The 57,671-nt window shown below is 35.2% G+C and carries 58 protein-coding genes (1 of these 58 only partly in view); 33 read left to right on the forward strand and 25 right to left on the reverse strand.

Annotation, left to right across the window (positions count from 1 at the left end):
- Together BC6307_RS02460 and BC6307_RS02465 are read left to right on the forward strand one after the other, a co-directional pair.
- Positions 1-311, forward strand: partial view of a LytTR family DNA-binding domain-containing protein gene (locus tag BC6307_RS02460; protein ID WP_066418174.1) — the end only. The gene continues 334 nt to the left of window position 1, outside the view; the window shows 311 of its 645 coding nt (coding positions 335-645); the start codon falls outside the window, past its left edge; its stop codon occupies positions 309-311.
- Between the two features lie 132 nt (positions 312-443).
- A complete protein-coding gene (locus BC6307_RS02465) occupies positions 444-1,958 on the forward strand; it encodes a succinyl-CoA:acetate CoA-transferase ScpC (protein ID WP_066418176.1) in 1,515 nt (504 codons plus the stop codon).
- Between the two features lie 16 nt (positions 1,959-1,974).
- Here BC6307_RS02465 and BC6307_RS02470 read toward each other — a convergent pair whose 3' ends face one another.
- Together BC6307_RS02470 and BC6307_RS02475 are read right to left on the reverse strand one after the other, a co-directional pair.
- Positions 1,975-2,907: a S66 peptidase family protein gene (locus tag BC6307_RS02470; RefSeq protein ID WP_066418177.1), complete on the reverse strand. Its 933-nt coding sequence runs from the start codon at positions 2,905-2,907 to the stop codon at positions 1,975-1,977.
- A 142-nt stretch (positions 2,908-3,049) separates the two neighbouring features.
- Positions 3,050-3,913: a dimethylarginine dimethylaminohydrolase family protein gene (locus tag BC6307_RS02475; protein WP_066418178.1), complete on the reverse strand. Its 864-nt coding sequence runs from the start codon at positions 3,911-3,913 to the stop codon at positions 3,050-3,052.
- Between the two features lie 135 nt (positions 3,914-4,048).
- Here BC6307_RS02475 and BC6307_RS02480 point away from each other — a divergent pair, with 135 nt between their 5' ends.
- Entirely contained in the window at positions 4,049-5,329 is a 1,281-nt protein-coding gene (locus BC6307_RS02480; RefSeq protein WP_066418180.1) for an ATP-binding protein, read from the forward strand.
- Between the two features lie 253 nt (positions 5,330-5,582).
- Here the strand turns inward: BC6307_RS02480 and BC6307_RS02485 are convergent, their stop codons facing one another.
- From BC6307_RS02485 to BC6307_RS02500, 4 genes are all read right to left on the reverse strand, one after another.
- Positions 5,583-7,076 (reverse strand): MFS transporter, encoded by a 1,494-nt coding sequence (locus tag BC6307_RS02485; protein ID WP_094366039.1) that lies wholly within the window; start codon positions 7,074-7,076, stop codon positions 5,583-5,585.
- A 420-nt stretch (positions 7,077-7,496) separates the two neighbouring features.
- Complete coding sequence (locus tag BC6307_RS02490) at positions 7,497-7,814, reverse strand: antibiotic biosynthesis monooxygenase (protein ID WP_066418185.1); 318 nt, start codon at positions 7,812-7,814, stop codon at positions 7,497-7,499.
- Between the two features lie 113 nt (positions 7,815-7,927).
- Positions 7,928-9,478: an alkaline phosphatase family protein gene (locus BC6307_RS02495; protein ID WP_066418186.1), complete on the reverse strand. Its 1,551-nt coding sequence runs from the start codon at positions 9,476-9,478 to the stop codon at positions 7,928-7,930.
- A gap of 160 nt (positions 9,479-9,638) precedes the next feature.
- A complete protein-coding gene (locus BC6307_RS02500) occupies positions 9,639-10,250 on the reverse strand; it encodes a LysE family translocator (protein WP_066418188.1) in 612 nt (203 codons plus the stop codon).
- Positions 10,251-10,418: 168 nt separating this feature from the next.
- Here BC6307_RS02500 and BC6307_RS02505 point away from each other — a divergent pair, with 168 nt between their 5' ends.
- The gene (locus tag BC6307_RS02505; RefSeq protein ID WP_235858190.1) at positions 10,419-12,116 is read left to right on the forward strand and encodes a methyl-accepting chemotaxis protein; all 1,698 of its coding nucleotides are present in this window, start codon (positions 10,419-10,421) and stop codon (positions 12,114-12,116) included.
- 410 nt (positions 12,117-12,526) lie between these two features.
- Here BC6307_RS02505 and BC6307_RS02515 read toward each other — a convergent pair whose 3' ends face one another.
- Positions 12,527-13,435 carry an aminoglycoside phosphotransferase family protein gene (locus BC6307_RS02515; RefSeq protein WP_066421879.1) on the reverse strand — a complete coding sequence of 303 codons (909 nt, stop codon included), beginning with the start codon at positions 13,433-13,435 and terminating at the stop codon, positions 12,527-12,529.
- A gap of 138 nt (positions 13,436-13,573) precedes the next feature.
- Here BC6307_RS02515 and BC6307_RS02520 point away from each other — a divergent pair, with 138 nt between their 5' ends.
- The 6 genes from BC6307_RS02520 to BC6307_RS02545 all read left to right on the forward strand — a co-directional run bounded on the left by BC6307_RS02520 (position 13,574) and on the right by BC6307_RS02545 (position 21,489).
- Positions 13,574-14,317 (forward strand): DUF3784 domain-containing protein, encoded by a 744-nt coding sequence (locus tag BC6307_RS02520; RefSeq protein WP_066421882.1) that lies wholly within the window; start codon positions 13,574-13,576, stop codon positions 14,315-14,317.
- A gap of 139 nt (positions 14,318-14,456) precedes the next feature.
- Positions 14,457-16,151, forward strand: a complete 1,695-nt coding sequence (locus tag BC6307_RS02525; protein WP_066421884.1) for a putative bifunctional diguanylate cyclase/phosphodiesterase — start codon at positions 14,457-14,459, stop codon at positions 16,149-16,151.
- 192 nt (positions 16,152-16,343) lie between these two features.
- Positions 16,344-17,510 (forward strand): TraB/GumN family protein, encoded by a 1,167-nt coding sequence (locus BC6307_RS02530; RefSeq protein ID WP_066421887.1) that lies wholly within the window; start codon positions 16,344-16,346, stop codon positions 17,508-17,510.
- Between the two features lie 343 nt (positions 17,511-17,853).
- Complete coding sequence (gene hemG, locus BC6307_RS02535; RefSeq protein ID WP_066422037.1) at positions 17,854-19,242, forward strand: protoporphyrinogen oxidase; 1,389 nt, start codon at positions 17,854-17,856, stop codon at positions 19,240-19,242.
- Between the two features lie 403 nt (positions 19,243-19,645).
- A complete protein-coding gene (locus tag BC6307_RS02540) occupies positions 19,646-20,092 on the forward strand; it encodes a MarR family winged helix-turn-helix transcriptional regulator (protein ID WP_066421758.1) in 447 nt (148 codons plus the stop codon).
- Complete coding sequence (locus tag BC6307_RS02545; RefSeq protein ID WP_066421760.1) at positions 20,092-21,489, forward strand: MATE family efflux transporter; 1,398 nt, start codon at positions 20,092-20,094, stop codon at positions 21,487-21,489. Before BC6307_RS02540 ends, BC6307_RS02545 begins: the two co-directional genes overlap by 1 nt.
- 48 nt (positions 21,490-21,537) lie before the next feature.
- On the opposite strand, the gene BC6307_RS02550 is transcribed toward BC6307_RS02545, so the two are convergent.
- Positions 21,538-22,401 carry a TetR/AcrR family transcriptional regulator gene (locus BC6307_RS02550; RefSeq protein WP_066421763.1) on the reverse strand — a complete coding sequence of 288 codons (864 nt, stop codon included), beginning with the start codon at positions 22,399-22,401 and terminating at the stop codon, positions 21,538-21,540.
- A gap of 183 nt (positions 22,402-22,584) precedes the next feature.
- Between BC6307_RS02550 and BC6307_RS02555 the strand changes: the two genes are divergently transcribed.
- Positions 22,585-24,129, forward strand: a complete 1,545-nt coding sequence (locus tag BC6307_RS02555) for a DHA2 family efflux MFS transporter permease subunit (protein ID WP_066421770.1) — start codon at positions 22,585-22,587, stop codon at positions 24,127-24,129.
- A 121-nt stretch (positions 24,130-24,250) separates the two neighbouring features.
- Positions 24,251-24,775: a CBO0543 family protein gene (locus BC6307_RS02560; protein WP_066421773.1), complete on the forward strand. Its 525-nt coding sequence runs from the start codon at positions 24,251-24,253 to the stop codon at positions 24,773-24,775.
- A gap of 78 nt (positions 24,776-24,853) precedes the next feature.
- Here the strand turns inward: BC6307_RS02560 and BC6307_RS02565 are convergent, their stop codons facing one another.
- Positions 24,854-25,003, reverse strand: coding sequence for a BH0509 family protein (locus tag BC6307_RS02565; protein ID WP_066421776.1), 150 nt, complete (start codon positions 25,001-25,003; stop codon positions 24,854-24,856).
- Between the two features lie 164 nt (positions 25,004-25,167).
- On the opposite strand from BC6307_RS02565, the gene BC6307_RS02570 reads away from it, so the two are divergent.
- Together BC6307_RS02570 and BC6307_RS02580 are read left to right on the forward strand one after the other, a co-directional pair.
- Positions 25,168-25,773 (forward strand): class I SAM-dependent methyltransferase, encoded by a 606-nt coding sequence (locus BC6307_RS02570; RefSeq protein ID WP_066421779.1) that lies wholly within the window; start codon positions 25,168-25,170, stop codon positions 25,771-25,773.
- A gap of 531 nt (positions 25,774-26,304) precedes the next feature.
- Complete coding sequence (locus BC6307_RS02580) at positions 26,305-27,528, forward strand: IS110 family RNA-guided transposase (protein ID WP_066422047.1); 1,224 nt, start codon at positions 26,305-26,307, stop codon at positions 27,526-27,528.
- A 220-nt stretch (positions 27,529-27,748) separates the two neighbouring features.
- Here BC6307_RS02580 and BC6307_RS02585 read toward each other — a convergent pair whose 3' ends face one another.
- Positions 27,749-28,729 (reverse strand): sensor histidine kinase, encoded by a 981-nt coding sequence (locus BC6307_RS02585; protein ID WP_235858269.1) that lies wholly within the window; start codon positions 28,727-28,729, stop codon positions 27,749-27,751.
- Between the two features lie 14 nt (positions 28,730-28,743).
- Positions 28,744-29,442 carry a LytR/AlgR family response regulator transcription factor gene (locus tag BC6307_RS02590; protein WP_066420312.1) on the reverse strand — a complete coding sequence of 233 codons (699 nt, stop codon included), beginning with the start codon at positions 29,440-29,442 and terminating at the stop codon, positions 28,744-28,746.
- A gap of 176 nt (positions 29,443-29,618) precedes the next feature.
- Between BC6307_RS02590 and BC6307_RS02595 the strand changes: the two genes are divergently transcribed.
- From BC6307_RS02595 to BC6307_RS02605, 3 genes are all read left to right on the forward strand, one after another.
- Entirely contained in the window at positions 29,619-30,371 is a 753-nt protein-coding gene (locus BC6307_RS02595; protein ID WP_066420313.1) for an ATP-binding cassette domain-containing protein, read from the forward strand.
- Positions 30,361-31,518 carry an ABC transporter permease gene (locus BC6307_RS02600; RefSeq protein WP_066420314.1) on the forward strand — a complete coding sequence of 386 codons (1,158 nt, stop codon included), beginning with the start codon at positions 30,361-30,363 and terminating at the stop codon, positions 31,516-31,518. Before BC6307_RS02595 ends, BC6307_RS02600 begins: the two co-directional genes overlap by 11 nt.
- A 555-nt stretch (positions 31,519-32,073) precedes the next feature.
- Positions 32,074-33,219: an MFS transporter gene (locus BC6307_RS02605; protein ID WP_066420315.1), complete on the forward strand. Its 1,146-nt coding sequence runs from the start codon at positions 32,074-32,076 to the stop codon at positions 33,217-33,219.
- 47 nt (positions 33,220-33,266) lie between these two features.
- Here the strand turns inward: BC6307_RS02605 and BC6307_RS02610 are convergent, their stop codons facing one another.
- From BC6307_RS02610 to BC6307_RS02620, 3 genes are all read right to left on the reverse strand, one after another.
- Complete coding sequence (locus BC6307_RS02610; protein WP_066420317.1) at positions 33,267-34,217, reverse strand: L-threonine 3-dehydrogenase; 951 nt, start codon at positions 34,215-34,217, stop codon at positions 33,267-33,269.
- 25 nt (positions 34,218-34,242) lie between these two features.
- Positions 34,243-35,433, reverse strand: coding sequence for a glycine C-acetyltransferase (locus tag BC6307_RS02615; protein WP_066420318.1), 1,191 nt, complete (start codon positions 35,431-35,433; stop codon positions 34,243-34,245).
- A gap of 279 nt (positions 35,434-35,712) precedes the next feature.
- Positions 35,713-36,870, reverse strand: coding sequence for an acyl-CoA dehydrogenase family protein (locus BC6307_RS02620; RefSeq protein ID WP_066420319.1), 1,158 nt, complete (start codon positions 36,868-36,870; stop codon positions 35,713-35,715).
- 230 nt (positions 36,871-37,100) lie between these two features.
- Here BC6307_RS02620 and BC6307_RS02625 point away from each other — a divergent pair, with 230 nt between their 5' ends.
- The 6 genes from BC6307_RS02625 to BC6307_RS25450 all read left to right on the forward strand — a co-directional run bounded on the left by BC6307_RS02625 (position 37,101) and on the right by BC6307_RS25450 (position 42,344).
- Positions 37,101-37,352, forward strand: a complete 252-nt coding sequence (locus tag BC6307_RS02625) for a hypothetical protein (RefSeq protein ID WP_066420320.1) — start codon at positions 37,101-37,103, stop codon at positions 37,350-37,352.
- A 38-nt stretch (positions 37,353-37,390) separates the two neighbouring features.
- On the forward strand, positions 37,391-38,500 hold the full coding sequence (locus BC6307_RS02630) for an NAD(P)/FAD-dependent oxidoreductase (protein ID WP_412766338.1): 1,110 nt from the start codon (positions 37,391-37,393) through the stop codon (positions 38,498-38,500).
- Between the two features lie 138 nt (positions 38,501-38,638).
- A complete protein-coding gene (locus tag BC6307_RS02635) occupies positions 38,639-39,058 on the forward strand; it encodes a MarR family winged helix-turn-helix transcriptional regulator (RefSeq protein ID WP_066420322.1) in 420 nt (139 codons plus the stop codon).
- A 13-nt stretch (positions 39,059-39,071) separates the two neighbouring features.
- Positions 39,072-40,280, forward strand: a complete 1,209-nt coding sequence (locus tag BC6307_RS02640; RefSeq protein WP_066420323.1) for an MFS transporter — start codon at positions 39,072-39,074, stop codon at positions 40,278-40,280.
- 304 nt (positions 40,281-40,584) lie between these two features.
- Positions 40,585-42,126 (forward strand): glycine betaine uptake BCCT transporter, encoded by a 1,542-nt coding sequence (locus BC6307_RS02645; protein ID WP_235858271.1) that lies wholly within the window; start codon positions 40,585-40,587, stop codon positions 42,124-42,126.
- Positions 42,127-42,215: 89 nt separating this feature from the next.
- Complete coding sequence (locus BC6307_RS25450; RefSeq protein ID WP_268874290.1) at positions 42,216-42,344, forward strand: hypothetical protein; 129 nt, start codon at positions 42,216-42,218, stop codon at positions 42,342-42,344.
- Between the two features lie 7 nt (positions 42,345-42,351).
- On the opposite strand, the gene BC6307_RS02650 is transcribed toward BC6307_RS25450, so the two are convergent.
- Positions 42,352-42,933, reverse strand: coding sequence for a CBO0543 family protein (locus tag BC6307_RS02650; RefSeq protein WP_066420328.1), 582 nt, complete (start codon positions 42,931-42,933; stop codon positions 42,352-42,354).
- A 129-nt stretch (positions 42,934-43,062) separates the two neighbouring features.
- Between BC6307_RS02650 and BC6307_RS02655 the strand changes: the two genes are divergently transcribed.
- From BC6307_RS02655 to BC6307_RS02665, 3 genes are all read left to right on the forward strand, one after another.
- A complete protein-coding gene (locus BC6307_RS02655; RefSeq protein ID WP_235858272.1) occupies positions 43,063-43,407 on the forward strand; it encodes a nuclear transport factor 2 family protein in 345 nt (114 codons plus the stop codon).
- 403 nt (positions 43,408-43,810) lie between these two features.
- Entirely contained in the window at positions 43,811-45,175 is a 1,365-nt protein-coding gene (gene nhaC / locus BC6307_RS02660; protein ID WP_066420336.1) for a Na+/H+ antiporter NhaC, read from the forward strand.
- 470 nt (positions 45,176-45,645) lie between these two features.
- Positions 45,646-46,158 carry a DoxX family protein gene (locus BC6307_RS02665; RefSeq protein WP_066420337.1) on the forward strand — a complete coding sequence of 171 codons (513 nt, stop codon included), beginning with the start codon at positions 45,646-45,648 and terminating at the stop codon, positions 46,156-46,158.
- Between the two features lie 412 nt (positions 46,159-46,570).
- On the opposite strand, the gene BC6307_RS02670 is transcribed toward BC6307_RS02665, so the two are convergent.
- The 5 genes from BC6307_RS02670 to BC6307_RS02690 form a co-directional block, all read right to left on the reverse strand.
- Positions 46,571-46,744, reverse strand: coding sequence for a YfhD family protein (locus tag BC6307_RS02670; RefSeq protein ID WP_084380753.1), 174 nt, complete (start codon positions 46,742-46,744; stop codon positions 46,571-46,573).
- A gap of 193 nt (positions 46,745-46,937) precedes the next feature.
- Positions 46,938-47,066, reverse strand: a complete 129-nt coding sequence (locus BC6307_RS02675) for a YfhE family protein (protein ID WP_084380751.1) — start codon at positions 47,064-47,066, stop codon at positions 46,938-46,940.
- A 159-nt stretch (positions 47,067-47,225) separates the two neighbouring features.
- Positions 47,226-47,783: a GNAT family N-acetyltransferase gene (locus BC6307_RS02680; RefSeq protein ID WP_066421444.1), complete on the reverse strand. Its 558-nt coding sequence runs from the start codon at positions 47,781-47,783 to the stop codon at positions 47,226-47,228.
- A gap of 235 nt (positions 47,784-48,018) precedes the next feature.
- Positions 48,019-49,146: an amidohydrolase gene (locus BC6307_RS02685; protein WP_066421443.1), complete on the reverse strand. Its 1,128-nt coding sequence runs from the start codon at positions 49,144-49,146 to the stop codon at positions 48,019-48,021.
- 9 nt (positions 49,147-49,155) lie between these two features.
- Positions 49,156-50,064, reverse strand: a complete 909-nt coding sequence (locus BC6307_RS02690; protein ID WP_066421441.1) for a TIGR01777 family oxidoreductase — start codon at positions 50,062-50,064, stop codon at positions 49,156-49,158.
- A gap of 133 nt (positions 50,065-50,197) precedes the next feature.
- Between BC6307_RS02690 and recX the strand changes: the two genes are divergently transcribed.
- Positions 50,198-51,007, forward strand: coding sequence for a recombination regulator RecX (gene recX / locus BC6307_RS02695; RefSeq protein WP_066421438.1), 810 nt, complete (start codon positions 50,198-50,200; stop codon positions 51,005-51,007).
- Positions 51,008-51,037: 30 nt separating this feature from the next.
- Here the strand turns inward: recX and BC6307_RS02700 are convergent, their stop codons facing one another.
- Positions 51,038-51,703 (reverse strand): SDR family NAD(P)-dependent oxidoreductase, encoded by a 666-nt coding sequence (locus BC6307_RS02700; protein ID WP_066421436.1) that lies wholly within the window; start codon positions 51,701-51,703, stop codon positions 51,038-51,040.
- 98 nt (positions 51,704-51,801) lie between these two features.
- Between BC6307_RS02700 and BC6307_RS02705 the strand changes: the two genes are divergently transcribed.
- Positions 51,802-52,131: a YfhH family protein gene (locus BC6307_RS02705; protein ID WP_066421434.1), complete on the forward strand. Its 330-nt coding sequence runs from the start codon at positions 51,802-51,804 to the stop codon at positions 52,129-52,131.
- Positions 52,132-52,191: 60 nt separating this feature from the next.
- On the opposite strand, the gene BC6307_RS02710 is transcribed toward BC6307_RS02705, so the two are convergent.
- On the reverse strand, positions 52,192-52,359 hold the full coding sequence (locus BC6307_RS02710) for a YpzG family protein (RefSeq protein ID WP_084380749.1): 168 nt from the start codon (positions 52,357-52,359) through the stop codon (positions 52,192-52,194).
- A gap of 42 nt (positions 52,360-52,401) precedes the next feature.
- Entirely contained in the window at positions 52,402-52,566 is a 165-nt protein-coding gene (locus BC6307_RS02715) for a small, acid-soluble spore protein K (RefSeq protein WP_066421431.1), read from the reverse strand.
- 124 nt (positions 52,567-52,690) lie between these two features.
- On the opposite strand from BC6307_RS02715, the gene BC6307_RS02720 reads away from it, so the two are divergent.
- Positions 52,691-52,957 carry a YfhJ family protein gene (locus BC6307_RS02720; RefSeq protein WP_174522398.1) on the forward strand — a complete coding sequence of 89 codons (267 nt, stop codon included), beginning with the start codon at positions 52,691-52,693 and terminating at the stop codon, positions 52,955-52,957.
- A gap of 29 nt (positions 52,958-52,986) precedes the next feature.
- On the opposite strand, the gene BC6307_RS02725 is transcribed toward BC6307_RS02720, so the two are convergent.
- Complete coding sequence (locus tag BC6307_RS02725; protein ID WP_066421426.1) at positions 52,987-53,973, reverse strand: metal-dependent hydrolase; 987 nt, start codon at positions 53,971-53,973, stop codon at positions 52,987-52,989.
- Between the two features lie 163 nt (positions 53,974-54,136).
- Between BC6307_RS02725 and mutY the strand changes: the two genes are divergently transcribed.
- Entirely contained in the window at positions 54,137-55,225 is a 1,089-nt protein-coding gene (mutY, locus tag BC6307_RS02730; protein WP_066421424.1) for an A/G-specific adenine glycosylase, read from the forward strand.
- Positions 55,226-55,617: 392 nt separating this feature from the next.
- Here mutY and BC6307_RS02735 read toward each other — a convergent pair whose 3' ends face one another.
- Positions 55,618-55,842 carry a hypothetical protein gene (locus BC6307_RS02735; RefSeq protein WP_066421850.1) on the reverse strand — a complete coding sequence of 75 codons (225 nt, stop codon included), beginning with the start codon at positions 55,840-55,842 and terminating at the stop codon, positions 55,618-55,620.
- Positions 55,843-56,034: 192 nt separating this feature from the next.
- Between BC6307_RS02735 and BC6307_RS02740 the strand changes: the two genes are divergently transcribed.
- From BC6307_RS02740 to ntdP, 3 genes are all read left to right on the forward strand, one after another.
- Positions 56,035-56,223 (forward strand): gamma-type small acid-soluble spore protein, encoded by a 189-nt coding sequence (locus BC6307_RS02740; RefSeq protein ID WP_066421848.1) that lies wholly within the window; start codon positions 56,035-56,037, stop codon positions 56,221-56,223.
- 342 nt (positions 56,224-56,565) lie between these two features.
- Positions 56,566-56,820 carry a YgaB family protein gene (locus BC6307_RS02745; protein ID WP_066421846.1) on the forward strand — a complete coding sequence of 85 codons (255 nt, stop codon included), beginning with the start codon at positions 56,566-56,568 and terminating at the stop codon, positions 56,818-56,820.
- A gap of 185 nt (positions 56,821-57,005) precedes the next feature.
- Positions 57,006-57,536 carry a nucleoside tri-diphosphate phosphatase gene (gene ntdP / locus BC6307_RS02750; RefSeq protein WP_066421844.1) on the forward strand — a complete coding sequence of 177 codons (531 nt, stop codon included), beginning with the start codon at positions 57,006-57,008 and terminating at the stop codon, positions 57,534-57,536.
- Positions 57,537-57,671 lie beyond the last annotated feature (135 nt).

Here is a 57,671-nt window from a genome sequence, read left to right on the forward strand (position 1 = left end):
TTCGTACACAAGACGGTTGGAAACCGATTCCATTTTCTGATGTAAAATATTTGGAAGTGAAGAGTAGAAAAACACATGTGTATACAGAAGGTTTTTCCGGCACACATAAAAACTCTCTTCAAGAGTTTGAATATGTTTTACCAAGAGAATCTTTTATCCGTTGTCATCGTTCTTATATCGTAAATGTAAAACAGATTAAAGAAATTTTTCCCGATACACATTCCACATTTGTATTAGAAATGAAAGGTGGGGTTAGAATACCAGTTAGCCAGTCGTATTCTAGCTATTTCAGAAAATTATTAGGTTTTTAAAAAAATATCTGTTTTAACTATTGAAGATGCTGTTTTAAACAAAAAATTACTAATTTGTATCAAATATCTCCAAATAACAATTTTATTAAGATAACATATTTCTAAAGATTGTGAAAAAGGGGATGAGATACAATGCAAGACCAATACAATAGAATTAAGGATGAAAGATTACAGGATAAAGTTGTTACTGCGCAAGAAGCTGCTTCCTGGATTCAAGATGGGATGACACTGGGATTAAGTGGGTTTACTCGTGCAGGTGATGTAAAAGCTGTACCGTTAGAGCTAGTAAAGCGAGCTGAAAAGGAAAGCTTTAAAGTAAATGTTTTTACTGGAGCGTCACTTGGGTCAGATATAGATAAATTGTTTGCTGAAGCAGGAATCGTTCATAAAAGGCTTCCTTTTCAAGCAGAACCAACAATGAGAAAGAAAATAAATGCTGGGGAACATTTATTCGTCGATCATCACCTATCGCATACTGCAGAACTTTTACGAGCGAACGTAATAGAGCCTGTTGATTACGCAATTTTGGAAGCGGTTTCTATTTCAGAAGATGGAATGGTTATTCCGACTACATCAATCGGTAACTCACTAACGTTTGCAACACATGCAAAAAATATCATTATCGAAATTAATATGGCACAATCACCTTTATTAGAAGGGTTGCACGATTTGTATGACCCTGGTAAACAAGGAGAAAGAAACCCGATTCCGTTAACAAAAGTGGATGACCGTATCGGTAATATAGGTATTCCGCTAGACATTACTAAAGTAAAAGGGATTGTTTTTACGAATCAAGCAGATTCACCTTCCACAATTGTAAAGCCAGATGAAGAAACAGAAATAATGGCACAACATTTAATGTCATTCCTTCGTAACGAAATAAAGGAAGGACGTTTAACCGAAAAACTCGCTCCACTTCAATCTGGAATAGGCTCTGTAGCAAATGCAGTTTTACATGGGATGATCCATTCTGAATTTAAAAATTTACAAGTATATTCCGAAGTGCTTCAAGATGCCGTGTTCGACCTTATTGATGCAGGGAAAGTAGACTTTGCTTCCTGTTGCTCCATTACATTATCAGAAGAAAAAATGAATCACGTATTTCCGAATTTAGAAAAATATCGCGACAAGTTAGTATTAAGACCACAAGAAATTTCAAACCATCCAGAAATAATTCGTCGTCTCGGTTTAATATCGATTAATACAGCTTTAGAGTTTGACATATATGGAAATGTAAACTCTACTCATGTAACAGGTACGAAGATGATGAATGGAATTGGTGGGTCAGGTGACTTCGCTCGTAACGCACGGTTAGCAATATTCGTAACGAAGTCCACAGCGAAGGACGGAAATATTTCTAGTATTGTTCCGTTCGTATCACACGTCGATCATACAGAACATGACGTAGATGTTGTTGTAACAGAACAAGGGTATGCAGACTTGCGTGGATTAGCACCTCGAGAGCGTGTACCGTTAATTATTGAAAATTGTGCTCATCCAACATACCGCAATCAACTATGGGATTATTATAATGAAGCATTAACACGAGGTGGTCAAACTCCTCACCTATTAGAAAAAGCTTTCTTATGGCATACAAACTTTATGAAAAATGGCACAATGTTAGAAAAGGAAAAAGTGAATGTATAAAAAATGGGGGTCAGAACTAGCTCTGACCCCCGTTCACTGTTGGTTCTAAAACAGTTAAAGTATTATTTGTGGTGTTGAGAGTAACGTTAGCCCCGACTGGAATAGCAGCTTTGTATAATCCATGGCCAGTTGCAAAATTAATCATTAACGGTTTCCCGAGAGGAACAAGTAGTTCATTAATTAAATTCAAATATGATTTTCCATAGGAAACGAGACAATTCGTACATTCTCCCATAACGATACCTATACAGTCTGCAAATTTTCCTGCCTGTAAAAGTTGGATGAAATAACGGTATACGGTAGTAGAAGGAGCATTCGTTTCCTCTAAAAATAATATTTTCCCTTTCGTATCAATTTCATATGGTGTTCCTAATGTGTTAACGATGGAAGTAAGATTTCCACCTACAATTGGACCAGTCGCATTTCCTGGAACTAAACTAGTTAATGGCATATTAGGTGGATTTTCAATCGTTCTAGGTGAAGTGCGAGTAGAAGTAGCTGCGTAAAATTGATTGAAATTATATTCGGGAGTTTCTAGACGAAAGTCGATGAGCATTAAACTATGAAATGAAATTAAATCACTAAATTGGTATAAGCTATTAAGCAAAACGGTAATATCACTATATCCAGAAATGATTTTAGGATTGGCCCGTATTACATTGAAATCTAAATAAGGGAGTATGCTTTGTACACCAGTTCCACCACGAGTGGGCATAATCATTTTAACGTTTGGATTTTGAAACATAGTCATTAAATCTTCCGCTCGTTGTGGCGCTGGGGATGCCTCAATCCCTTGATACGCATACATATGTCGTCCATATGCAATTTGAAATCCTTGGTTTTGTAAATATTGAATTCGGTTATTTATAATGTTGGCATCTAATGGACTTCCTAGTGTGACGATACCTATCACATCGCCAGCTTGTAATCGTGGTGCTTTTATCGCCATTTGACTTCACTCCTTATCTTTATTTCCGTACAATCGATGATAATAAAGAGTATTAGTAGAGAAACGTAATTATGTCAAAATAATCATAGAGAAGAAGTTAAAAAAATACTTGCCACATGACAAGTATTGTAAGTTTTTATAATTATTCGGTCGTGCTCCGTAAAAGTGGCATCGTACAGCAACGAAAAGATCCGCCAGATTTAATAATTTCTGTAATATCCACTTCAATCACTTCAAAGCCTTTATTCCGTAATTGTTCATTTACTTTTTTATTTACAGGCAAGCTAATAATTTTATTGTTTCCGATTGCTAACACATTAGTTCCAAGTGTAAACTGTTCATCCTTTGATACTTCGATTAACTCATAACGGGAAGAAAAAAGTTCAATATCCTCTTTCGTTAAAGCTTCTGGATATATTAAAGCAACGTCGGGAGAAACAACATTAAAAACACAGTCTAAGTGTAAAAATGTTTCTATGAAAGGGATGCCTTTTACATCAAAGTCAGAAAGTAGTCCTTTTAAATGCTCGACTGCTTTTTCATTTGTTCGATCACTTAAACCGACATAAACTGTGTCTCTATCGATGATAACGTCTCCACCTTCAATTCTATCTTCGAGTAAGTTGAAGTAGGAGATTTCTTCATCATCTAACCATTGCTTTAAAACGTCTTCCTCTCCTTTTCGAACTTCACTCGCCATTTTAGCAACGAAAGTCGTTTGACCTAAAGTAAAGCCGATATCACGTGTGAAAACTTGTTCTGGGAATTTTTTATGATAAGGCAATAAAATAACTTCAATATCATGTTCGCGCATCGTTTGTACAAATTTATAATGTTGTTCAACCGCTTTTTCAATATGTATTCCTTCATCTTTGAATTTTTTCTGTGTTTCGTTTATCACATCACGAATCGTCATATAGTGCGGCTCGCACACGATGACTCTTTTTAACGGATCATACTCAGAAAAACAAGAAACTTTGCTATGAAAGGACGGATTTGTGCTCATCCTATAACCTCCTAAAACCGTTTGATTATAGGATTCACAAAATTGGTTTTAATTATTTATCATTGTATAGTCATTGGGTTATAAAGATTGTAGAATAAGGATGAAAGTAAAATAACAGTAGGCAGGGAAAAAATAATGAGTAATCTTCTGTTTGAATATATGAAAGACTATTTAGTAAACATGCTTTTTATCATTTTACCTATTTTATTCTCCCAATCTATCATTTCTAAGGAACATACAGCCTTTGAAACAAATAAACAAAAATTTGTTCTTGCCATTATTTTTTCTGGGACAAGCATATTATGTATGAGCTTTCCGTTCGAGTTAGGGGATACGATTTTAGATTTGCGGCTCATACCTTTTGTTATTGGGATGTTATATGGGGGAGTGAGAGTCGGGCTAACGATTATTTTTTCTTCCCTTACCTTTCGCTTTTTCTTAGGAGGAATCGGATTTTATTTAAGCGTAGTAGAATATGTTATTATATTTATTTTGATATATTTTGTATTAAAAAATTACCGCTCACTTTCTTTATGGAACAAAATAATTACTGTTTCAATAGTAACTGTAATACCTACTTTAATTTTACTGCCTTATGCTTGCTACATTATAGGGAGTAGTGTTGTTGTAAAAGTAGCTATTCTTTTATCAATCATTAGTTTTTTTAGTTTATGGTGTAGTATTTATTTAATGGAGAGTACTATTGAAAAAGTACATATGATTATTCAATTACATAAATTTGAAAAGGAAACGATTGTTAGTCATTTAGCCGCATCTGTTTCACATGAAGTACGAAACCCATTAACGGTTACGAAAGGTTTTTTGCAATTGCTAAAAGAAAAATATAAAGACACGGATGATAGGTATTACTTTGAATTAGCATTAGAGGAGTTGCAAACTGCAGAATCGATCATTTCCGATTATTTAACGTATGCAAAACCGTCTATGGAAAATCAAGAACCGCTTAACCTATTTGAAGAAATGCAACGGTCTATTAATGTTATTAAATCGTATGCCCAAATGCACAATGTTGATATAAATGTAGCAGGAGAAGATATAAGCTATAAGGGCGACAAAGAAAAAATCCGTCAGCTTTTTATTAACATTTTCAAAAATTGTATTGAGGCAATGCCAGAAGGCGGAACATTAACAGCCTCGATGTTTTGTAATCAGCAAATAGAAATTACAATCAAGGATACAGGAATAGGAATGACTGAATCACAGCTTCTAAGAATCGGTGAACCTTTCTTTTCTACAAAAGAAAACGGAACAGGTTTAGGTATGATGGTTGCTTTTAGTGTAGTTAAAAGTATGGGTGGAACATACAAAGTATTGAGTAAAGAAGCAGAAGGGACAAGCTTTCATATTTCTTTACCGTTAACTTCAAAGAAGCAAAGAAAAACGGGGCTGTCCTAAAAGTCAATAGAAATTGACTTTTAGGACTTTTATTGTTCGTTTCCCTTATAAGGATTCTAAAATATTAATTAGTTGTAAGTACAAATGTTTCATTAAATTGGTTGTGTTTGCTCCAATCTATAGAGAATGAACACTTTATACCACTTATTTTGTATCTACTTTCTGAATGAAAGCATTATAAACAAAACAGTGGAAAAACGATTCGTTTCTCCACTGTTTTGAGACTTACTGGACAGCCTGGTTAATTTGTATATTATTTTACTTGCTCTTCCGGGACCGTAATTTGGCCTTTTTCTACAAGCATTTGCTTAACTTCAGCAATTTCGGTTTGGATTTGTTCCATACGCTTATCATCAAGCTCATAAAACTTCATCGCAATTAATGAAATAATCCAACCGATGATCGGAATACCGAAGGCAAGGAATAATGTCATATAAAACAATTCATTAGTTAATGGTGTATCTACTTCAGGAAATACCGTTTTAAACCCAATAAGGGAGAGCATTAATCCGATAATAGTTGTTGCAAGTGAAGAAATCATTTTATCGATGAAAGAGAAAATGGTTCCAATCATCCCTGGTACGTATCTCCCAGTAATGTGCGTTTCATAATCGGATGTATCCGCTATCATTGGAATTACGATGTTACCAGTTAACCCCATGAATGCTTGACCTAATATATAAAATACAAAAAATGCAATGGTAGCGATTCCAATATTAGATAAAGAAATGGAAGCGGGATCGCTAACAGTGAAGAATAATATTAGTAGTAAACTATAGGCTAGTACAGCACCCCAAGTTGCTTTAACAAACGTGTTTTTCAATCCTCGTTTTCTAGCATAGCCTACACCGATAAACGTAATAATTAAAGTTGGAATCATCGTAAACATAGAAATTGTTCCACTTAGTGCATAATCTCCCAATAAAATTCCGAATAACATGACTGGAATAACAGGATTCCTTAAAATAGACCCAGCTAATTTATCAGTAGAAGCTGCAACAATTAACATTTGTAAAGGTCGGTTTCTTTTAATTACCGGCCAATAATCTTTAAAGGAAGTTTTGACAGATTTTTCAGCAAAACCAAAGTATTCTGTTCTATCTTTTTCTGCGATAGAAATAACAGCAAGAATAGTGAAGATGGAAGCTAAAATAATAGCTAATGTGTTAAATTCTGTGAAGAAGGCTTGGTTAAAACCACCATGCTTTGGAACTAAATAAGATGCTACATAAATTTGCCCACCAATAAAGACGATCGTATTGTACGTTGCATCAAAAGCTGAGAATAGTGGTCTTTGCTTCGGGTCATTTGTTAATACTGTTTGTGCAGCTTTCGTACAAGCAGTTTGGAATGTGTAACCGATAATGTGGATTAAATAAATCACAATGAAAAATGGCATGACTAATTTCTCAGGTAAATGATGAGTTACATTAAATAAAACAAGGACAGTTACTAATAAAATGATATTCCCTAATAGCATAAAGGGCCTAAACTTCCCGAATTTCGTATTTGTTTTATCGATAATGTATCCGATAATAGGGTCAGTAAACCCATCAAAAAGTCGAGTAGCTGTTAATATTACACTAATTGCAACTACTGCTAGTCCAGCAATTCCCGTTGCATAATAAGAAATAAATCCCATTAAAAACATATAAAGGTTTGTCGCAGTATTATTTAATGCGAAAAGTCCAATTTGCCAAGTTTTCGAACGGTTAACGAATTGATTTGACATAGTTTGTTCTGTCATTTTGTTGCACCTCTTTTCTAAAAAATCGCTTTCATTTCCAGGAATCCGCTTACATTAAACAAGAAAAAAATACAGTTTTAACTGTTATTGTGTTAAAACGCTTACAAATAATACGAAAAGGGGAAATTAGTTTGTTCAGAAAACAAACTAATTAGTTGTAAATATAGAATAACACGATTTCACTAGAATGCAATAACTTTTTGCTTTGGAAAAATGACAAATAAAAAGATTACATACAAATAATATTGTATATAATCTTTTAACAAATCTATATGAATCAATGATTCTTCCTTCTTGTTCTTTTGGAAAATTCACTAGGTGATAGGGAATTGATTGTTTAAAAAAACTCTACTGAAATAGTTTATATCGTTAAAGCAAAAAGCAGGGCCATATTAAAAGGGACCTGCTTTCTATGTTAATTTAGAGAGGCTTTTTAACAGATACAACATTGTAAACTCCACCCTCAGAGTGAACAATATAATCTGGTTTTGGTTGACCTAATTTAGCTTTGTGACCAGCAATATGTGCATCGCTTTTTTCCCATTGCTTCCAATGTTCTTCGGATTCCCAACGTATTTGGACAATCACTTCTTCATCGCCACGGCGAACTTTTTTTACCATTACAGTTGAATCAATAAAACCTTCTTGTTGTTCGATAATTCCTGGTTTGCTAAAACGTTCAATTACTTTGTCAGCATTTCCCTCTGTGACAACCGTTTTTCTTAATTGAATAAACATAAAAGCCTCTCCCATCAATATGTATTTACATCTATTATATTGATAATGATTATCATTGTCTATTATTTTGCTTTAGAAAACGAAAAGAGAGGATATTCATCCTCTCTTAAGCGCTATTCATCAAACAAGTTTAAAATATAATCTTTTAAGTCAACAATTCGTGGGTTTTCAAACTCTTTATCTGTTCCAGAAACGATTAAAACAGCTAGCGTTTCATCACGATGTAATCCACCATGCTCTCCACCACCGTTATGGACAGGTGTTGTTTCCGAAAAAACAACAAAGCCTGGTTTCGCCGTAACGATAATAGAGTTAGGTAAGCTATGCAGAGCGCTATATAGTTGATTTAATGCATCCGGATATTCGGTATAGTTTATTAATTTATCTTCATCAGACATTTCTAATTTCAATACATCTACTTCTCCTTCAATAGTCCACTGCTGGCCATATGAATCTTTCCACTCTCCGCCTTTTTTGAACTTTAAAGGTTGATGATAATCTGGACTCCAAGCTTCAATCCAGCCATTTTCCTCAGAAGCAACAATCGCCATTCGTGGATCTTGTAATCCAACATCAACAAGTTCTTCTTTTTGAATTTGTTTATTTATTGGATAAATGTAAGCAGAACGGTGATTATTCGCAATGACGATATCACCACTTGACGGCTTTTCACCAAAAGGGGCAATATTATATTGATTATATAGTTCATGTAAATTTAACTTTGCTCGTTCTTCATTTTCCACTAAAGAGGCTTGGCCGTGATCACCAAAAAGGATAAACACATTTTGCTCTAATGCTTCCTCCCAGCTTCCGTAAGCATCTAGTATACGCTGCAAATGATCATCAACCGTTTTTAATCCGTGAACATAAGGTGGACCATTTCGGTGAGTTCGCTTATCCATATCTGGAAAAAATGCTAATAAAAAGGGAGGTTGTTCTTTATTTTTAATAAGTTTTGTTATTGCTTCTGTTGCATAGTAATCAGATAACCCAGCTTTTAATAATAGGGCATCAGGCAATAATTCCGTTTGTAATTCTTTAGGGCGATAAAAGGTCCCGAAAGATAAAATATCAGGTCCGTTTGTTTTAATTTTTTCACTAAGTCCCGTAGTCCATTGTATGATAGCAGGAGGCTCGATTTCATGCTCCGTTTTTCCGCGATACAGTAACAAGTTAATCGCTCCTGATTTAATGCCTCTGTCATGTAGTTCTTCAAAAATAGTAGTAGTTTCTTTACTTAAATGGACGTTATTTAAATTGTATAAGGAATCCTCTAATGACTGTTTAAAACCGAGCTTTCTATAAGTTTCAATTGATGTTCCATAGTCAATAAGCCGATCATTTTTGACATCATACCATGTTAAACCAGGTACAGAATGTTTATTTGGCATTTCACCTGTAATTAATGTACTTTCAATGGACACAGACATGGATGGGAAAGGGGCAACTAAGTCATTGTACACATTGCCATTTTCGACTAAGAATTGTAGTGCTGGGAATTTATCTGCTTCCTCTTTTAAGCTTGCATGTACCAATTCTCCGGTCATTGAATCAACCATGATCATAATGACATTTTTAGAAGAGTTGTTCGCATGTTGAGTAGATTCAGCTTGTTGACATCCTAACAAACTAAGGCAAAGGAGTAGTATGTAACATTTTCTCATCGGTTTCTCTGCTCCTTTATTAATAATAATTTACATTAGTATCTATAAGATGGATGAAAATTATTTATTGTCGGAAGTAATTTAGTTCAAGATAGTTCACCTAAAATAAAAAGAAGTTGCACATAATGATGCATCTTCTTCGTATAACTTATAAAATTATTTAGCGTTGCCTCTCTAACGCTAATTTTAAACCGAATCCGATTAAAACGATTCCTGTTGCTCTATCCATAACACGTTGAACTTTTGGAGATAAGAGCCATTCTCGAATAAAGTGAATAAAGAAAACATATACAAAAAACCACGTTATGGAAAGTAGTGTGTAAGTTACTCCCATTAAAATTAATTGTTTCGTTGCATTACCTTCGACTGATACAAACTGCGGTAAAAAAGTAAGAAAGAAAACCGCAACCTTTGGATTTAATACATTAGTTAACAGCCCTTGAGTAAAGGCATTCTTACCTCTCTCCTCTGTTTTCTTCGTACTACTGTTCTTTTTCTTCGTGATGAAAGAAGTTACCCCTAAATAGATTAAATAAAAGGCTCCTACATATTTAATAATTTCAAACGCAAGTGCTGATTGTAGCAAAATAGCAGAAAGACCGAAAGCGGCAGCTATTGTATGAATAAAACAGCCAGTTGTAATACCTAGCGCAATTTTGAATCCATCATGTTTTCCATCGGATATTGTTCTTTTCGTAATTAATGCTGTATCTATACCTGGGCTCATTACGACAAACAAAGATAATAGGAAAAATGTAAAAAAATCGTTCATCAACTATCCCTCCATCAATAGCAATTGTATATATTATAGTACTTTTCTAAATATTCTCAATAAATATAAAGGCTCTTTTTAGAAAAATATACAGAAAATTAACATAGAATTAACACTTTATCGGTATAATTTTCGTATTCAAGTAGCGAGTACTGGAGGGGTTATATTTTGAAGGGTGTTTTTATAAAGATAAAAAATGTACTAGAAGACTTTACACTAGGAGCAAGGCTATTAACAATTGTCATATCTATTTTCATTCTATCCATAGGAGTTGTTGGGATTAGTTCGTATTTCAATACGAAAAACTTCGCACTTGAAACGATTGAAAACAGGCTAGTACGAGAAGCAGAAGTAATGGCATATATCTCCGAAAATTTAAAGTTTTTATACATAAGTGAGGAAAGCTATTTTCAGCAGCAATTAGAAATAAACGTTCGATATCAACAGAATAAGTTAAAAGAGGAAGGTATTGAATCCAATTATTTTTACATAGTAGATGAACAAGTTTTTCCTTTTAAAGTAAGTGAAAGTGTTGATCCTAAATTCTCGGAAGAACTAATTAAACATATTTCTGAGTCTAGAACAGGAACAAGGCATGAAAGAATTGCGGGTACTAATTATACAATCGTATATCATGACTTGAAAGAAATTAATGGGATATACGTGATGCTTATACCGACGAATACGTATTTAGGTTCTGTTAGTAGTATGGCAACGTTTAATGTTATTGCTTCTATAATAGGAACAATTATTTTTATTATTATCATTAGTTTGTTTGTTCGTACTGTTACAAGACCATTAACAAGTTTGCGAAATACGATGAGAGGCGTTAGAGAAGGGAATCTACAAAAGATTGTAAATGCCCAAACGACGGTACCTGAGATTGTTTCGCTGAGCAAAAGCTACAACAGTATGATTGATCAAATGAAAACAATTTTACAAGAAATTAACCATACAACAAAAGAATTGGAGTCAACCGGTCAACTATTAAATCATTCTTCAGAAAATACGTTAAATTCAAGTCAACAGTTAATTGAAGCGATTAACACTGTTAGAATTGGAGCAGAGCAAACGGCTAGTCATTCAGAATATAGTGTTAATAACTTTAAGGAAATGAATGAGCGAATTACTTTGATGATTAATAACATGGAAAATGTGTTCCAAAGTTCAAAGACGATGAATGGCTCAGCGAATGATGGAGAAAGAAATATTGATACATTAATGTCTACCATTCATCGATTTAAAAATGATTTTGCGCTTTTAACAGATACGATAAAAGAAGTGAATAGTAACTCGAAGTCGATTTCAAAGCTAGTAGAGATTATTCATAACATTACAGAGCAAACAAAGTTGTTAGCGTTAAATGCATCTATTGAAGCTGCTAGAGCAGGAGATGCTGGAAGGGGCTTTGCAGTTGTTGCAACGGAAATTAGAAAGCTAGCAGATCAATCTTCTCTTGCTGCTACAGAAATTACAGATACGATAACGAATATGGAGAACATTACTGTTGTTGCTACTGAACAATTTGATGAAATCTTAATAAAACTGAACACAAATATTGAAATGGCATCAAATTCTAAAGCTTCTTTTGATGTTTTAATGACCGAAATACATGGATTAAATAATTTCTTGAATCTGATAGAAAAAGAATTAAAGAATGTGGAAGAAGTATTTCCAGAACTAGAGCAGGCGACAGTTAATCTTCTATCGGTATCTCAAGAAACATCGGCTAGTACAGAAGAAATGTTCTCGATTAGTGAAAATCAAATTGAGCAAATGGAAAGAACAAATGAAATAGGAAAAGCGTTACATACATTGTCCGGAACGTTATCTAGTAAAACGAAAAGATTTACGGTAGAACAGTAAGAGGTTGGGACATAACTATTTTTATCAAAGTAAGAACAAAAAACAGTAGAGTGGAAATAACCCGCTCCGGAAATATATTTCGCTTTCCGCGGGCTTGTCTAGTTACGGCGGCTTGGCCCTCGAGACATAAGCCAGTCACTTCCGTTGGGCAAAGAGCGCCCAACTGCAGCGTCTGTCTTATGCTTGTCGGGCCAGAGCGAGCCGCCTTCACTTTTCGTACTGGTGAGCCTCCTCGTGCTAAAGCACTGCTATCTTCTCACCTATGCCTTTCCTCCCGCAGGACAAGGAAAGCTTCGGCAGCGAAACATCGCACGAAGAAAAATGCGGAGGCATTTTTCGAGGAGTCTACGTATATTTCCTCCGCTAATTCTGCGATAATCGTTTTTTATCATGATTATTTTAGTTTTGTCTCAGCCTCTTTCTATTAGTTGTTGAAAAACTCCGATACTATGAAAGAAATTTTCATCTAAACTGCCTTCTTCTACGGACCAACACGTGCTTAATACGCTATGGGCAAATCCCCAACCTAAAATGCGCTCCTTATTCAAACCTAACTGTTCTACTAATATATTTATTCGCCTATCTAGTATTGAAATTTTATTTTCATAAGGTAATTTGTTTAATAAAAATTGAATAACATCGTATTCCCGATCCCCAACTAATCCTTTAGGGTCAATGATTTTCCACTCATTATTGTCAGATTGAAGTATGTTGTAATGATGTAAATCACCATGAAGTATGTATTGTTGATCAATTGTTTTATGTAATTGTTTAAAAAGTGTTAGAGCTTCATATAAAATTACTTTAGAAATAGGACCACAGCCATTCCAATTCGACTGCACTATAGATTCAAGGCTTTTTTCTCTGTCTGTCATTGTTGGAAGGTTTAATTGGTAGTGAGAGGGAAGAGGCCTCCACAATTTTGCCATGACCGTCGAAGCTATTTCTGTCGCTTCTACGTCATCATCTACAGTAGCTAACGTATTTCCTGGCTGTATTTTTTCTAACAATAACACCCCGTTAGCAATATCCTCATCTACTAATTTTACAACAGAAGGACTAGCTAACATACGTAACGTTTCATATTCCATTGTAAAAGAAGGAGTAGGCACACCTATCTTAATAACGAGTTCTGTTCCATCTTTACGAGTAGCAGGTGCTACATAGTTATACGATAATTCATAAGGTCTATGAATGTTCAAATGCCAACGCTTTTCATAGGAAGAAATGATCGTTTCTAAGTTAGTTAGAAAATCCTTTCCTTTCTGCCCGTAAACTGCCATAATTTTATTCGTAAACTCACTCTGTAGTTCAAGCAATTTTTTCAACCTCCTATTACCAGAATGATATTGAAACTTTTTCGTCTACCACTCGTAAATAAAGTAAATACACCTAATTCTTTTTCGATTAGACTTCCTTTTTTTAGCATATCATATAACGAATGGAGGTGCGTAGGTATGTCAAAAAGTACAATCATTTTTATTATTACAATGGGTTTTACTTTAATCATACATGGGGGACTCACCTACTTAGTAGTGAAATTAAAAAACTACTCGCTTATTAACGGATTTAACAACAGACCGCTAGAAGAACAAGAGCAGTTAATAAAAAACGGCTATCCGCAAGCTATAGGTAAGCTACTTCTCTATACATTTTATATTCTTTTCGTATCTGTTATTTTAGGAATATTTCAAGTCCCGTACGGTTTTGAAATAGGCTTAGCCGTCTTTTTAATCGTATTGCTAGGCGGAATCATCTATATTCAAAAATATGACCTACCTTCTAAAAGGAAAAAAACGACTTTATGGACAGTAATATTTTCTGTCATAACATTCCTTTTTATTGGACTGACATTATTAATCGGGTTTCAAGATAACAAAGTCGAAATAACGGATAATGAACTCATTATTTCAGGAAACTACGGGGAAAATTGGAAGCTAGCTGAAATTGAAGAAATTGCACTACTAGATGCTTTACCAGAGGTGGAAATGAGAACGAATGGATTTGCAGCAGCAGGTCGTTTAAAGGGTAACTTTCGTTTAGAAGAACCATACGGAAGAGGAAAGCTTTTCGTGTATAAAAATTATGCTCCATTTCTTTATATAAAGAATGGGGAAAGTTATATAATCATTAATCGAAAAGATCCTCAAGAGACACTAACGCTATATAATGAATTATCTAATGTTATAAACAGCTACTAATACCTATTCAGTCGAATAGGTATTTTCTATTTCCAATGTACGCATGGGTAAAATGTCATAATCTGTTCACTTTGATACATACGTAAAATGTTATTGCAATATATAATTAAAGTAAAAACTCTAGGTGATAAACGTGAGGATGAACGGGGCTAATTTTAACGAATATTTATTGGAAAAAGAATTGTTTGATATAAAGTATGCTTTAGACCAATCATCAATCGTAGCTATTACAGATAGCTATGGAAAAATAATATATGCTAATGACCATTTTTGTCGTGTTTCCAAATACAAGAGAGAAGAGCTAATAGGTCAAGACCACCGGATTTTAAACTCCGGCCACCACGATAAACAATTTTTCAAACATTTATGGAAAACGATTACGTCTGGAAACGTTTGGCGTGGAGAAGTAAAAAACAAGGCGAAAGACGGCACTTTCTATTGGGTTGATACGACAATCGTTCCTTTTTTAAGCGATCAAGGGCAACCGTATCAATACGTCTCCATTCGTAATGATATAACGGAAAAGAAAAAGGCAGATAATGTTATATACCATTTAGCGTATCATGATTCGCTAACAGATCTTCCAAATCGTAAATTTTTTATGGATTATTTCCAAAAGGAGATACACCAGGCAAAGCGTGTAAAAGGCAAGCTATATGTTATGTTTTTGGATATTGATAGATTCAAGCGGATTAATGATGAAAGAGGCAGAGAGTTTGGTGACTTAATATTATTAGAAACAGCTAATAGACTAAAGCAATGTGTAAGTGATACGGATATTGTTGCTCGCTTTGAAGGAGACGAATTTGCTATTCTGTTATCCAGCGTTCATGACAAAACCGAAGTAGACAAAATTGCAGAAAAAATTAAAGCTCTAGTTTATGAGCCAATTCAAGTAGGCGAGCAATACTATCAAGTAAGTAGTAGCATTGGAATTGCTGCATACCCAAATAATGGGCTAACATCAGAAATATTATTAAAGAGAGCAGATATTGCACAGCAATCAGTGAAAGATGTTGGAAGAAACGGATTCCGATATTTCGTAGACGATATGGAAAAAGCATCACTTGAGCGTATACATTTAGAAAAAGAGTTAAAAAAATCAATACAAAAAGACCACTTTTTCCTCGTATACCAACCGAAAGTAGACTTGAGAACAGGAAAGCTAGTAGGTATAGAAGCGTTAGTGCGTTGGAATCACCCTGATTTAGGTGTAGTATCGCCTAATAAATTTATTCCAATTTCTGAAAAAACTGGACTAATCATTCCTTTAGGACAGTGGATTTTAGAAGAAGGGATAAAACAAACGAAACAATGGCAACAAAAAGGGTTGGCTCCTGTTAGGTTATCTATTAATGTTTCAGTCCCGCAACTTTGTGAACCGAACTTTATAAATAATATAGAACAGTTGTTAAAAGAATATAAATTGGATCCTCAATGGATTGAACTAGAAATAACGGAAAGTATATTTGTTGATATTGACAATGTGATCAACACACTAAAGCAACTTAGAGAAATGGGTGTTTTCCTTTCTATAGATGACTTTGGCACAGGATATAGCAATTTTAGTAACTTAAAAGATTTACCGATAGATATTTTAAAAATTGATGCGTCCTTTGTACGGGATATTGATCAGCAAAAACATAGTCGTTCGATTGTAAAGGCAATTGTTTCTTTTGCTACAGAACTAAACATTGGGGTGATAGCAGAAGGAATTGAAACAGTAGGTCAAAAGAATATTTTGTTAGAAGATGGCTGTCACAATGGACAAGGTTATTTATTCAGTAAACCGTTAGTTAGTAGCAAAATGGAACAACTATTAAGAAAACCGTAATGGGCTACTAACAGTGGGGAGTATCAACGTAAATAATAATATTAAGTCTTTATAAATTTGGATGTCTTTCCTGTTCAAAGGAAGGACATTTATTCATTATGTCGAACACTATATAGAACGAAATCTTTTTGGTAATATTGTGATAGAATGTAAACTATATGAGATGCGATGACGTATTAAAGGAAGGTACATATGACGGAAGGAAACATTACAACGTTAAACTATGAAGGTAAACAAATAATCTTAATTGGTACTGCTCATGTTTCGAAAAAAAGTGCAGAAGAAGTAAAAGAGGTAATAGAACGAGAACAGCCTGATACTGTTTGTGTGGAGCTGGATGAGCCGAGATATCAATCGATTATGGCAGGCAATCAGTGGAAGGATATGGATATCTTTAAAGTCATTAAGGAGAAAAAAGCATCCCTTCTTTTAATGAATTTAGCCATTTCGTCCTTTCAAAAGCGGATGGCGAAAGAAATGGATATTAAGCCTGGTCAAGAAATGATTCAAGGAATTGAGTCAGCTAAAGAAATTGGTGCACAATTAGTGTTAGCGGACCGCAATATTCAAATTACGTTTGCTCGAATTTGGGGTAATATCGGCTTATTCGGTAAAGCAAAATTATTAATGCAAATTATTTATAGTATTTTTAGCAATGAAAAAGTATCGGAAGAAGATCTAGAAAAATTAAAATCGCAAGATATGTTAGATGCAATGTTGGAAGAGTTCACGGAATCTTTTCCTAAATTAAAGACGCCACTTATTGATGAACGAGATCAATATTTAGCTGAAAAAATTAAAAGAGCACCTGGAAATAAAGTTGTAGCTGTTTTAGGTGCGGCTCACGTGCCAGGTATACGGAAAGAAATCTTTAAAAAGCACGATTTAAAAGAATTAACAAAATTACCACCAAAATCGAAAGCGCCAAAAATAATCGGCTGGATGATTCCAATTCTTATTTTAGCTGTTATTGCGTATACATTTATTTCAAACCCTACAGCAGGGATGCAACAGACGATTAGCTGGATTTTATGGAATGGTTCCTTTTCGGCAATCGGAACAGCAATCGCCTTCGGTCACCCATTAGCTATTTTAACCGCCTTTTTTGCGGCACCTATAACATCACTGAACCCATTACTTGCAGCAGGCTGGTTCGCTGGATTAGTACAAGCGTTACTTCGTAGGCCTAGTGTTCGCGATTTTGAAAGATTATCAGAAGACGTTTATAGTGTGAAAGGCTTTTGGAATAATAAAGTAACTCGCATATTGTTAATTGTTGTATTGGCAAACTTAGGAAGCTCACTCGGTACACTAATCGGTGGAGCGGATGTTGTCCGCTTATTTTTAGAAAACTTATAATAACTAATAGTGAAAAGGCTGAGACAAAACTAATATAATCTTGATAAAAGACGAACGATTGTAGAATTAGCGGAGGAAATATACGTAGACTCCAGCGGGAGGAAAGGCATAGGTGAGACCCCGCAGTGCTTTAGCACGAGGAGGCTCACCAGCCGCCCGCGGAAAGCGAAGTATATTTCCGGAGCGGCTTATTTCCACTCTACTTTTTGTTCGTCTTTTACTTTGATAAAAATAGTTATGTCCCAACCTCTTTCACTTTTTTGTAACATGAGTCACATTAATAAAAGAATAAATATGGTATTATTTTGTTATCAAAAGAAACGTATTGGTGGTGCCTAATGTCATGAAAACAGTTTTAGTTGTTGGTGGAGGAATAACTGGTTTATCGGCAATGTGGGAGTTGCAAAAATGGAAAAAAGAAACGAACGCAGATGTACGTTTAATTTTGGCAGAAGCTTCGAATCAGCTTGGTGGTAAAATCCGGACGGTTGAAAATAACGATTTCATTATGGAAGCTGGAGCAGATTCCATTGTTGCTAGAAAAGCAAACAGTATGTCGTTTATAAAAGAGTTAGGGCTAGAAGATAGTGTCGTATACAATGCAACTGGCCGTTCCTTCTTATACAACGAAGGTTCATTAAAAGCAATTCCAGCTGATACAATTTTCGGAATCCCTTTATCGGTTGAATCATTAGCTACAACAGATTTAATCTCTGCAGAAGGAAAAGTTGCTGCGTTAAAAGATTTATATATAAAAAATGATACATTTACAAAAGATGATTCGATCGGAGATTTTTTAACGTATTTCTTAGGAGAAGAACTCGTTGAAAAGCAAATTGCACCAGTACTATCTGGAGTGTATTCAGGTGATTTGAAAGATTTAACGATTTCCTCTACACTACCTTATTTATTTGATTATAAAGAGGAATATGGAAGTATCATTAAAGGTTTAGAAGCGAATAAGAAAAAATTCCAAAGTGGCAGCGGGAGGAAATTCATCTCTTTTGAAGGTGGAATGGGTACTTTAATAGATACGTACGAACAGAAATTAGACGAAGTAGAAATTTGGAAAAACGAGCGAGTGACAAGTATCGATAAAAATGATGGGTATTATACGGTTTCTTTTCAAAATGGAGAAAAAGTAGAGGCTAACTATGTAATGTTAAGTGTTCCTCATAGTGTAACTGCTTCACTTTTAGCAGATAAATCCATTCAAGACGAGTTCCAATCATTTGAAAATAGCTCGCTAATAAGTGTATATGTTGGATATGATGTACCAGATTCTATACTACCTGCCGACGGTACTGGTTTTATTACGGTTGATACAGATGCCCTTTCTTGCAATGCTTGTACGTGGACAAGTCGTAAATGGACCCACACCTCTCAACAAGGCAATTTACTCGTTCGTCTTTTTTATAAAAGTAGTCATCCGTCCTTTCATTCGATAAAAGGAATGAATAAAGAACAATTACTACAAATTTCCCTCGAAGATGTGAAGAAAAGTTTAGGTATTACTGCAGACCCAGTTACTACCGAAATTACGGAATGGCTAAACAACATGCCAACGTACCAAATTACACATCCGCAAATAGTTTCATCACTAGAGGGAAAATTAGAAGCTACTTATCCAGGGATACTTTTAGCTGGGTGTTCCTATTATGGTGTAGGCATCCCTGACTGTATTGATAACGGGATGGTTCAAGCGAAAAAGATTATTGATACGTTTGAATGAAACTAGCGAAAAAACACGTAACTATATGTTGCGTGTTTTTTTATCGTTTACCAGGAAACTATATGAGTGGAAAGTTGTGGGTAACCACTAACTTTGTGTTACTACGTCTAGCTCCGTCGCTTAGGCCCTATTAAACTTCCCGTTCCGTCCGTACGATAAGTCAACATCGGCTCCTCCGTCGCCGTGTTTCCTTTATCTCCTACCGGAACAGTCCAGTTTGTATGGGCCAGAACGAAACGCCTGCGCTTTTGTTCTTCTATTCCTATCAAAATGCGCCTATATGAAAGCAACTTTAGTAACACGAATTATTAGGGAGCTAAATAAAATGAGTTTATTGATTGTATTACTTATAACATGATGTTATTATATGAAAGTGTTTTTTTAGTTAGGGAGGTAACTAATTTTGGAACGTAATATCGAAAAAAAGTTTGGATATCAAGTGGGAATGGTTGCCCATTTGTATCATAACTTATCAAACGAACGGCTAGCTCATTTTGACATAACAGTAGCTCAAGCGAGAGTATTATATATTTTAGTGCAGCACGGTCCACAAACTCAAGTAGAACTTCAACAGCAATTATATGTAAAAGCATCAACGATGACTGGGATTATCGATTCACTACTAAGCAAAAGCTTAATTGGAAAAGCAGATAGTGAACAGGATAAACGAGCAAAAATTATTACTGTTACAGATAAGGGGAAAGAACTAGATCAAAAAATTTGGGAAGATATGTCCGATATGGAAGAAAAAATATTGGCTGGATTCTCTAAAGAGGAATTAGCACTATTTAAATTTTGGCTAAGTAAAGTAAAAGATAACATATGTAAATTGAACGAGGGGGGAGAATAATGAATCCTAAACAACAAACGGAGCTATTAGGAAAACAAAAAATTACAACGTTGTTACGTAACCTTTCTATTCCTGCAATGATTGGTATGTTCGTGATGACATTGTACAACGTCGTAGATACTATTTTCATTTCTTATGGAGTTGGAATTGATGCAGTTGCCGGAACAACAATCGCCTTCCCGTTAATGATGATTGTCATGGCAGTATCCGCAGCATTAGGGATGGGAGGAGCTTCTGTTATCTCTCGTAGATTAGGAGAACAAAGAGGCGGAGAAGCTAATTTAGTATTCGGTAATATTATCTCCTTAATTATTATTGTAAGTATTATCGGACTTTTCATCGCATTTTTTGCATTAGAGCCTTTATTATTACTATTTGGGGCAACTCCTACGACTTTACCGTACGCGATGGAGTACATGTTCCCAATCATGTTTGGTACCTTTTTCTTTTCATTCGGATTTGCTGCGAATAATATTGTTCGCTCTGAAGGGAATGCCAAGTTTGCCATGTACACGATGATTGTCCCGGCAATTATTAATATTATACTAGACCCAATTTTTATTTTTGGTTTTAACATGGGGGTTCGTGGTGCAGCTATTGCAACAGTCATTTCCCAAATAGCAGTTACAGGGATGATTTTTCAATACTTTTTAGCAGGGAAAAGCTCTTTATCTCTACAGATGGAAAATTTAAAGTTGAAGTTTGGGATTGTAAAAGAAGTATTAGCAGTAGGTATGCCTGCATTCGTTCAACAAGCAGCGGGAAGCTTAATGATGATTGCGATTAATGCAATGCTTATCCAACATGGGAGCGAAATGTATGTTGGTATTTTTGGAATCATTCAACGTATTTTAATGTTTACTGTTATTCCGATTACCGGAATTATGCAAGGTATGATGCCGATTGTCGGATATAACTACGGGGCAAAGCAATTCGAACGGATGCGAGAAACGATTTGGATTACATTGAAAATCGTAACAGTATGTGCTGCTGTTATTTCGTTAATGTTAGTGTTTATACCTTCCCCGTTCTTACGTATTTTTACGTCTGATCCGACAGTCATAAAAGAAGGATCATTTGCGATGAGAATATTATTTATTACTTTTTTTGTAGTAGGGGTTCAAGTAGTTGCGGGTGGCCTCTATCAAGCATTAGGAAGACCAAAACCAGCTTTAATATTATCACTGTCGAGACAAATACTATTTTTAATTCCATTAGTATTAATATTACCTCAATTTTTTGGACTTATCGGTGTTTGGCTTGCGTTCCCAATCGCTGATATATTATCGTTTATTTTAGCGTCCGTATTGCTATATCGAGATCGTGATACTATTTTAGTAAAGGGTAAAAATGAAAGTGTGCACGAAGAAAACGAAAACGTTGTACTTCCATCATAAAAAAATGCTACAACCATAAAAGGTTGTAGCATTTTTTATCGGTATATATTACATAAATTCTATAATAACTTTTTTTAGCTCTTGTAATTCACTTGATGGAAAGTGCTTTTCTAATGTGTTCAACGTACTTTCAATTAGGAATTTTCGAGGTTTTTTTGCATCAATTAGTTCATCCTCAATAAATTCAACGAGTTCCACGTATTTCATTTCGTTTTCTCCGAGCTTTCCTTTTAGCGTTTCAATTTCCTCGCGTAAACGACGACGTAAGTTTTCGTGTTTATTTTGGTCTTTTGGAATCCAGTTATTTATTAATTCTGGCTCGAACAATTGACTTTTTGTCCGGTAAGATTCTTCAATGATATGAACGATTTTGTCTACTGTAAACTGTACTACAAGTTGTAAGTTATCATTCTTTCCATGTGCTAAAGCTTCGTAACGTAAATTTTGATGAAGTAAACCCATGAACATAATGGCTCCATCTAATAAATAGGCTTTTTTTTGTTCTCCGAAAATATCAATAAACCGATTGAACACCCAATTGATTGTTTTTATTTGAACACCAGTTATAAATTGTTTTAGCTCTTCATCCTTCGAGAAAAAAGCTTCTTCGAATAAAGGAAGAACACGATTAGCTCTGTTTTTTCTTAACTGAAATTCCATTTGTTGTATAAAAGGGTCGAGAGATGTACGATCTTTCCCGTTTAAAATGGCTTCCCGCTCTTTTTCTAAATCAACGTAAAGAGATGTAAAAACTTCTTTAAATAATTCATTCTTAGATGAAAAATAATTATAAAAGGTACCTTTTGAAATTCCGCTAGCGTCTAATATGTCTTGAATGGACGTAGTATGGAAACCTTTATTTATAAATAGTTGATGAGCTACTTTTATAACATGTAGTTTTCGTTCGTTCATATAATCACCTTTCATCTAAATTGAACTATTAGTACAAAAATAATAGTACATGATTTTCTTCATCAGTACAAACACTAATTTAATCAGAAGATTTACCAATTGAAATAATTGAACTAATGGTATATTATATAGTTTATATAACGTAAGTATAAATAATGAACTTTAAGTATAGGGGGAAATTACATGGACCAATCCATAAAAGAGACTTCGCGTCCTCCATATGGAATCCTCACCGTGTTAATGATTGGGGCTTTTATTGCTTTTTTAAATAATACTTTACTAAATATTGCTTTACCGTCGATAATGGTTGATTTGAATGTAGAGCCTTCAACCGTCCAATGGTTAGCTACTGGATTTATGCTTGTCAATGGAGTATTAGTTCCGATGACAGCTTTTTTAATTCAAAAGTATTCTGTCCGTCATTTATTTTTAGTGGCAATGGGCTTATTTACGATAGGGACAATAGTTGCAGGAGCAGCTCATATTTTTCCTATTTTATTAACAGGTAGAATGTTGCAGGCAGCTGGTTCTGCCATTATGATGCCTCTTTTAATGAACGTAATGTTAGTAAGTTTCCCTGTTGAACGTAGAGGTTCTGCTATGGGGATGTTTGGACTAATTATGATGGCAGCTCCAGCAATTGGACCGACTTTGTCAGGGTGGATTGTTCAAAACTATGATTGGAGAATGCTCTTTCATTTCTTAACTCCAATTGCCATAATCGTTGTCTTAATAGGGTATTTCTTATTAAAAGATAAAAAACAAAAAGTAAATTTGAAATTAGATATTTTCTCGCTTGTCTTATCAAGTATTGGGTTTGGAGGAATTCTTTACGGATTCAGTGCAGCTGGTAATGCTGGATGGGGAAGCCCGCAAGTATACTTAACCATTATTGTCGGTGCAATAGCTTTACTATGGTTTATACTACGCCAATCTTACCAAAAGAAACCAATGTTAAACTTCGGTGTGTATCGATACCCAATGTTTGCTCTTTCTTCTGTTATTACGATGGTCCTTAACATGGCGATGTTTTCTGGGATGCTATTATTACCTATCTATGTTCAAACAATACGTGGAATTGACCCATTTGAAGCAGGATTAATGCTTTTACCGGGTGCTTTAGCAATGGCCTTTATGTCACCAATTACAGGAAAGCTATTCGATAAATTTGGTGGAAAAGTGTTAGCAATCAGTGGTATTACGATTCTTGTTGTTACAACGTATTATTTAAGTGAGTTAACGATGGAAACGACATACGGGTTTTTAATGGTTCTTCACGCAATCCGAATGTTTGGTATTTCGATGGTAATGATGCCTGTTTCTACAAATGGTTTAAATCAATTACCTAGAAGCTTTTACCCACACGGAACAGCGATGAATAATACATTGAACCAAGTTTCAGGTGCCATTGGAACGGCGTTACTCGTTACAGTAATGGCAAACAGAAGTGTAACACACGGAAATGTTATGATGGAAAAAGCTGTAGGTGATCTAGGAAGCCAACCGTCGGGAGCGGCATTAGCAGCATTAGAGCAAGAGGTTTCCATGCTAGCAACGTTAGAGGGAATTAATGATGCGTTTTTTGTAGCAACTTGCATTTCTGTTGTTGCGCTAGTTTTAGCCTTCTTCATCAAACGTGCAAAACCGATGGAAGAGCCAGATACAAATCCTGAGGGCCAAAAAGAAGAAGCAAAAAAAGTTCAAGCCAAGTTAGTAGAGGTTAAATAAGGAAAAGCGATGTGGATTCTACATCGCTTTTTTTAGTTAATAGGAGCAGCACAGTATAACTTCCAAATATTTGAAGAAAATAAAAGTGGAATTATTGGAATATGATAATTAGGAGAAAATAATGCACTTTATATTTAACGGTTTATTTTTTATTGCTGGAGTAATATGGGGAGATTGGAAAAGGTGGAGACTTTATTATCCAACTATCCTTTTTCTTATTTGTGTAGATTTGTTGAAAAACTTCCTTTTCTATAACTATTCTATGTGGACATACGAAGAAACATTTTTTGGCGAGACTATATTACAAAACCACACATTTATCAATTTGATGATTATGGTAATTGTTTATCCAGCAACTGTTTTAATATATCTTGGACGCTTTCCACAAAAAAGACAAAACCAATTTTTCTGGATTTTATTTTGGATCGTTACATATTGGGTTGTCGAGTACGTCAATTTAAACTACTTAAATTTAATCAATCATTATAACGGTTGGAATATGAAATGGTCATTTCTATTTCTTATTGTCATGTTTGTCATGTTAAAGATTCACCACAAAAATCCATTATTAGCTTGGGCATTATCTATCCTTTTCATTTTATTTTTATGGAATGTTTTTGATATATCAGTTGAAATATTAAAATGAAACCTTCCTAAAAGTATTGTTTTTAATCGAAAATCTACTTTAGCCTTCATAAAAAAACTCACCAGATGGTGAGCTTTTTTAATTATGATGATCAAACACCATTTGTTCGTAAACTTTATTGTATAAATGCTCAATATCATGGTCTGTCATGTAAGCAAATGTAAGTGGGTCTGTTCCTTTCATTAACTCAAGAAATTCGATCATGTTTTTCCGTTCAACTCTACTCATTTTTTATATTCCTCCTTAAGTTGTATTAATACAGTTATATTATAATTTATTTTATTATATAACAGAATATTCGAAAATGGTACACATTTTATAAAAATTTTTCCGTAATTTTTTTCGTATGTTATATTGGTGATGGAAAGAATAAGTTTTTAGGAGAAATATATATGCAAGAACAGTACTATGATCAATTATTAAATATTGAAACATCAGAGGTGCAAAAAGGATTTCACTCTTCCTTCCATTATCATCGATATGAGCCTACACCCTATGAGGCGCTTGTATTATTCTTCGAGCAATATTCGTTAACGAACAAAGACCGTATTATTGATTTTGGTTGTGGAAAGGGTCGGTTGAACTTTTTTGTGCATCATTTTTTTGGTACCAGAGCAACAGGTATTGAAATGGACGAAACGTTTTATAAAGAAGCCCTTCAAAATAGGCGGAAATATTGGTTAAAAAGAAGAGAAATCGGCGACCAAATTCAGTTTTTTCAATGTTTAGCTGAAAACTATTCAATAAGTAAAGAAGACAATGTTTTTTATTTCTTTAATCCTTTCACCGTTCAAATATTTATGAAAGTAGTAAGAAATATATTAGCTTCATATGAGGTGGAACCGCGTAAACTTGATATCATTCTTTATTATCCTGCAAACGAATATACGTATTATTTAGAAGAACAGACTCCTTTTTACTTATTTCAAGAAGTACTGTTACCTCGTTACGAACATAACCCGTATGAAAAGTTTTTAATTTATCGATTAGATTGTTAAAGAGGTTGGGACATAACTATTTTAATCAAAGTAAAAAACGAACAAAAATACTCGGGGAAAACCCGCTCCGGAAATATACTTCGCTTTCCGCGGGCGTGTCTAGTTACGGCGGCTTGGCCCTCGAGACATAAGCCAGTCACTTCCGTTGGGCAAAGAGCGCCCAACTGCAGCGCCTGTCTTATGCTTGTCGGGCCAGGTCGAGCCGCCTTCACTTTTCGTAGCTGGTGAGCCTCCTCGTGCTGCGCACTGCGGGGTCTCACCTATGCCTTTCCTCCCGCAGTCTTTCATGTATTACAAGCTATACACCACAGAGAATGAAAATGGTTTTTGCGTGGCTATACTAATGCTACGGCTGGATGAGGAAGGTCGTGACTCCTTGGTGTGTGTGAGCCCTCCCCGCAGTCTGACTCCTTCGACCACGGTGCATCACAGATTGTTGCTCCCTTTATGGGAAGCACTCATGGTAGATTAACCCTATTCTGGTTGTTGCACCAGCCTCAAAACTTCTTCGCCGTAGAAAGGATGTTTTCAATGGAAGTAATCATTGAGAATGCTTGTGGTATGGATGTCCACAAGGATAGCATTACTGCATGTGCCATTACAGCAAAAGGAAAGGAGATTGAAACTTTTTCAACTAAAACTATATATCTTATAGAGTTGGTGGACTGGGTTAAGAAACACAACTGTACCCATGTGGCGATGGAAAGTACAAGTGTCTACTGGAAACCTATTGTCAATTTACTAGAAGCAGAAGGTATTGAATTTCTAGTTGTGAATGCTCAACATATTAAAGCTGTTCCTGGGCGTAAAACCGATGTGAAAGATGCCGAATGGATTGCCAAATTACTTCGTCACGGTTTACTTAAAGCTAGTTATATTCCTGACCGAAATCAGCGAGAATTACGTGAACTTGTGCGTTATCGTCGTAGCATAATTGAAGAACGTGCCAGACAATATAATCGGATTCAAAAAGTGTTAGAAGGAGCTAATATCAAGCTTGGCTCTGTTGTTTCTGACATTATGGGAGTTTCTTCTCGTGATATGCTTCGATCCATAGCGGAAGGGAATGAAGACCTTGAAGAGTTAACAAACTTTGCGAGAGGAAGAATGAAAAATAAAAAAGATGAATTGAAACTCGCACTTCAAGGGTATATTCAAGAACATCAACGATTTATGATAAAAACGATTATGGATCATATCGATTTCCTAACTGAGCAAATCGATAAACTAGACAAAGAGATAGAAAAAAGGATGGAAGACGATCAAGAAGACATAGATCGTTTAGATTCCATTCCTGGCATTGGAAGAAAAATGGCGGAACAAATGCTTGCAGAAATTGGTCCAAATATAAAAGAGCAATTCCCGACTGCACCCCAACTATGTTCATGGGCGGGTTTAGTTCCAGGAAATAACCAAAGTGCTGGAAAACGTAAGTCATCCAAAACGATGAAAGGAAACAAATATCTTAAATCAGCACTCATTGAAGCAGCTCATTCTGTTCGAGGGTCTAAAAACTACCTTGGTGCACTTTACCGTCGGACTGCTTCACGTAAAGGTAAAAAGCGTGCAGCAGTTGTTGTAGCCCATGCGATGTTACGAATCTCCTATTATCTCTTAACACGAAAGGAAATGTACGTAGATCTAGGAGAAGACTACTTCGATAAGCAAAGACAACAGTCCATTGTTAGACATTCACTACGAAGATTAGAAAATTTAGGCTACACCGTGACACTAGTTGAACCAAAAGTTTCATAAAGCGATCCCAAAAAGTCGATAGATTTTTGAGTATGACGCTCTCCTCAAAAAACAAGAATAAGCTGCGTCTAATTTAGTATTGCCATTTTTCCATATTTTAGTGTTATATTTTCATGGTAGGAGTCTACGTATATTTCCTCCGCTAAACCTGCAATATTTCGTCTTTTGAGGTGATTACATTAGTCTTGACTCAGCCTCTTTAACTATTGAAAGTTATGTATTAATGAATAGCCGGTATTTTAATTTTTACGGAGAATTGTTCATCTTTGTAGGTGAAATCAAGTAATCCGTTATATTGCTGGACGGTTGAATGAATTATTTTAGTGCCGAGTCCTTCATGGTTGCCACCTTTCGTTGTTTCACCGTACTTATCATAAAGACGATCTAAAACATTTGAAGTTAATGGCAATGAGTTATTTTTGCATATTAATATGTAAAGTCCGCTTCTTTTATAAAATTGTAAAGATAGGAGTGGCTGCTCCTCTCTTTCCTTTAGCCAATCTTCACATGCTTCTACACTATTTGTGAGTAAATTACTAATGAGTGCCACTGTATCCTTATCGGTAAGCGGTAAAGAGGATATAGGAACATCTAAATCATAATAGACAGAACAACCTATACTTGTAGCTCGTTTATACATTTGGTGTAAAACAGCTGCGACTACTCCTGTTTCTCCTTTAATGGAGAGGTTAGTTTCCTCATAACTATCTACTAACGAATCTAAGTACGTTTTAGCTTCTGAATTGCTTCCTTTTTCTAACATATAATGAATAGCGGAAATATGCTTTAAAAAGTCGTGCCGTTCACTACGCAGAATGCGAAACGTTTCATTTAGACGTGTTTGTTGAGCTTCAAACTGTTGAACTTCTTTTCGTACTAAATTCCTTTCTCTGGCAGCCTGCACTTTCCCAATTTCAATTAATATAAAAACAATAAGGAGTGTAGTAGTAAAAACAGTAGTTGGTATTAATAGACAAAATGAAACAATGAAAATTTGACCTAAACTAAATACTATATTTATCGTTGATTTCCAGTTTGGAACTGTTGGTTTTATGACGATAAGACAAATATATGTTAGGACAAATAGTAAAGCTGTGACAGTGTATAAAATAAGATCATTTAAAATTAATGATAGTAGTCCGTATGTAAGTATCGTTGCTAAAAACGACATAAACCCCCAATACAAAAATTGAGTCTTCAAGCGTAATCCATCCTTTAAAAATAATATTCTTGTAAAAAGTTGACTTTCTCCTTCGTTATCATTGCTTTTTGCTCTATTCCATCAAATGAGACTACGTAGGAATTTTTTGCGTAAAGTGAAAAGTTTTTAACGTAATGAATGTTTATAATAAAGGAACGGTGTGAGCGGATAAAGTCACGTTCTCTTAGTTCACCTTCCAATTCATTGAGTGTTAAATACGTCGTTATCGCTTCTGCTTTCGTGTATATCGTTGTGGAGCGACCTGACCGTTCAATGAAAATGATGTCCTTTTTTTGTAAAATATGAATATCGTTTTTTTGTTTAAGGTAAAGTCTGCCAGTAATTTCTGCTGACTTCGTCTTTTCTAAAAGGCGTTCAACGGATTTAATTAATCTTTCTTTCGGGTATGGTTTCATAATATAATCATGCACATTTAATTCAAAAGCATGGACCGCGTAGCCACTTGTCCCCGTTACGAAAATGACCGTAATATTCAGTGCGTGTGTATGAATGATATCTGCTAGTTCATAACCAGACAGATTAGGCATTTCAATGTCAGCGATTAATACATCAATGTCTTCTTTTTTTATATGCTCATATGCTTTATCGGCAGATGTTGTAGCAAATATAATTTCGATATTAGGGATCGTCTGTACGATAGCATGCAATTTATCTAAGTCTATTTGTCTATCATCTACTAGTCCAACCTTCATGTTATCCCCGCTTTCTTTCAGACAAAGCCGTTTCCATTTATTATCTCTACATCTCATTATAAAGGAAATATTTGACCTTTTCACGACATGAAATGGAACTTTTACGACATGAAGGGGGAATAATTTCTCATTTCTTAGTATGATTACAGCATACAAAGGAAGAGGTGGAGGAAAGAATGATAGAAATACAAAATATAACGAAAACATTTCAAGATAAAAAGAAATACGTAACGGCATTAAATCACGTCTCTCTATCAATCTCTAAAGGTCAAGTGGTAGGGTTGTTAGGTGAAAATGGAGCAGGTAAAACTACGCTGTTACGATCAGTAGCAACGTTGTTGGCACCAACAGAAGGGAATATTACTGTAGCTAACTTTGACACTGTGAAGGAAGCGAATGAAATTAAACGAAAAATAGGAGTACTATTCGGTGGAGAGACTGGCCTTTATGACCGTCTTACTGCTAAAGAGAACTTAGAATACTTCGCGATGTTGTACGGGTTAAGTAAACATGAAACTAAGGTGCGAATTGAGACCTTAGCAAAAATGTTTGGAATGAAAGATTATTTAAATCGTAAAGTTGGCGGTTTTTCTAAAGGGATGCGTCAAAAGGTAGCGATTGCTCGAACGTTAATTCATAATCCGGAAATTATTTTATTTGATGAACCGACAACCGGTCTTGATATAACATCATCCAATGTGTTTCGTCAGTTAGTACATCAGCTGAAACGAGAAGGGAAAACAATTATTTTCTCGAGTCATATTATGGATGAAGTTTCGCTACTTTGCGATTCAGTCGCAATGATTCACAAAGGTGAACTCGTCTATTACGGTGATTTAGACGAACTGTACCGTAAAGAAGGTACAAATGATCTAAACTATATCTTTATGAGTAAGCTAGTAAGGGGGAACGATACAAATGCTTCGTAATATATATTTAAAAGAGATAAAAGATAGTTTTAGAGATAGACGAACGTTGTTATTAACCGTTCTGTTGCCACTAGTTATGATGACAGGGTTAACTTTCTTTTACGAAAGCTTAATGTCTGATGGCGATGGCGATGTTTATAATTTAGCAGTTTCTGAAGCTATCAGTGAAGAAGAGAAAGCGATATTACAAGGATATGAAAATATAAAAATAATACTAGTTCAAAATCCAGAGGAGATGGTACAGGAAGGGGAAGCACATGCGGCGCTCCTTTTTGAAGAAGGATTTATTGAAAAAATAAATAATGGAGATGAAGCGGGAGTGACTATATTAGGAGATTCCTTTAGTCAAAAATCATCTTTTCTTATGAATCTTGTGTCGTCTGCTCTTACTGTTCTTGAAAAAGATGTGATATCAACCCGTCTTACTACGTTAGGATTGGACACACAATTAGTACAGCCAATTAGTGTACATTATCAAGAGCTTGCAGAGGATAATACGAGTGCTAATCTTTTAGCGATGTTAATTCCGTTAATTTTAGCATTAGCAATTGGGGTAGGTGCAGGTCCAGCTGCTTCTGATTTATTCGCTGGTGAGAAAGAACGAAAAACGATGGAAGCATTATTAATGACACCGGTAAAAAGGTCAACATTGTTGTTAGCTAAATGGCTAACCATATCAACAATCGGCGCTCTAACAGGGATCATAACGTTATTAGTAGTTTCAATCGAAATTTATTTCTTTACGGAAAATTTAAAACAGTCTTTATCTGGACACGAAAATCTCCTATTAATTATGGGAATTGCAATTGTCATCGCCATCGTGTATGCAATGTTAGTAGCGTCCATTTTAATGGTTACGAGTATTGCGGCAAAAACGGTAAAAGAATCACAAAGTTATAGTTCGCCAATTATGATGTTAACGGTGTTCCCGTTAATGATTATTACTGGGATAGGTGTAAATGAGTTAGCTTTTCATCATTTTGCGATTCCGATTTTAAATTTGTTTAGTTTATTGAAGGAGTTAATTGTTGGAGTTGTAAATTACGAGCATATATTCATTACGATTGGAAGTAATATCATTTGTTTAGCTATTTTATTTGTTGTAGGTAGAATTATGTTTTTGAAAGATAAGTGGGTAATGAATTGATAGAATGTAGGGGGGCTGTCCTAAAAGTCAGTAGAAACTGACTTTTAGGACTTTTTTTGTTCGTTATCCTTATAAGGAGTCTAAAAATATCATTGGTTGATAGTACAAATTTTTCATTATGTGTAGTTTGCACAGATGTTGGTTTAATCGTATTAATAGAGGAAGAGCACTGTATATACGTATATTGAACCAACTATCTGAATGAAATCTATTCAAACAAAACAGTGGAAAAACGATAAGGTTTCTCCACTGTTTTGAGACTTATTAGACAGCCTCTTTTTATTTTTATATTTAAAAAGTGTCTGACTTGAGCTGAAAATTGCTTATATGGAACAGTATAGGTGAGAAGTGGAACACAACTGATAAGAAATGGAATAGAAATGATAGTAACTGGAACAGGTGAGGGTCAAATCAAAGGTAAATATATGTTGAATTCGTCTTTTTCTTGCAAGTCACAATGTTGAAACAAAAAAGTAATACTCTCCTCTTTTTTAGTGGCAGAATTGGAGTAAACTAAAGGATGAAAAGAGTTTTTTGGTAAGAAGGTGTGAAAGGTTGCGTTTATTATATATCGTTGTTATCGTTGCGTTTATTGATACTTTTTCACAGTTACCAATTATTGCGCCGTTTGCAGTGAGTGTTGGAGCCACTCCGTTAATAGTAGGTATCGTAATTGGGATGTACTCGTTTTCTAACATAGTCGGTAACATAATCTCCGGGTTGTTAATCGATAGAATTGGAGCGAAGGTTATTCTTTGGATTGGGATGGTGGCGGTAGGTATCGTCTTGTTCTTTTATTCTTTAGTAACAACACCTACTGAACTATTGATTGTTCGTTTTTTACACGGCCTAGTAGGGGGGTTGATCGTCCCGGCTGCATTCGTATTAATTAGTACGATGAAAAAGCGAGATGTGAAAAAAGGGAAAGCGATGGCATATTCAGGAGCGGCTGTTGGTGTTGCAGCAATTATTGGTCCTGCACTCGGTGGAGTGTTAACAAGTAAATTTGGATACGATGCTTTATTTTATTTAATCTCCACGCTAATGGTTGTATTCGGTATGTTTACGTTATTTTTTATTAAGTATGAAAAGGTGGATTCGAAATTAAAAACAAGTAAAGAAGGAAGTAACTTTAAATTAGTAACACCTTTAATTCATTCGTATTTGTCGATATTTATATTATTGTTTACGTTAGGATTATTAACGTATACTTTACCGCTAAAGGTAGAAAGTTTGTTATTGAATTCGAGTACTACCGGAATATTGTTAAGTGTGTTCGGTATTGTAGCCATTTTATTTTTCTTATTACCAACTAATAAATTGTACGATCAAGCGAGAAAGTCAGTTTTAATGAAAATTGGGTTATTTTTAATCGCCCTATCGTTAGTTGCCTTATCATTGTCTAATGGGATATTAACTTTACTTCTATCGATGGCCGTTTTTGGAATTGGCTTTGCTTATATTTTCCCATCAACTAGTGCGACAGTGATGGAGTATTCAGGAGAATCTAGACAAGGAATAGCATTCGGGATTTTTTATTCGTGCTTTTCTTTAGGAGTTGTAACGGGATCTTTCGTTGCGGGGCTTTTAGCATTACAAGCCAATGAGTTATTCAGATTCGGTTCGATAACTGTTGTATCTATTGTATTTATCTTTATGTTCATTACAAGCAAAAAGAAAAAGCAAGCATTGGACAATTAAATGTCTATGCTTGCTTTTTTTTAGTAATAAAAATTGTAAGGCGAGAATTACACGCCTAATTTCACTTTCAATTTGTCTAGCATATCGACTGTCATTTTTTCTAAGTCGTACTCTGCCTTGAAGCCCCATTCTTCTTTTGCAGATGTGCAATCGATAGAATTAGGCCAGCTATCTGCAATCGTTTGACGAACAGGGTCTACATTATAATCAATTCTAAAGTTAGGAATATGCTTACGTATTTCTGCCGCAATTTGTTCAGGTTCAAAGCTCATTGCTGTTACGTTAAATGAGTTACGATGACTTAATGCTGCTGGATCTGCTTCCATTAAATCGACAATTGCGTTTAAAGCGTCTGGCATATACATCATGTCCATATACGTGTTTTTATCAATATAGGAAGTATATTTACCGTTTTTGAGCGCTTCATAATAAATTTCTACCGCATAATCAGTCGTACCACCACCTGGAGGAGCAACGTAAGAAATTAAACCAGGGAAACGAAGTCCACGTGTGTCTACACCGAATTTATGATAATAGTAGTCGCATAATAATTCTCCAGCTACTTTATTGACACCGTACATAGTAGTTGGACGTTGAATCGTATCTTGTGGTGTTAAATCTTTCGGTGTCATTGGACCGAATGCTCCAATAGAACTTGGAGTGAAAAATTGTGTATTTAGTTCACGTGCAACTTCAAGAGCGTTTACTAATCCGCCCATATTTAAATTCCATGCAAGTAGCGGTTTCGCTTCCGCTGTAGCAGATAGTAGTGCTGCTAAATGGACTACTGTATCCACGTCATATTTTTTCGCGATATGAAACATTCCTTTTGCGTCCGTAACGTCTAATATTTCAAACGGTCCGCTCTTTACAACATCACTGCCGTTATCACGTATGTCTGTAGCGATAACGTTCGTATCACCATAAATGTCCCTTAATTTCATCGTTAGCTCTGATCCAATTTGTCCAAGCGCTCCGGTTAATAATATTTTCTTCATTATTGATTTCCCCCAAATAAAACGATTAAATGATGTTTAATTCTTTACCAACCTTTTCGTAAATAGAGATAGCTTCGTCTAACATTTCTTTCGTATGAGCTGCAGTTGGCATGTTGCGAACACGTCCTGTTCCTTGTGGTACTGTTGGGAAGACGATTGATTTTGCATACACACCTTCTTCATAGAGACGTTTACTGAAAGTTTGTGTTAATGTTTCATCCCCAATAATACAAGGAGTAATCGGAGTTTCGCTGTCGCCAATATTAAAGCCTAAATCTTTCAATCCTTTTTTCAAGTAATCACCATTTTCCCATAGGCGATCATGAAGCTCTGTGCTTTCCATTAATATTTCAAGTGAACGAATACATGCCGCAATATCAGCTGGTGGTAATGAAGTAGAAAAAAGAAATGGTCTACTTCTTACTTTTAACCAATCAATTAATTCTTGTTTACCAGCAACGTATCCACCTACGACACCGATCGCTTTCGATAGTGTGCCAATTTGGAAGTCTACCTTATCAGAAAGTCCGAAATGTTTAACTGTGCCTGCACCTTTACCTAATACACCAGATCCATGTGCATCATCTACGTATGTGATGAGGTCGAATTCTTCTGCAATTTCTACGATTTCTGGTAGTTTCGCAACGTCACCATCCATAGAGAACACGCCATCTGTAATGACCATAATTTTGTTATATTGCCCAGATTCTTTAGCTGCCTTTGCTTTAGCTCTTAAATCATCCATGTCAGAGTGATTGAAGCGAATGATTTTTGCTTTCGATAAACGGCATCCATCAATAATAGAAGCATGGTTTAGTTCGTCAGAAAGGATTGCGTCGTTTTTATCCATTACTGCAGATATAGCAGCCATATTACAATTGAACCCAGACTGGTAAGCGATAGCAGCTTCTGTATGTTTAAATTTTGCAATTGTATCTTCAAGCTTCGTGTGAAGAGAAAGTGTCCCGTTAATAGTACGTACTGCTCCGGCTCCAACCCCGAATTCTTCAATTGCTTTTGTAGCAACTTCTTTTAATCTTTCATCTGTAGCTAAACCTAAATAGTTGTTAGAGGAAAGGTTAATTAATTCTTTCCCGTTAATTTTAATTTTTGAACCGTTAGGACTTTCCAATGGATCAATGACGTTATATAAGCCTTTCCCTTTTAAATCATCAAGATGGTGTTGTAAAAATTGATCTAATACATTACTAGACATTTAATGAGCCTCCTTATTATGAATAAAACGCTTACCTGTTTATTGTGTAAGGATAAGTGTTTTTATGTAGTGTACACTTTATTTTTGTAAAAACCTTATTATATAAAGTATTATACAACATTATATTCATATGTGCTACTTTAATTGTTTGTCTACAAAAGACACAAGACTTATCCTTATAACAGTTAGAGTGTGCAATCAACTATGTCTAATACTCTGAACATATAAGAATAAGACTGTTTCCACATTATGAAAGTGGTAACAGTCTTATGGAAAGTTCTACTCTTCAAGTGCTTTTTTGGCTAATAGGGATAGAGTAATATCATCGGATGGGGGATTATGCAATCCAGCACGTACATCACGATAATAACGTTGTAAAGGGGAAGATAATTGTAAGCTTTGTGCGCCAACTATTCTCATAGCTTCATCGACAATTTCGATTGCTGAGTTTGTTACAGTATATTTCACTGCTGCAAGCTCTTCGATAAGTTCTTCTCTTTTTGTCGGGTGTTCATCCCATTTTCTAGCGACACTATATAAAAAATGGCGTGCCGTCATTAATTTGACGTCCATTTTTCCGATTCTTTCTCTAACTTTTGGAACTTCCTTAATTGGATGTGGCAAACTGTTAGGTTGATATTCTTTTGCGAATTTGACTGCTTCATTTCTTGCTGCAATAGCAATACCTAAATAGCATGCAGGGATGTGTAAAAGCCAACCTTGTGGTTTATTTTGACGTACTACTTTCGTTTGAATTAAGGCATCTTCTGTCACTATAACGTTATCTAATAGTAAATCATCACTTCGCGTTGCTCGCATGCTCATCGTTTCCCAAGTTTCTTCAATCGATAAGCCTTTCACATCTCGAGGAAGTATAAATTCTCCAACATCACCCGTCTCTTCAATAGTGGCCGAGATGATAAAATAATCTAATATAGGTGCTAAAGATGCAAATGATTTACGACCATTTATAATCCAGTTACCGTCCACATTTTTAGCGGTAGTAGTTGGCTTTCCACCTCTAGCAGGGCTGCCCGTTTCTTTTTCAGAATGTGCACTGTTAAGAAGTTTTTGATGTTCGACAACTTCCTTACAAATGTGTTCGAACGTTTGCTTTGGCCAAGGTCTGTACGTAGCAACGTTCATAAGTATTCCTAAATGCCAGCCAAGACATAAGGCGGTTGGACCATCTCCTTGGGCAATGGTTTCTTGTAGCAAAAGAAAATCGTAGAGACCGCCACCTTTGCCACCATATTCTTTTGGAATAGTTAAATCTAAAAGTTGTGCTTTTTTAATATCAGCGAAATTATCGAAAGGAAAAGCCGCTTGCTCATCATGAAAAGCTGCTCTTTCAGAAAAGATTTGTGCAAGTTGACTTGCTTTTTCAACTAATTCGGATTGTGATTTTGTGGTGGAAAAATTAGTTATGCCGTTCATTTTAACACGAGTCTCCTCTCATTTATTCTAAACTTGAAAGATGTTTATACTTGTTTGTGAATTACTTCAAATAAAATAATCAATTCATTTTTCTGAGTTTATCTTATCATATCAGTTGGATGCATATGGAATTTTAAGCTTTCATTATTACACATGAAGATGTGGGCTAGTAACGAAAACTAGATTATACTATTTGTAAGAGAAACAAGAATAAGAATGGGAGTGGAAGAATGAATAAAACATTGGCAGCAGTTGGATGCTTCTTTATTTTTATATCGGCGTTTTTATTTGGTGTAAAACATATAACAGCTGCGATTACAATTTCTTATGTTAATAGTGTTCAAACGAATTACTTTGCTGGAGGCTATGAATCAATTGAAACGGGTATTACTTTTTGGACGATATTATCATTATTATTCGGGTTACTGTTATTAGTTTATAGTTTGTGGGGGAATGTAAGAAAATTACGTGGGACTAAATAATTATTTTATATTGTTGTAATGGAAAGGCGTGAATTTGTGTGATTGTAGTAATTGGAGCTGGTGTAGTCGGTGCTTCCGCAGCATATCACTTAGCGAAGGCAGGAGCAGACGTAACTGTCATTGATCGATTCGATCGGGGGCAGGCAACAGATGCTGCAGCAGGTATTGTTTGTCCATGGCTTTCACAACGTCGCAATAAAGCATGGTATGAATTAGTGAAAGGTGGCGCCCGTCATTATCCACAATTAATAAAACAATTAAAAGCAGATGGAGAAACAGAAACGGGCTATAAGCAAGTTGGTGCTATTAGTATTCATTCTGATATAGAAAAATTAGAGAAAATGGCAGAAAGAGCGAGAACTCGTCGGGAAGATGCACCGGAAATAGGTGAGATAAAAATACTATCTCCTGAGGAAACGAAAAAACTATTTCCACCTATAAGCGAAGAGTACGGTTCTGTTTATGTTAGTGGAGGAGCAAGAGTAAACGGACGTGCATTACGAGATGCCCTTATTAGAGCGGCGCAAAAAAATGGTGCGAAGTTTATAAACGGAGATGCAAGTCTTGTAATAGATGAAGATGAAATAAAAGGTGTAAAAGTTAATAGTATGGAGCTAGAAGTTGAAAAAGTAATAATTACAGCAGGAGCTTGGGCAAAAGAGCTTTTTCAATCACATCGTATTAATTTTGATGTCACTCCTCAAAAAGCACAAATTGTACATTTAGAAATAGAGGATGAAACGACGAACGATTGGCCGGTTGTCATGCCGCCGAATAATCAATACATGTTAACTTTCAAAGATGGAAAGGTTGTAATTGGGGCCACTCATGAAGATGATGTCGGTTTTGACACACGTGTGACGGCAGGTGGGTTAAATGAAATATTTTCAAAGGCACTTCAAGTTGCACCAGGTCTTTCAGAGGCAACAGTAGTAGAAACTCGGGTCGGTTTTCGTCCATTTACCCCTGGCTTTCTTCCAATTATCGGTGAAGTCCCAACGATAAAAGGAGCATTTGTCGTGAACGGATTAGGAGCATCAGGCTTAACAAGCGGTCCATATTTAGGAAGCGAGATTGCTAAGCTTACACTAGGAGAGCCATTAGAAATAGATATTAGTCTATATGAAGTCGGTAATGCTTTTATGTAAAAAAACGGTGTTTGCCAAAAGGGCTAACACCGTTTTTTATTTGGTTCGGTAGAAAGGCAGCTTCCCTTGTTATACCAATATAAAAATGATATACTTACCTAGGTAAGTAATTAGTAGTAAAGGTGTTGGAACGAGAAAATGGAAGATAGTCTTCAATTGTTTCATAAAATTCATCAGTTATCACGAAAAGTAATGAAAGATAATAATCAAATTTTACAGCCGTTCTCCATTTATAGTGGGCAATGGACTGTTTTGTACGTTTTGAAAACACAAGGTACCCAAACAATTTCCGAGCTTTCGGATTATTTATCGGTTGAAGCGCCACCGATGACTAGAATGATACAACGGTTAGAAAAGCAAGGATATGTAGTTCGGACAACAGGAGAGGATAAGCGAGTCAAACGTATTCAGCTTACCGAAAAAGCATTGCTAGAATATCCTAAATGGGAAGAAGCTATTGCGAAAAGAAAAGAGGAAATCATGAGTAATTTATCATCAAAAGAAGAGCTGCTTACGCTGTTAAATGAAATGTTAGAGCAGATTAACACCAAAAAGTAAGGAGGGAAAATGGATGGAAACACAAAAACTATGGACAAAAAGTTTTATTTCTGTTGCATTGAGTAACTTTTTTGCATTTGTAGCTTTTTATTATTTATTAGTCATTTTCCCTGTATACGCAATTACGGAATATAAAACTAGTGAAACGATTGCTGGATTATTTGTCACGGTATTTATTCTTTCCGCTATTATTATACGACCAATCGCAGGGAGATGGATTAATACACTTGGGAAAAGGAAAGTATTAATGATGTCTCTCCTTCTATTTTTTATAGGATCACTACTCTATACGTTTATAGAATCGGTCACGGGATTATTAATTCTTCGATTTTTTCATGGGATTGGGTTTGGGATGATCACAACAATTATGGGAGCGATTGTTGCAGATATAATTCCTGAAAAGCGTAGAGGAGAAGGAATGGGATATTATGCATTAACGATGAACTTAGCGATGGTTATTGGTCCGTTTTTAGGTTTAACTGCGATTCAAAATTGGGGTATGAATACGACATTCCTTATAAGTGTAATCTTTTCATTCCTAGCTCTTTTAATAGGTATTAACTTATTGTTTGAACAAAAAGGGATGACGAATGCAAAATCAGAAAAAGAGGTTGGAAGCTTTAAAATCGGTGATCTGTTTGAAGGAAGTGCAGTCCGAATTTCGCTAGTTGCAGCATTTTTTGCGGTAACTCATGCTTCAATCCTTTCGTTTGTTTCCGTTTATGCTGCCGAAATAGGCTTAGTAAAAGCGGGTAGTTATTTTTTCGTTGTTTATGCAGTAGTACTTTTAATATCACGTCCGTTTACGGGAAAATGGTATGACCGTTATGGTGAGAACGCAATAATATATCCTTCCTTACTATTATTTGCTGTAGGCTTATTTTTATTAAGTTCTGCTGATTCAGCTTTCCTTTTCTTACTATCAGCCGCGTTTATTGGTCTTGGGTGGGGAACCACTTTTCCAAGCTTACAAACGATTGCGATTGCCCAATCACCACCACATAAGCGTGGGCTTGCAACGGCAACGTTCCTTTCTATATTCGATTTAGGAATTGCTTTCGGTTCGTTTGCTGTTGGTGTTATTGGAGCGGCGTACGGGTTTGGCTTATTGTATCTCGTAAACTCGTTTTACGTATTTATAGGTATAGCAGTTTACTATGTATTACATGGTAAAATAAGTGCTCTTTTAAGAAAAAAAGAGGCTAACAGTATTATAGAATAAGATCAAAAAGTCTATTTTTAATGTTCGTTAAAAATAGACTTTTTTGACGTTTATATCCCTAAAAAAATGTTTTGAGTTTATCTTAACTAAAAATAGGGTACAGAAAAATACGGTAAGAAAGCAAAAGTGAGTATTCCAATCTATTTGTAAGTATTTATATATCTACTACCTGTAATTTTTATATGTTCTAAGAAAATGGAAGGATATCATGAAAAACAATGGAATACCGCATTTTATTTAAACCCGACATTATGGTTAAATTTTATAGGTACACAAAAAAAGAGAATAAAGGAAGTGCATGAATTTGGGTAAAGGTGATAGGACAGTCTTTAAAGTATCCGTTGGGATAGCAGCTATATTCGTATTAATCGGTGTGCTAATTCCAGAACAGTTAGGTGCAGCGATGGGAGTTGCGCAAAGCTCTATTTTAGAAAATTTCGGTTGGTTTTATCAACTCGTTGTAACATTTATCCTCATATTCGCCATTTATTTAATCTTCAGTAAGTATGGAAAAATTAAGTTAGGTCCTAAAGATTCAAAACCTGATTATTCACGACCAACTTGGTTTGCAATGTTATTCTCCGCTGGAATGGGTATCGGACTATTATTTTATGGTATTTCCGAACCAGTTTCTCACTTTTCATCACCTCCAATGGGTGAGGGATCAACAGAACAATCCGCGATTTTAGGAATGAGATACACTTGGCTTCATTGGGGATTACACGCATGGGCTATTTATGCCGTTGTAGCATTAGCACTTGCATATCAGAAATTTAAAAAGAATGCACCAGGATTAATGAGTGCCACTTTATATCCTGTACTTGGTGAAAAGGTGAAAGGTCCTATAGGTAAAACAGTTGATGTAGTGGCTGTTTTCGCTACATTATTTGGAGTAGCAGCCTCATTAGGTTTAGGGTCGCAGCAAATAAACGCTGGATTAGAATATTTAGTCGGTATACCAAATAACTTTACCGTTCAAATGTTAATAATGGCGATTATTACTGTACTTTTCATCATTTCAGCAAATACAGGAATTTCGAAAGGAATAAAATATTTAAGTAATATAAATATGTCCCTAGCAGTTTTATTGTTTTTTACAATGCTTATTTTAGGGCCAACGCTATTCCTATTAAATATGTTTAGTACTACGTTAGGTAGTTACATTCAAAACTTACCAAATATGGGATTACGTTTATCTCCATTTAATGCGCAAGAAGCAGCGTGGACACAAGGATGGACGGTCTTTTACTGGGCATGGTGGGTTTCATGGACACCGTTCGTCGGTATGTTCATTGCTCGTGTATCTAGAGGAAGAACGATTCGTGAATTTATGATAGCGGTATTACTTGTCCCAACTTTAGTTTGTGGTTTATGGTTCACTGTTTTCGGTGGAACGGGTATTTATTTAGAGTTAGTTCAAGGGTTAAATGTTTCAGGTCAAGGATTCGAAACAGCAATATTCTATGTGTTTGAACATTTACCGCTAGGTGCTTTACTATCAGTCTTAACAGTTGCGCTCGTAACGACCTTCTTCGTAACATCTGCTGACTCGGCAACGTTCGTTTTAGGAATGTTAACATCTAACGGGTCGTTAAACCCTTCGAATAAAGTGAAAATGATCTGGGCAGTTATTTTAGTTGCTTCTACATCTGTCTTACTGTATTCGGGAGGACTTGCAGGGCTACAAACTGCCATTATTGTTAGCGCCTTACCACTAACAATTATTGTATTAATAATGTGTTATGGCATCGTAAAAGCTTTACAAAAAGATGTGAAAGAAACAGTAACTACAGAAGTAAAACAAAAAAGCACTATTTCAACAAAAAAAGAATCAAAAACAGCTTAGGTTTGTTTAAATTGCTCCTTCTCTGCAGAAAAAGATGCTCGTAATTTGAGCATCTTTTTTATATACATACGTTCTAGGAGGTGAGAAAAGTGTTTAATGACAAAAAAGTTATTTGTCCAAGGTGTCATATTCCAATGGATGATTTGTATGAGCGGAGTTTCGGTGCGATCGAAACGGTTAACGAATGTCCTATGTGTAATGGATTAGTTCAAGTTTAACTCTTTATTAGTCAGGAATCTTTTTACCTCTATATTCAAAATATGAAAACAAATTAGTCAGCCATTTTGAAATTACGAAAATGATAATGTAAAAAATGAACAAATAAAGTACATTAGCCCACAAATGCCATTCAATAAGATTATGAGATTTTAGTATTGGTTTAAATATAAAAGCTAAAAATCCACTAAGTAGTGTTCCGTACAGATAAAAGTTTTTTTTATTATTTAAAGCCCATTGATATAGTAACATAAATGACACAGGAATGAGGGAGACATCTAAACTAAAGTTTACATGTAGTATTGGAATCGCTTGATAAGGGTACGAGATAAGGCCAAAACGCACTAACGTTGTGTCAAAATATGTAAAAAGAATATGCACACTAAAACCGAAAAAACCTAAATGAAATGCTTTTGTCCGATCGATTTTAAAATATAAAATGATCAAAGGGACCGTTAACATTAAGACATTTACCCAAAACTGCCACGTATCAAAACTCGAAAATTTCCACCAATATTCAATCCAGTCAAATGCGGTTTCTCTTCCTTCTGTAACTAGTCTATTTAGAAATTGCTTTTGCTCTTGCTCCAACGCTATTCCTCCTAGCTAACATCTTACGCTTATCGTTGCCGAATGAAGGGGAAAACATACAAATAGCATATCTCCTATATATTTTTTCTATGATATATTTAGTTAATAAAAGATGTAAAGGGGTTATAAATGATGGAGAATATATATGCAAAACTAGCTCAAGAACAATTAGATGCATACAATAATCAAGATATTGAGGCGTTTTTAGCAGTTTATAGTGATGATGTGGAAATTTTAGTCTTCCCATCTAACGAATTGCAGTACAAAGGGATAGAATTAATGAGAGAAAGATATTCAAATCTTTTTAAGGAAAACCCAAATCAACACGCAGCACTTTTGTCTAGAATGACTAAAAATAATATTGTAATCGATCACGAGTATGTGACTGGGAGAGCAAATGGTCAAGAAGTATATGCAGTTGCTATGTATGAAGTGACAGACGGAAAAATCAACAAAGTGTGGTTTGTGAAATAATATTGACAGAATACAAATATCCGTTTATATTAAATAATAACTTTATTGCATAAAAGCGTTTAAGTGTAAAAGAAAATATGTGAACTCTGTATGATAGTAGTCATTTAAAATATAAAAGATAGAGACTAGATGGTTGGTGCAAATCTAGGTATTTAAAATGATGAAGTACACATACGTTTAGTGAGTTGCTTATGAGAAAGTGAACAAAGTTGTTACTTTGTTAATTAGGGTGGTACCGCGGAGCCTCTTCGTCCCTTGTTCTAAGGGATAGAAGGGCTTTTTTTAGTCTGAAAAACTCTCATAATATTCACTATAAAAAATGAAAGGTGGTGTTATTGATGTTAAGTGATTATGACTATCAGATATTCTTTCGGAAACGTAAAACAACAACGGAGGTCTCAACATGAAGCAAGTTTCTAAATGGCAGGCAATATATCTATTAACAAGTATTATATTGATAATTTCTACGTCACTACTTTTATTTTCAGCAGAACCGCATGTTTCTATATTCTTCAGCATTATACTACTTATCTTATTTGTCCTCGTAACAAAAAGGCCATGGTCCCTTATAGAGGAAGGCATGAAAAATGGTATTTCATCAGTAATTAATCCGATTATCTTATTTATATTTATTGGGATTCTAATTGCAATCCTAATGTTAAGCGGTACAATACCTACTATTATTTATTTTGGAAGTACATTTATGTCACCAACATTCTTTTTACCAAGTGTCTTTATTATTACTTCTATTATTGGTAGTTGTTTAGGAAGTGCGTTTACAACTATTTCTACCGTCGGAGTTGCACTACTGGCTGTTGGATCATTAATGGGGATTGATTCAGCTATTATTGCAGGTGCAATTGTGTCAGGAGCATATTTAGGGGATAAAATGTCTCCACTTTCCGACACTACGAATTTGGCCGCAGCTGTATGTAAAGTAGATTTGTTTGAACATATTAAACATATGCTTTGGACAACCATCCCGGCCTTTATAATGACGTTACTATTATTGACATTCGTCGGCTTTTTCCTTAACTGGTCTCCGGAGCAGGTAGGAACAAATTCTGAGATTGTTATTTTAAAAGAAACAGGATTGGTTCACAGTTTGTCACTTATACCACTATTACTAATATTTTTATTAGCTTGGAAAAGAGTACCTGCTATTCTTGTATTGTTAAGTGGTATAATGGCTGGTTTAATTGTAGCTTTCTTTATTAATCCTAACTTGTCAATTACAACTATTATGAATGTAATCCAAAACGGTTTTACGATTGAAACAGGTTCTGAATCAATCAATTCAATGCTTAATCGTGGCGGAATACAAAGTATGTTATGGTCTATTTCTCTCGTCATCTTAACACTTACGATGGGAGGAATTATTCAAGCTTTAGGACTGTTAGAGAAAATTTTTGAATCCATTCAAAAGGTTGCGACAACTACTGGAAGGTTAGTATTAGCGGTAGCATTTACAGCAATCGGAATTAATGTAACGGTTGGCGAGCAATATTTATCTATACTGCTCACCGGGAATGTATATAAAGATGAATTTGATAAAAGAGGATTAAGTAATAAAAATTTATCAAAAATAATTGAGGATGCGGGAACAGTAATTAACCCATTAATACCTTATGGAGTAAGTGGTGTGTTTATTGCTTCTGTTCTTAATGTTCCTGTTATTGAGTATTTACCGTTTGCTTTTTTCTGTCTCCTTAGCCCGTTATTGTCGATATTTTATGGATTCACAGGGATTAGCATGAAAAAGGTGTAAGTTGCTATAAAAGGAAAGGGTGTATAATTCCACTCTTTCTTTTTATCAACAACCAAACACCTTGTATATCAAGATATCAACAGACTTATCAACATAATCCACAATCGCGTTTAGGGAAAAAGGACTATTGAACATAAATATAGATAGGTGATAATACCTTGAATAAAAGGGGAGGTTATTTAGATAGTCCACATAATTCACAGTGCTGTTAATAACTTATATACATCAAAAAAACATTATGAACGATTTGTGAACTGTATTGTAAAGTATTAATTTATATAGTATATTTAAGTCAGAAAGTAAGTGAAACATTTCACAAACTTTCTAAACGATCTAAAGCCGGCTTAATTAAATTTTTTTAAATACTATTGTGAAACACTTCACAATCAAAAAACGAACTCATATTTTTTTAACTTAACTTGTGAATAATTTCACAAAGATTAAATTCTAATTATTAGGAGGAAACAATCATGACATTTTTAAAAGGACCTAAAATGGCGGTAATTTGGACAGTATTAAGAGTTTGGTTAGGTGTTCAATGGTTACAGGCTGGTATAAATAAAGTAGGAGTATTCGATGCAACAGGATTTTTACACGGAACAATCGCTAAATCTCAAGGTGAAAATGCTATCGTTAAAGGATGGTATGCAACATTTGTAGAACAATTTGCTTTACCGAATGTAGAACTATTCAATGTTTTAATCCCTTGGGGTGAAGTATTAGTTGGTATCGGATTAATCTTAGGTGCAGCAACTATTCCAGCTTTACTTGCAGCAGCATTCATGAACTTAAACTTCTTATTAGCAGGAACAATTAGCACAAATCCTATCCTTTATACAGCTGCAATGATCCTATTATTCGCAGGTGCTGCTAGCTACTTCTACGGTGTTGACCGATTTGCTGTAAAATATATTAAAGAAAAAATGAATGCTAAAAAAGCTACTAATACTAAAAAAGATGTAAAACCGGCTCCAGTTCACTAAAACTAAAAAACGGGGCTATCCAATAAATGTTAAAACAGTGGAGAAACGAATCGTTTTTCCACTGTTTTATTTGTATTGAGATCTTAAAGAGATTGGGACTTAGCTATTTTCATCAAAATAATAAACGAACAAAAAAAATACGGGAAAAACTCGCTCCGGAAATATACTTCGCTTTCCGCGGGCGTGTCTAGTTACGGCGGCAATTGGCCCTCGAGACATAAGCCAGTCACTTCCGTTGGGCAAAGAGCGCCCAACTGCAGCGCCTGTCTTATGCTTGTCGGGCCAGGTCGAGCCGCCTTCACTTTTCGTAGCTGGTGAGCCTCCCGCTGGGGTCTCCGTATATTTCCTCCGCTAATCCTGTGATAGTTCGTTTTTTTATCATAATCAATTTAGTTTTGTCTTAGCTTCAGCCCTATTTAAAATTATCGGTCTTGCTGTTTTGACGAATTCCTGCTGCTGCAGCTCTTGCTTGTGCTTCCATATCTTCATGGTCAGCGTGCTCTCTTGAAAATTCTACATCAATACCATCTGATTTCATATTTTCTGGAACTTGTGGTAATTTGCTTTTTTGACTACGATTTCCCATTGTACTGCCTCCTTTAGCATGTTATTAATTATTACTTCTTTATGATTTCCGCAAATAGTTGGAAAATGAATAGTATTTTTTGGAGTATGGATATTAAACGGAAAGAAAGTGGGTTAAATCAGAACTTAGCGTAATCAGTTCAAACAAAGAAAAAATGGCGTTCATTAGACGCCATTTTCACATTCATTATGTTTTATCGGCTATTTTTACCTGTATAACCGCCAGCATTATCTGCCATTTTAAATTCACGAGAATATGTAACTTCCTGCATACTACTTAACGTACTTTTTGTTCGCTCTCTACGCTTTTTTTCTTTTGACATGATAAAGCCTCCTTTGTACATATGTACTACATCATTAGGATGAACTTTACATACTAAAAATATACGTAGTTATTTTTGTCCTTTTGTGTTTAAATGTAGAATTCGTTTTTTCTCCCTAGCTTAAATAAAAATAAAAAAACAGAGCCGCTGAGACTCTGTTTACGCTTCTTTAAGGTGTTGCTCTTCTTGTATATCTTGACTGCGTAATTTGTATAATGTGTATTGATCTTTTGAAATTTCGTAAAGATTATAAATGTTTTCACCATTGTTAATTTGATTCAATAAATTCATTCTCGTTTCGTTAGCTAGTATTGCGTAAGGGAGTTTCTCGACTGCCTTAGTAGAACGAATGTTAATTTTTCGTACTCGCATAAAAATAGATTGAATATCTAATTCATAAAATAATTCATCAAAAAATTGGTCTTTTGCAATTTGATTGTAACCTTTTCCGTGATACGGCTTACCTAACCAAGTTCCGAGAAATCCTGCACCGTCTTGTACGTCGAATAAATTAATAGTTCCGATTGGAGCGCCCCATTCATCTAGGATAGTACGAGAAACAAGTTGGCCTTGCTCTTCTGCTTCTATCGTTTGTTTTGTTAAGAATAGAAACTCTTCATACGAATAAGCTTTATGACGTACAAAAGGGAAGACTTCTGGATGCACCATCAATTCGTAAAGTTCTTGAGCCTCTTGAAGATCTCGTTTCTTTAGCATCGCTATCCCTCCAAATGAGGGCAGAAAAGTATCCATCATAGAGATAGATTCTCCACCCTCGAAATTTTTTAACTTGCAAAAAATTTCGGGGTGGGAATCGAACCCACTAGAACCAGTTACCTGGTGGCGCACCATTTGCCTTCCCTAACGCTTTCATACAAAGTAGCAGTTAGTTTATTCATTTGATTTTCTTCTAGTATCATACTCGATTTTCGGATAAAAAGAAACAACTTTTTTACCTATTTTTTTGGTAAATTATTTCACCATTTATCATCGTCCAAAGAGGCTTTGCAAAGAAGTGAAAAGGGTGATGAGACCATAGAACTAAATCAGCATCTTTTCCAATTTCTATACTACCGATTCTATTATCAACTTGTAGGTTTTTGGCGGGATTTATAGTAATTGCTTCTAAAGCTTTTTGTTTACTTAGCCCTTCTCTTACAGCAATGGCTGCACATATGTTTAAATATTGAATTGGTGTGTAGGGGTGATCGGTAGTAATAGAAACTTCAACATTATGGTTAGTTAATATTTCGCACGTTTTCCAAGTTTTATTTTTTAATTCAATTTTTGATTTTCTAGTCATCGTTGGACCAACACAAACTTTTAATTTGCGATTCATTAATTCTTTTGCAATTAAATGACCTTCCGTACAATGCTCGATACGTAAGTCTAAATCGAATTCATCGGCAAATCTAATCGCTGACATTATATCGTCCGCTCGGTGTGCATGGATGCGAACGGGTATTTTTCTCTCTAACGCTAAGACAATTGGTTTTACGCGAAGAGAGTCTTTATCCTCGCTCTTTTTTGCATCATAAAATGCCTCTCTTAGCATGCCCATAATTCCCATTCTCGTAATGGAATCTTTGTTCCCTTGACTATGAATTCGTTTCGGATTTTCCCCTAAAGCTACTTTTAATCCGGCCGTTTCTTTAATAATCATGTCTAAAATGTTGACACCGGCTGTTTTAATGACGGATGTTGTTCCACCAATAACGTTAGCGCTTCCTGGCATGATATGGACTGTCGTTATTCCGTAAGAAACAGCATCATGGAATGCTTGATCCAAAGGGTGTACGCCATCAATTGCTCGAATATGTGGTGTAAGAGGTTCGATTGTTTCGTTTGCATCGTTACCTGCCCAACCTGTTCCTTCATCATAAAGACCGAGGTGAGAATGTACATCAATAAACCCTGGAAATAAATAACGATTATCGCCTTCTACTATTTGAACATTTTCTTTAGAATGAAACTCCTTACCAAACGCCAATATTTTGCCGTTTTCAACTAAAACGTAACCGTTGAAGATAGGGGTTGTCGTAACAGGATAAATATTTACATTTTTTATAAGTGTTTTCATATCCCACTCCTATGTTTCGTTTTGTAGTATATTTTTCAAAGCTTTTTCTAAAGTAGGAAATAGAAAATGATAATCATGTAATTTAGTTGGTAATACTTTTTGCCCTTCTAGTATTAATAAACTCATTTCGCCAAGTGCTAATTTAATTGGTAAGGCTGGTGTGGGGAACCAATGGGGCCTTTGTAAAACACGACCTAACGTTAGACCAAATTCTTTCATTTTTAACGGTTGAGGTGAAACAAAGTTTACAGGTCCTTCCATATTGTTCGTTTGTAAACAATAAATCAAACCATGAACAACGTCATCAATATGTATCCATGACATCCATTGTTCACCAGTACCTAAATTCCCTCCAGCAAAAAGCTTATATGGAATTAACAGTTTTGGCAGCGCACCTTCATTTCGATCTAAAATAATTCCAAACCTTGCAAGAACGGTACGTACTCCTAAAGACTCTGCTTTACGAGCTGTTTTTTCCCAATCTTTCACTGTTGATGCTAAAAAGTCATGTCCAGGTGTAACACTATCCTCTGTAAAAGTTTCTGAATACGAAGTTCCGTAAAAACCAATTGCACTTGCATTGATTAACACTTTTGGTTTATTAGGTAATGCTGTCATAATTCGAATGACTTCATTTGTTGCTTGGATTCGGCTATTTTTTATCCGTTCTTTTCGTTTCTCAGTCCAGCGACCACTATTGATCGACTCACCAGCAAGGTTAATAAAAGCATCAACGTTTTTTAATGACTCTTCAGGATAATCACCGCTGTTTAACCAACTTACATATGTTATCTTCGATGAAGAGTTATTGGTTTTTACATTTCTAGTTAAAATATATACTTCATGGCCATGTTTAATTAATGTGTTTGTTAAAGCTTTTCCGACTAAACCAGTACCACCGGCAATAGCAATTTTCATATCTTTTGCCCTCCTTTCTTTTAATGTATTGTTTTTTTTCTATTTAGACAAACATTTAAGTAAAACTTACTTCGTTTTTTCGTTTTAAATATTATTTTTACTATGTTACATTACAAGTAGAGAGGTGAGCGTTATGGGTATCGTTACAAAAATCCAAGTACAGAAAAATAATAAAAGTCGTTTTAATATATATATGGATAATGGTAGTGGAGAAGAATACGCATTTGCAGTTAGTGAGGATACATTAATAAAATTTCATTTAAGTAAAGGAAAAGAATTAGATGAACTACAAATAGAAGAAATTTTATATGGTGATCAAATACATAAAGCAACGTTAGCCGCGATGAACTTCTTATCCTATCGAATGAGAACGAGGAAAGAAATAGAAGACTTTTTAGCCGAAAAAGAAATTGAATCATTCGTACGTGCGGAAGTAATAAAAAAACTAGAGGAACAGCTTTTAATTAATGATGAAGAGTTTGCGAGATCTTACGTACGAACGCAAATGAATACAACTTTAAAAGGCCCAGAGGTAATTTCACGAGAACTCAGAGAGAAGGGAGTATCCCCTACTATAATAGAGGAAGCATTAGTAGAATTTTCGTTTTCGACGCAGCTAGAGCATGTAGTAAAGCTTATCGAAAAATATTCAGGGAAGTACCGAAAAGATTCCTATAAAATAATGTTACAAAAGCTAGATATGACTTTAAAAAGAAAAGGTTATCCTACCACAGTCATTCAAGAAGCTTTTAAAAATGTCGAAATAGAACAAGATACTTCAGAAGAGTGGGAAAGCCTTCAAAAAGCAGCAGAAAAGTACGAAAGGAAATACGTAAAGCTGCCTCCTTATGAATATAAAATGAAGATGAAGGGAGCACTATATAGAAAAGGTTTTCCGATGGAATTAATTGACCGTTATGTTGAAGAGATAGAAGAAGATTAGGAGTACGTTCACACGTGCTCCTTAAACTATTTAAACAAAAATATCATCCGTACCATTTTCATCTTCTTTAATAATTTTTTCAGCAATTTCTTTAGGGGAACGAAGTCTCGATTTATCTTTTATATGATCAGATTTCTCCCAAAAAGGAGTATCCATGCCACCCATGTAAACTGCTTTAATATTTAGTTTTCCTTCCAATTCCTTTTGTAAGCTTTCTGTAAAACCTCTAATTGCAAATTTGGAAGCAACGTAAACACTCTCATTTACTTTCCCCTTTTGCCCAGCAGTGGAAATAATATTAAAAACTTTACCATTTCTATGTTTAAGTAAGTGGGGGAGTACTATTTTTGTCATATATATAGTACCTTTTACATTCGTGTTAATCATCGTTTCTATTTCTTCTAAAGAAAGTTCGGTAAAAGGGCCGAACGATCCAATGCCAGCATTGTTAATTAAGAAATTAACATTATGATGCTTCAATATTTTATGTACACTATGCTCTAATTCGCTAATGTTAGTAATATCGATCGTATATACCTCGGCATGGCCACCCATTTCTTCAATTAAAAGTTGGACTTCTTTTAAAGGTAATAATTTTCTACCAGTAAGTATAATGGTGTTCCCTTTTTTTGCGTATGCTAATGCAAGCTCTTTGCCTAGACCTGTACCAGCGCCAGTTATTAAAATTGTGTTCATTTAAAAAACTCCTTTATTAGATTCTAAACATATTTTCTTCTCAAGTAAACAGTGCTATGCTTGATTTATAAGAGCAAAACATTAGGGGGATACCTTTTATGGAAATGCAAAAAAGATATAGTGAATTGTCATCACATGAATTACGTCAAGAAATTGCTACCTTAAAGGAAAAGGCTCGGAAAGCAGAGCAATTAGGGATTGTAAACGAATATGCTGTTTTAGAAAGAAAAATATTAATGGCTCAAGCCTATATGTTACATCCTGATGAGTACAAGCCAGGAGAAGTATATGAATTGGAAGGCGATCCAGGTGTATTTTTTGAGATTGATTATATGAACGGGATTTTTGCCTGGGGTAGAAGAATTCATAATAATGTAGTAAGTAAAGAACAAGAAGGAATTCCAATATCCATGTTTTTGAAAAAATAAAGAAAGAAGTGCAGAGTAACCACCTCTGCACTTCCTTTGTTTTTAGGGGTAGTGGTATAATTATGATCTTTTTCGCGTTTGTCTGTGTAAAATAATGATATTTTGAGCTTCTTGTGTTTCACCATTTACTTGTCGATACGTATGTTTCCTATGAGCGTTTGGTTGAGGAAAAGGATGATCGTCACTCGCAAAACGGTGATTAAAATGAGTTTTATTTTTATGACCCATTCGTTAAAACCTCCTAAGTTTAATAATTGTGTAAGTCAATTATTAATACGTATTATCTTGACGCTGTCCAGATGCACGCATGCGTTCTTGAGGATGGGTATTTATCGTTCCGTTTGCACGTTTCGAAGCATATTCTGCTTTCGCTCTAGGTTCACCTTCTAATTTGTTATTATGTTGATTAGGGAAACCACGCTCTTTGTTTCTCATTCGTATCTCCTCCAAACGTAGGCGAAATTGTGCAAAGCATCATTTTCATGCACAACTATAATATTTGATTTTTACCCCTAATATATGTGTTAATACAAATAGTGAAATGAAACCAGTTGAGGTGATGATTTTGAATGAATATATTGAACAATTAACTGATAGACTGTTGAAACAAAATCAACATTTAACGTATAACCAAGCACGTGCATGGGTTGAGCATTTGTGGGAGGACTTTGAATCGACTTATGCAAAAGCAGGTTATGAATATAAAGGAAAAGAAATGACAGCTAAAATAGTTGTTCAGTGGATAGATAACCACGGTGTAACATTGCATGAGTTTCTTTCCAATAATCCGAAATATGCCCACTTATTCACCGATTTAAAACATTAAAAACTAGGCAATCAATGCCTAGTTTTGTTTTATGTCTCGTTTGGAATTAAATCTAATTTGCTACGAAGTTTTTCTTCACTGAAGATCCACCCTGTGTATGAGCTAACGATATTTAAGTCGAAATCAAGCTGAACGACAGCAACGAAAGGGTAAAAGCCTTTACTACGATAACGTAAATCGATAAAGCGAACCTCGTAGTGGTCACTATATTCTTCCATTTCCCATCTGTACACTGGAGAAAAGGATAGAAATGCAGCAACGTTATCGTCCAGTTTTGCAGCGGCAATAATTGCATTGTCAGGAAGTGGTACTTTCTCAAACGTATCATGAATGATAATCTTATTTAGTACTGCTCTTGCTACATAAAAGTTCTGGTCAGTCGTAATCGCTAAATGCCATTGATTAAAATGAATAGTAGGAGAAATAATGATGCTTTTTGAACTAGGTATCATCGACTTAACTTTCTTTAATACATTTTGTTGCATCTGGTACCGAAGCACGTAATATCCAATGAGAATAACGTAAATAACGAGAAATGTATATTGTGGCGAGAAACCGAACGCCCATAAGATTAACCCAAATATGTGCATACCAAAAATAAAAGCATCAAAAGTGTTAATGATACCAAGAGCAATCCATTTCTTTGTGAAAGGTCTTAATGCTTGTGTTCCGTATGCATTAAAAATATCAACAAAGACATGTAAAATGACAGCTAGAAACGTCCAAAGCCATAAGTGGAAAAGACTAGCTTCTGGGAGAAACAAATAAATTATTCCACTAATAAGAATTGGCCATAAAATGACAGCGGGAATAGAATGTGTTATTCCACGGTGATTTTTTATATATTTTGCGTTATTTTTTAATTTTAATATCGTATCTAAATCAGGAGCTTGCGAACCGATAAGAGCTCCAATCATAATAGCTTTCGCTGTTTCGGGATGGCTTGAGACAACAGGATCAATTGTTGCAATTGTACCAATTGCAATTCCCATCACGATATGTGTACCAGTATCCAATGTCCTTTTGGCCTCCTCAAAATTATTAAACCTTTTTATAATAAAGTAATGCTTAATTTTCTATACGTACCACTTTAACAAATAAAAATTACAAAACCTTTACATGTTAGCAATATTATTATTTATTATTATTTCACAATGAAACATATTTAAAACGGGGGATATTAATTTGAATTCATTATTACAAACGTTTTCTACTGTAGATTTCCAGAACGATCTAATAGAGTGGTTTTCAAAAGAGCAACGAGATTTGCCATGGAGAAAAGATCAAGATCCATATAAAGTGTGGGTTTCAGAAATTATGTTACAACAAACGAAAGTAGATACAGTAATTCCTTACTTTAATTCCTTCATAGAGCAATTTCCAAACATTGAAAGTTTAGCTAATGCAGAGGAAGAAAGAGTGTTAAAAGCTTGGGAAGGGTTAGGTTATTATTCTCGAGCTAGGAATTTACAAGCAGCAGTTAGGGAAGTACATGAAGTTTACCGTGGAGTAGTACCTAATAACGTGAAAGACATTTCCTCATTAAAAGGAGTAGGTCCATATACGACAGGTGCCATTTTAAGTATAGCATACGGAATTCCTGAGCCGGCTGTCGATGGGAATGTAATGAGAGTTTTATCGAGAATTTTACTTATTCGAGAAGACATTGCTAAACCAAAAACTAGGAAAATATTTGAAGAAGTTATACGTGAAATAATTAGTAAAGAGAATCCATCCTTTTTCAATCAAGGACTCATGGAGCTTGGTGCAATTGTTTGTACACCAACATCACCCTCTTGCTTATTATGTCCAGTAAGAGAACATTGCAGAGCCTTTCATGAGGGTGAGCAAAATGAACTTCCTGTAAAAACAAAGAAAAAGTCAACAAAACAAGTAAATTTAGTTGCTGGAGTATTTTTTGATGAAAAAGGAAATGTATTAGTTCAGCAAAGGCCAGAAAATGGCTTGTTAGCTAAACTTTGGGAGTTTCCTACGGTTGAGCGAGTAGTTGAATTAGAAACACCAAAACAACAACTACAACGCTTTATGTTAGAGGAAAATGGAATTAATGTTGAGGTTGAAGACTATATTTGCGATATTCAACATGTTTTTTCTCATCTTGTCTGGAACATTAATGTGTATGTTGGAAAAGTAAACGGAACATTTGAAAATTCAACTATAAAGGCTGTATCTAGGGAAAAACAAGAACTGTTGCCATTTCCTGTTTCTCATCAAAATATTTGGAAAGAAGTACAAAAGTATAAATAGGCGAAGAGTGGATGAAATGATATCCACTCTTTTTTAAGTCTTTTTTGTGATTCCTTTCTCTCCTGCGGAAAAGCTCCAGTTTTATTGGACCTAAACAAGCCGCCTCCGCTTTTCTATTGTCTAGCTCCGGCGCTTAGGCCCTATCAAACTTCCCGTTCCGTTCGTACGATAAGTCAACATCAGTTCGCTAACGCTCACTGTGTTTCCTTTATCTCCTACCGGAACAGTCCAGTTTGTACGGGCCTGTTCAAAGCGCCTCCGCTTTTCTTTGTCTAGCTCCGGCGGCTTGGCCCTCGAGTCATAAGCCAGTCACTTCCGGTGGGCAAAAAGCGCCCACCTACAGCGCCTGTCTTATGCTTGTCGGGCCAAAACGAGCGGCCTCCGCTTTTCTATTAATCATAACTGATTCTTGTTCCGTGGGTGTAGTCGGCTTCTTGTCGTTTGAGGCCACCGCGGGCTTCGATTTCTTCGATTATTTCTCGGTGAATTGTTTGGCCTTCCGCATTGAGGTAAGGTACAACTTGTTGTAAAGAATGGTGGAAAAATGCTAATTCAGTATCCTTCCATTCTTGCTTAGACATCATGGATAGTTCTGTCATATCTCTACCTACGTACATAATATGTCCTCCTTAAAGTGGCTTTTTTCATATTGTTTGAAAAGCGATTGATACCTATACTGAACGGAGAGTTTCCAAAGGATGGTAATTGGTCGTGGAGTTTGAAAAAAGAACTTTCAAAAAAATGTTAAGAAATTTTGTCATAGTTTCAGTTTTATTTGGACATCTTAATCTTCGTGGAGGTGATAACGAATGGCAAACAATCGTCAAGCTGGTAGAACTCAATCTGGTACTAACATTCAAGAAGTAAGACAACAAAACGCTCAGTCTGCTTCTGGAAACAGCCAATATGGTACTGAATTCGCTAGTGAAACTAACGTACAAGAAGTGAGACAGCAAAACGCTCAATCTCAAGCAAAGAAAAACCAACGTCAACAATAATAAATAAAGCACTTCTTATCCTGTCGGATAGGGAGTGCTTTTCCATTTTGAGGTATCATCAATTTGCTGTTTCCGAGAAGGGTAATGAAAGTGTGTTTTAAAGGGGTCGCATGAGGACATACATATAAAATATTTTTGAATGATGCACATAAAAGGAAGAGCAGCCTGCCTGGAATCGAGTCAATGCACATTAATAGGGCTCCTGTAGTACCACCTCAATAAAAGAAATACCCACGTCGACAAAACTTCTAAAGAGTCAACATACATAGTCAAAGGAAAACGGAAAAATAAACAGAAAGTACATATATAGAATTTTTATTTTCAGGTAAAGGAGGAAATCCATTGGAACAATTTGATATTGAAGTTGCCAAACAACTAGAAATAATGGATAAGCTATTGTATTTACAAGCTGAAATTGAACGATGTCAATCAATTGAAAAACAATTAATAGAACTTGAAAATGGAACGAAATTACTCTCTGTACAAAATGAAATAAAAGAAATGAAGGAAGAACTACTATCTATCCAGCTATTATTTAAAAAACAAACGGAAGAAACTTTACGATCATACAAAAAATCAGCTATAACTAGTGCATAAAATGTTAACGAAGAGTCATCTATCTAAAAGAAAGATGGCTCTTTTGTTTTAAATTTACTGGACAACCGTTATAATAGTTATAACAGAAACTTTATAAATAAATTTATTGGTTCAAATGAGAGTAAAAGGATATGTAAAAATAACTGCTTTCAAAATGTCCAAGAAAGGAAGGTAGGGGAGAACGTATGGGGTGTCCCATCGAAGGAGAAAAGATTCAAATACACAGTTATAAGCATAACGGACTAATTCATAGAGTTTGGGATGAGACAACCGTTTTAAAAGGGACACAAAATCTTGTCATTGGTGGAAATGATAAAACAATTGTAACCGAATCGGATGGTCGTACATGGATAACGAGAGAACCAGCCATTTGCTATTTTCATTCCCAACATTGGTTTAACATAATTGGAATGATCAGAGAGGACGGAGTGTACTATTATTGTAATATTAGTTCTCCATTTATATATGACGAAGAAGCTTTAAAGTATATTGATTATGATTTGGATATAAAAGTGTTCCCTGACATGACTTTTATGTTGTTAGACGAAGATGAATATGAGAAGCATCGAAGAGAAATGAACTACCCGGATGTTATTGATAAAATTTTAAAAAGCAATGTAAACACGCTAATTTCATGGATTCGACAAAGAAAAGGACCGTTTGATCCAGATTTTATTGATATATGGTATGAACGATATTTAATGTACCATAAATAGAAAGTCGCCATATTAAAGAGCTTTTGACGATAAGAGCTCTTTAATATGGGACTTTTTTTGCCTCAATTCTTCTTCCTCAAACTGATTTGAGCAGTTTACTATTCAATTCATTCCACTATTAGTAAAATGAAGTAA

Origin of the sequence: Sutcliffiella cohnii (assembly GCF_002250055.1) — a bacterium.
GTDB classification, from domain to species: domain Bacteria; phylum Bacillota; class Bacilli; order Bacillales; family Bacillaceae_I; genus Sutcliffiella; species Sutcliffiella cohnii.

Excerpts from the sequence above, each read along its gene's own strand:
- BC6307_RS02520 (WP_066421882.1), top strand. The coding sequence starts at position 13,574 with ATGTCAAAAAGTACAATCATTTTTATTATTACAATGGGTTTTACTTTA.
- BC6307_RS02550 (WP_066421763.1), bottom strand. The coding sequence starts at position 22,401 with ATGAACGAACGAAAACTACATGTTATAAAAGTAGCTCATCAACTATTT.
- BC6307_RS02485 (WP_094366039.1), bottom strand. The coding sequence starts at position 7,076 with ATGACAGAACAAACTATGTCAAATCAATTCGTTAACCGTTCGAAAACT.
- BC6307_RS02710 (WP_084380749.1), bottom strand. The coding sequence starts at position 52,359 with ATGGGTCATAAAAATAAAACTCATTTTAATCACCGTTTTGCGAGTGAC.
- BC6307_RS02570 (WP_066421779.1), top strand. The coding sequence starts at position 25,168 with ATGCAAGAACAGTACTATGATCAATTATTAAATATTGAAACATCAGAG.
- BC6307_RS02635 (WP_066420322.1), top strand. The coding sequence starts at position 38,639 with ATGGAAGATAGTCTTCAATTGTTTCATAAAATTCATCAGTTATCACGA.
- BC6307_RS02620 (WP_066420319.1), bottom strand. The coding sequence starts at position 36,870 with ATGAACGGCATAACTAATTTTTCCACCACAAAATCACAATCCGAATTA.
- BC6307_RS02610 (WP_066420317.1), bottom strand. The coding sequence starts at position 34,217 with ATGAAGAAAATATTATTAACCGGAGCGCTTGGACAAATTGGATCAGAG.
- BC6307_RS02590 (WP_066420312.1), bottom strand. The coding sequence starts at position 29,442 with ATGAAGGTTGGACTAGTAGATGATAGACAAATAGACTTAGATAAATTG.
- BC6307_RS02655 (WP_235858272.1), top strand. The coding sequence starts at position 43,063 with ATGATGGAGAATATATATGCAAAACTAGCTCAAGAACAATTAGATGCA.
- BC6307_RS02595 (WP_066420313.1), top strand. The coding sequence starts at position 29,619 with ATGATAGAAATACAAAATATAACGAAAACATTTCAAGATAAAAAGAAA.
- BC6307_RS02690 (WP_066421441.1), bottom strand. The coding sequence starts at position 50,064 with ATGAAAATTGCTATTGCCGGTGGTACTGGTTTAGTCGGAAAAGCTTTA.
- BC6307_RS02545 (WP_066421760.1), top strand. The coding sequence starts at position 20,092 with ATGAATCCTAAACAACAAACGGAGCTATTAGGAAAACAAAAAATTACA.
- BC6307_RS02735 (WP_066421850.1), bottom strand. The coding sequence starts at position 55,842 with ATGTACGTAGGTAGAGATATGACAGAACTATCCATGATGTCTAAGCAA.
- nhaC (WP_066420336.1), top strand. The coding sequence starts at position 43,811 with ATGAAGCAAGTTTCTAAATGGCAGGCAATATATCTATTAACAAGTATT.
- BC6307_RS02480 (WP_066418180.1), top strand. The coding sequence starts at position 4,049 with ATGAGTAATCTTCTGTTTGAATATATGAAAGACTATTTAGTAAACATG.
- BC6307_RS02675 (WP_084380751.1), bottom strand. The coding sequence starts at position 47,066 with ATGTCAAAAGAAAAAAAGCGTAGAGAGCGAACAAAAAGTACGTTAAGT.
- BC6307_RS02580 (WP_066422047.1), top strand. The coding sequence starts at position 26,305 with ATGGAAGTAATCATTGAGAATGCTTGTGGTATGGATGTCCACAAGGAT.
- ntdP (WP_066421844.1), top strand. The coding sequence starts at position 57,006 with ATGGGGTGTCCCATCGAAGGAGAAAAGATTCAAATACACAGTTATAAG.
- BC6307_RS02560 (WP_066421773.1), top strand. The coding sequence starts at position 24,251 with ATGCACTTTATATTTAACGGTTTATTTTTTATTGCTGGAGTAATATGG.
- recX (WP_066421438.1), top strand. The coding sequence starts at position 50,198 with ATGGGTATCGTTACAAAAATCCAAGTACAGAAAAATAATAAAAGTCGT.
- BC6307_RS02495 (WP_066418186.1), bottom strand. The coding sequence starts at position 9,478 with ATGAGAAAATGTTACATACTACTCCTTTGCCTTAGTTTGTTAGGATGT.
- BC6307_RS02525 (WP_066421884.1), top strand. The coding sequence starts at position 14,457 with ATGAACGGGGCTAATTTTAACGAATATTTATTGGAAAAAGAATTGTTT.
- BC6307_RS02470 (WP_066418177.1), bottom strand. The coding sequence starts at position 2,907 with ATGGCGATAAAAGCACCACGATTACAAGCTGGCGATGTGATAGGTATC.
- BC6307_RS02685 (WP_066421443.1), bottom strand. The coding sequence starts at position 49,146 with ATGAAAACACTTATAAAAAATGTAAATATTTATCCTGTTACGACAACC.
- BC6307_RS02705 (WP_066421434.1), top strand. The coding sequence starts at position 51,802 with ATGGAAATGCAAAAAAGATATAGTGAATTGTCATCACATGAATTACGT.
- BC6307_RS02500 (WP_066418188.1), bottom strand. The coding sequence starts at position 10,250 with ATGAACGATTTTTTTACATTTTTCCTATTATCTTTGTTTGTCGTAATG.
- BC6307_RS02700 (WP_066421436.1), bottom strand. The coding sequence starts at position 51,703 with ATGAACACAATTTTAATAACTGGCGCTGGTACAGGTCTAGGCAAAGAG.
- BC6307_RS02640 (WP_066420323.1), top strand. The coding sequence starts at position 39,072 with ATGGAAACACAAAAACTATGGACAAAAAGTTTTATTTCTGTTGCATTG.
- BC6307_RS02530 (WP_066421887.1), top strand. The coding sequence starts at position 16,344 with ATGACGGAAGGAAACATTACAACGTTAAACTATGAAGGTAAACAAATA.
- BC6307_RS02490 (WP_066418185.1), bottom strand. The coding sequence starts at position 7,814 with ATGTTTATTCAATTAAGAAAAACGGTTGTCACAGAGGGAAATGCTGAC.
- BC6307_RS02670 (WP_084380753.1), bottom strand. The coding sequence starts at position 46,744 with ATGGGAAATCGTAGTCAAAAAAGCAAATTACCACAAGTTCCAGAAAAT.
- BC6307_RS02715 (WP_066421431.1), bottom strand. The coding sequence starts at position 52,566 with ATGAGAAACAAAGAGCGTGGTTTCCCTAATCAACATAATAACAAATTA.
- BC6307_RS02625 (WP_066420320.1), top strand. The coding sequence starts at position 37,101 with ATGAATAAAACATTGGCAGCAGTTGGATGCTTCTTTATTTTTATATCG.
- BC6307_RS02465 (WP_066418176.1), top strand. The coding sequence starts at position 444 with ATGCAAGACCAATACAATAGAATTAAGGATGAAAGATTACAGGATAAA.
- BC6307_RS02565 (WP_066421776.1), bottom strand. The coding sequence starts at position 25,003 with ATGAGTAGAGTTGAACGGAAAAACATGATCGAATTTCTTGAGTTAATG.
- BC6307_RS02615 (WP_066420318.1), bottom strand. The coding sequence starts at position 35,433 with ATGTCTAGTAATGTATTAGATCAATTTTTACAACACCATCTTGATGAT.
- BC6307_RS02740 (WP_066421848.1), top strand. The coding sequence starts at position 56,035 with ATGGCAAACAATCGTCAAGCTGGTAGAACTCAATCTGGTACTAACATT.
- BC6307_RS02680 (WP_066421444.1), bottom strand. The coding sequence starts at position 47,783 with ATGCTAAAGAAACGAGATCTTCAAGAGGCTCAAGAACTTTACGAATTG.
- BC6307_RS02720 (WP_174522398.1), top strand. The coding sequence starts at position 52,691 with ATGATTTTGAATGAATATATTGAACAATTAACTGATAGACTGTTGAAA.
- BC6307_RS02555 (WP_066421770.1), top strand. The coding sequence starts at position 22,585 with ATGGACCAATCCATAAAAGAGACTTCGCGTCCTCCATATGGAATCCTC.
- hemG (WP_066422037.1), top strand. The coding sequence starts at position 17,854 with ATGAAAACAGTTTTAGTTGTTGGTGGAGGAATAACTGGTTTATCGGCA.
- BC6307_RS02600 (WP_066420314.1), top strand. The coding sequence starts at position 30,361 with ATGCTTCGTAATATATATTTAAAAGAGATAAAAGATAGTTTTAGAGAT.
- BC6307_RS02475 (WP_066418178.1), bottom strand. The coding sequence starts at position 3,913 with ATGAGCACAAATCCGTCCTTTCATAGCAAAGTTTCTTGTTTTTCTGAG.
- BC6307_RS02665 (WP_066420337.1), top strand. The coding sequence starts at position 45,646 with ATGACATTTTTAAAAGGACCTAAAATGGCGGTAATTTGGACAGTATTA.